Source organism: Alphaproteobacteria bacterium (assembly GCA_030740435.1).
GTDB lineage: Bacteria > Pseudomonadota > Alphaproteobacteria > UBA2966 > UBA2966.
The window spans coordinates 1-57,386 of sequence record JASLXG010000198.1; the positions used below are offsets into that span (position 1 = coordinate 1).

A 57,386-nucleotide genomic window follows, 5' to 3' on the forward strand; every position below is an offset into this window, starting at 1 on the left:
GGCATGACCATAGACACGCCGATGGGCAGCCTGACGGTCGACGCCAAGTCGCATCAGGCCAACACCGGGCAGTTCTGGGGTCCCATGAAGAAGCAGCCGGGCAAGAAGTACCGCATGATGGACCCGGTATCCTTCATTCCGTCGCCCAAATAGGCAGCACCAAATAGGCGGGGATTTTCCCCGCCTAACCTGATACCTACCGCAGTCCCTCCGGTCAGCGCGACCGGGGGGCTGCGGGACTGCCTATCGGGGGCCATTGGGGTTCCCCGTGGGGTCCCCAGTAGGGTCCCCAGTGGGGCCCATCGAGGGTAACTTCATGAGTATGCTTGCCAACCCGACATTCGTTTTCTACCAGTTCATGAATTCCATTTCGCTGGGCATGAACATGTTCATCATCGCTGCCGGGCTGTCGCTGATTCTCGGCGTGCTCAGGGTGATCAACTTCGCCCACGGTGCCTTTTTCATGTTCGGCGCCTACGTCTGCTTGTCGGTCGTCACTTACCTGAACGAGGCGGCCGGCAGCTTTTGGCTCGGCGTGGTGGCGGCCGCCGTGGTGCTGGCCGCCATGGCCCTGGTGGTCGAGCGCGGCTTTCTTCATTACCTTTATGAACGCGAACACCTGACCCAGCTTTTGTTCACTTTTGCCGTGGTGCTGATCATCGGCGACTTGGCCAAGATGATCTGGGGTGTCGACATGTACAACGTGCCCTACCCCTACGGCCTCGATGGCGCCGTGGACTTCGGCTTTGCCCTCTATCCGATCTATCCCCTGGTGCTCTCCGGCATCGGTGTGGCGGTCGCCGTGGGCATGTGGCTGGCGCTTTCCAAGACGCGCTGGGGCCGCATCATCCGGGCCGCGACGCAAGACCGCGAGATGCTGGCGGCGCTGGGCATGAACGTGCCCATGGTCTACACCGGCGTCTTCGTCATCGGCTCGGCCCTGGCCGGTATTGGGGGTGCTTTGGCGGCACCCAGGGTGGCGGTCTCGCCGGGCATGGACGCGACCATCATCATCGAGTGCTTCATCATCGTCATCATCGGCGGCCTGGGCAGCCTGTGGGGCAGCTTCCTGGGCGCCCTGGCGTTTGGTTTCGTGACCATGTTCGGCACCGTCATCTTCCCCGACTGGGAGTTGGTGCTGGCCTACGTGATGATGCTGGGCATTTTGCTGTGGCGGCCCTGGGGGCTGTTTGGACAGCCGGAAGAGGACAGCCACTGATGCAAGCGATACCCAAACGGCTGCTTCTCGGATCGGCGCTGGTGCTGCTGCTGCTGGCCTTGGTGCCGACGCTGGGCTCGAAATACCTGGTCGACCTGAGCACCGAGATCATGATCTATGTGCTTTTTGCTCTCAGCCTCAACGTACTGGTCGGCTATTCGGGCAACATCACTTTTGGCCACGCCGCCTACTTCGCGATCGGCGGCTACACCTGCGCCATCCTGCTCACCACCTACGGCTGGCCGCTGATCATCAGCTTCCCGGCGGCAGTGTTGCTGGCGGGCTGTGCCGCCGCCTTCGTCGGCTACTTCTGCATCAAGCTGACCGATATCTACTTCGCCATGCTGACGCTGGCTTTCGGCATGCTGATCTGGGCCATCGCCTTCAAGTGGCGCCCCGTCACCGGCGGCGATGACGGCTTTGTCGGCGTCGACGTGCCGGCCTTCATCGGCGACCGCTTTTCCTTCTTCTATTTCACGCTGGTGGTGGTGGGGCTGTCGGTGGCGCTGCTATGGCTGATCTGCCATTCGGCCTTCGGCCGCACCTTGGTGGCGGTGCGCGAGAACCGCATGCGGGCCGGCTTCGTTGGCGTCAATACGATGCGTTTGCGCCATGCCGCCTTCATCGTCGCTGGCACCTTCGCCGGCATCGCGGGCGCGCTGTTTGGCATGTACAACCACGGCGTCTACGTCGAATCGGCGTTCTGGACGGAATCCGGCCAGGTCCTGATCATGGCGCTGCTGGGCGGCCTCTATTCCTTCTTCGGGCCGGCGCTGGGGGCGGCCGTGCTCTATACCCTGCAGGTCGGCATCAACCAGTACACCGAATACTGGCCCATCGTGCTGGGCGTGATACTGCTGGCCATCCTGATGTTCCTGCCCGACGGCCTGATCGGCCTGGCCCAGAAGATCCGTACCCAGTTCATCCGCAAGGCCTGAGCCATGGCAGCAGAAATCGTCCTGGAAACCAAAGACGCCTTCAAGTCCTTCGAGGGTTTCGTCGCCATCCGCGACGTCTCGATCGATCTCAAAGAGGGCGAAAAACACGCCATTATCGGCCCCAACGGGGCCGGCAAGACGACGCTTTTCAACCTCATCACCGGCCATCTGAAGATGGACCACGGCTCGGTCCACTTCGGGGGCCACGACATCACCGGCACGGAACCGCACCAGGTCGTCAAGCTGGGCCTGGCGCGCTCGTTCCAGCGCATCAACATCTACCCCCGCATGACGGTCTTCGAGAACGTCCAGGTGGCGCTGATCGCCCGCGACGGCCGCTCGTTCCACATGTTCTCGCTGGGCTACAACCTCAATCGTGATGAAACCGGCGAGCTTTTGCAGCTGGTCGGCCTGCACGATACGGCCGACGAGATTGCCGGCGAACTGGCCTACGGCAAGCAAAAACAGCTCGAGCTGGCCATCTCGCTGGCCAGCCAGCCGCGGGTTTTGCTGCTCGACGAGCCCACCGCCGGCATGTCGCCGGCCGAAACCGTCCAGGCCATGGAGCTGATCAAGCAGATTACCGAGGCGCGCGGCCTGACGCTGCTGTTTACCGAGCACGACATGGGCGTGGTGTTCGGCATCGCCGACCGCATCTCGGTCTTGCATCACGGCGAGCTGATCTTTTCCGGGCCGCCCGACCACGTGCGCGAGGACCCGGAAGTCCGCCGCGTCTATCTGGGCGAAGATTACAAGGCGGAAGATCATGGCGCAGCTTGAAGTCAACGACATCCACACGTCGTACGGTCTCAGCGAGGTGCTGTTCGGCGTCTCGCTGATCGTCGAGCCGGGCGAGGTGGTGGCGCTGGTGGGCCGCAACGGTGTGGGCAAGACCACGACCATCCGCTCCATCGCCGGCCTGACGCCGCCCAAGCAGGGCAGCGTGCGCTGGATGGACCAGGACATCACCGGCCTGCCGAGCCACCGCGTCGCCAAGCTGGGTATCGGCTGGGTGCCCGAGGACCGGCGCATCTTTCCCGAGCTGACGGTCTGGGAGAACCTCGACATCGCCCGCCGGCCACCCCTCGACGGCAACGGCGTGGGCTGGGATGAAGAACAGGTCTTCGAGCTTTTCCCCGACCTCAAGGACATCCTCAGCCGCAAGGGCGGTGTGCTCAGCGGCGGCCAGCAGCAGATGCTGACCATCGCGCGGAGTCTGATGGGCAACCCCAAGCTGTTGCTGCTGGACGAGCCCTCGGAAGGCCTGGCGCCGCTGGTCGTCGAGAACTTGCGCGACAAAGTGCAGATGCTCAAGCAGGGCGGCATGTCGATCATCCTGGCCGAGCAGAACCTGGGCTTCGTGCTGCACCTCAGCGACCGCGTGCACATTCTGGAGAAGGGCGAGATCCACTATTCCGGCACGCCCGGCGAGCTGCGCGCCAATCCCGATATTCAGACCAAATATTTGACGGTTTGAGGGGTGGCGGTGATGAAGGGCGGTGAGCTGATCGCCGAATTCCTCAAGGCCGAGGGATTTCCCTACGTTTTCGGCGTCTGCGGCCACGGCACGGTGGGCCTGCTGGACGCCCTTTACGACGTGAGCGACAGCGTGCCCCTGATCTCGCCGCGCCACGAGCAGGTCGCCGGGCACATGGCCGACGGCTATTTCCGCGTCGCCCACAAGCCGGTGGCGACGCTGACCTCGTGCGGCCCGGGTTCGGCCAACATGGTCATGGCGCTGGCCAACGCGCTGGCCGATTCCTCGGCCTTCCTGGCCATAACCGCCAACGTGCCGACCCAGCAATTCAACCGCGGCCCCTTCCAGGAGATCCACCGCCACAACGCCGCCGATTTCCCGGCCGTGGTGCGCCCCGTGGTCAAGCGCAGCTTCCAGCCCACGCGCGTCGACATGCTGCCGCTGGCGCTGCGCCAATCAGTCGAGACCATGCTCGGCGGCCGTCCCGGACCGGTGCAACTGGATGTGCCCTTCAACGTCTTCCAGGAATCGGACGAGGTCGAGCTGGAGCGCTGCACCACCAATCCGCGCCGTGCTGGTGCGGCGCCCGAGGACATGGTCCGGGCCGTCGACATGCTGCTGGCGGCCGAGCGCCCGGCCGCCTTCATCGGCCACGGCGTTACGCTGGCCGAGGCCGGGCCCGAGCTCACGGCCCTGGCCGAGGCCCTGGAGCTGCCGGTGATCTCCTCGCCCAACGGCATGGGTTGCCTGAGTATGGACCACCGGCTTTCGCTGGGCTTCATCGGCCGCAACGGCGCCTTCCCGGCCAACCAGGTGGGGCGGCACGCCGATCTGGTGCTGGCAATCGGGGCGCGCTTCGACGACCGTTCGGCGTCCTCGTGGCTGCCCGGCTATTCCTGGAATTTTCCCTCGACCAAACTCATCCAGGTCGACGTCGACATCGACGAGATCGGCCGCAACTACAGCGCCGATCTGGGCCTGGTGGCCGACGCCCGGGTTTTCCTGCGGCAAATGCTGGCCGAGCTCGAAGGCCGCGGCGCGGCGCGGCCAGAGCGCCGCCGGTGGCTTGATATGATCGAAGGCTGGCGGGCCGAATGGCAGGCCTTCGTGGGGCCCAATTTCGACATCCATTCCTCGCCCGTGCGCCCCGAGCAGGTGGTCGCCGGCTGCCGCCGGGTGCTGCCCGACGAGGCCATCATCTCGCTCGATTCGGGCGTCCATCACAATTGGTTCATGCAGTTCTGGGAGGCCCGCCAGCCCCAGGCCATGCTCAACGCCTGGGGCTTTTCGGCCATGGGTTTCGGTGTCAGCGGCATCCTCGGCGCCAAGCTGGCCCGGCCCGAGCGGCCTTGTGTCTCGATCTGCGGCGACGGTGGCTTCATGATGACGCCGCACGTTCTGGCCACCGCCGTGGAATACGACATTCCCGCCGTCTGGGTGGTCTGGAACAACTTCGCCTGGGGCGCCATCCGCGACATCCAGTACGGCATGTTCGAAGGCCGCGAGATCGGTACCGGATTCTATGCCGGTGCCAACCGGACGCCTTACAACCCCGACTTCGCGGCCCTGGCCCGGGCCCATGGCGCAGACGGCGTGACGGTCAAGGATTCGCGGGATTTCGAGGGTGCCCTGGAAGCCGCCGTGGCCTCGGGCAAGCCTTGCCTCCTGGATGTCCACGTCGACGCCGAGGTCAGGCCGCCGGCCACCGGAAGCTGGCGCCTGCCGCCCCTGCCGGCCAAGGACCCGGTCTATGGCAAGCCGCTGACGGCCGAGGAGATTTAGCTTATGGCCAGGATACTGGTGACCGGTGCGGCCGGCTTCATCGGCGCCGAAGTGGTGCAGGCGCTGGCCGGCCGCGGCGACGAAGTCACGGCCTTCGATCTGGTGCTGAGCCCCAAGCTCGCGGCCCTGGAAGCGGCGCATTCCGGCGTTTCCGTGGTCCTGGGCGAACTCACCGAATGGCCGGCGCTATGCGACCTGATGCGGCCCCAGGCGCCCGACGGCGTCATCCATTGCGCCGCCGTGGTCGGCGTGCTGGCCTCGGTGCAGGCGCCGGCCAAGACTTTCAAGGTCAATGTCGAGGGCAGCTTGAATCTCTTCGAAGCCATGCGGCTCTATGGCGTCAAGCGCCTGGTGCACATGAGCACCGAGGAGACCTATGGCCATTTCCAGGCGCCCTTGATCGACGAGAACCACCCCCAGAACCCGATCATGGCCTACGGCATCTCGAAGCTGGCGGTGGAGCACCTGGGACGCAGCTACGGCGTGCTTTATGGCTTGGAGGTGATCAACACGCGGGTCTGTTGGGCCTATGGCCCGACGCTGCCCCGAGCCCGCGTGCCCAAGACCATCATCGACGCGGCGCTGGCCGGGCAGCCCTTGCACCTTCCCTGGGGCGGCGACATGGCCGTCGACCACAGCCATATCGACGACGTGGTGGCCGGGATTTTGGCCGCCCTCGACCTTGCCGAGCATCCCTTCGACGCCTACAACATCGCCAGCGGCGAGGCCACCAGCGTGGCCCAGATCGTCGAGATCGTGAAGCAACTGGTGCCCGGCGCCGAGCTCTCGGCGGCGGCCGGCGAATACCAGCACGGTGACACCGGCACCTCGGCCTTTGCCGTCGCCAAGGGAGCGCTGGATATCAGCCGAGCCCGCGAGGTGCTGGGTTATGCGCCCAAATTCGACATCCGGCGCGGCCTCGCGGCCTACGTCGATGCCCTCAAGAACGCCTGAGCCACGAGGTCCATATGTTCGAGCGCAACGGAGCCACGATTCGCAACATCGCCGAGGTGCTGTGGGAGACCCCGCCGGCGCACTACGACGCTCACTCCAAGATGCTGGTAACCCCGGCCAGCCACGCCACCAAGTTCCACGACTTCCGCATCTCGAGCTACCAGCCCAAGGGCTACGTGGCACCCCACACCCACCAGATGCAGGAGCAGATCTACCACTTCCTCGAGGGCGAGGGGCTGATGGAACTCGACGGCGAACGCCGCGTGGTGGGCCGCCACGACACCGTCTTCATCCCGCCCGGCGTCGAGCACGCGGTCTACAACTCGGGGCTCGTCGATCTCGTCTTTTTGGTCATAACCAGCCCACCGAGCGACGACTGATTAGCCGATTTCGCTACTCCAAATCCGCCGTCGTGACCTCGAAGGCGGCGCGCCGCCCGGCGCGGCGGCCCGAGGTGAAGGCCCAGGCCAGGTGGTGGCCGTGGCCCTTGAGCAAAAGCCCGCCCTGGCCCGTGGCACCGGCGGCGAATAAGCCCGGTATGGGCTGGTCGCCCTGGTCCAGCACGCGGTGCTCGCTGTCCACCACCAGGCCGCCCTCGTTGTGCACGAAGACGCTGCGCACCGGACCCAGGGCATAGAACGGAGGATTCTCAAGCTTGGGCCTTTGCTCGCCGAGGGCGGTGTTGTGCTCAGCGATAGCAGCTTCCAGAACGCCTGGCTCGACGTCCAGCTTGGCCGCCAACTGGGCCCAACTGGCCCCCGTGTTGTAGACATCGGGGCGGTTGCGTCGGTAATCGGCCATGTGAGCGTAGGCCACGCTGGGGGCGGTCGAGATGAAGTGGGGCCAGGCCGAGAATTTTTGCGCGATCTGTTCGTCGACGACGATGTAGCCGACCTTGTCGGGCTGGTCGGGAAGCGCCAAGGCCGGGCCGTCGAGCTCGTCGCAAAAGCGCTTGCCCAGCTTGTTGACCAGCACCGCACCCTCGTCGAAGAGCGCCGGCGTCGGTGCCAGGGCGGTGGTCAAGAAGCTCAGCACGAAGGGCCTGAGCAGCCACTGCGGCAGGTTGCCCATGGACCATTCCATCAGCGCCGCCAGCGGCCCCCAGGGTGGCAGGCGGCCGACCAGGCCCTCGCCCTCGGGCGCGATGAAGCGGATCTCCGGCCCCAACGCCTGGTCACCGTTGACGATGCGGCCGCCCAGTTCGATGGCCATGACCTGGCCGTCACCGGTGGCCGTGGGGTTGACGCCCTCGACCTTGGCCGCCTGGGCCGAGATGTATTCGGCCTTGAGCTCGGGGCTGTTGGTGAAGTCGCCGGCCGTCAGCACGATGCCGCCGCGGCCCAGGAAACGCTGGGTGCCGGCCGGCCCTGCGCAAGCCACGCCGATCACCCGGCCGCTTTCGACGATCAGGGTGTTGGCGCGCAAGTTCTTGCGCACATCGACGCCGTGGCGCCGGGCGTAGCGCTCGAGGTGGTAGATGTAGGCCTTGGAATTGGGCAGCACGGTGTGCATGCGCGGCTTGCGGTGCGGCGGCTCGGGCACCGGGCCGTGGAAGCGGATGCCCTTGTCCAAGAGCCACTGGAAGGTGTCCGGCATCTCCTGGCAAAGCAGCCAGCGCAGCTCTTCGTTGTCCAGGTGGGCCACCTCGGGGGCGAACTTGGGCATGTCCTCGAAGTGCTCGAGCGGGCTGTCCTGGATGCCTTCACGGTGCTGGTGGCGGGTGTTACTGGCGGTGATCGAGCCGATCGACCAGGCCGTCGAGCCGCCCAATTCGGGGTTCTTCTCCAGCAGCACCACATCACGTCCCAAGGCCCGCGCCTCGATGGCCGCCGCCAACCCCGTGCCGCCACCGCCGACCACCACCACGTCGACCTCGGCCGGTGCGCCCGCCTGCTCTGCCGCCGCCTTCCCGACCATGGCATCCGCCTTTCTTCAGGGACCGCCAGACTCCCCCCGCGATCCTAACCGAGATCACCCCAAACCCACAAAACCCGCGGTTTCCCGCGGGTTTCGGCCCCAGTCGGCCCGGGTGCGACGTACCTGCCCGAGCCCGGCCGCCGTGACGTTTGCCTCCCTGTTGAACTTGCCAGCCCGAATTCAAGTTCGGGTCATTTTTCGTCTCGAGGCGACCGGCTCATACTCTCTCGTGGGTGATTTCGGACTCTAACCTCATGGCAGCCCGCGTCAACGCATTTTTCGTGCGTTTTCGTCCCGCAACGTGAAACGATATTCGTTATTGCCTGGGAATGAGCCGGCGCACGTCGCCCAGGGTTTCGAGAGCCAAAACGTCGCCATGCACCTGGGCCGCCTGGTCCCGGCTCCAGGCCCGGGCCGTGAGCTCGAAATACTTCTCCTCCAGCTCGTCCGCCGCAAAGGGCAGCTCGGGCTCGCCGCGGGCGTTCTCCACGCTCTCCGTCCGGCGTCCGCCGCCCTGCCAGACCACCGTCACCCGGGCCGTCCGGCGCTCCGGCTCAGCCGCCGTCATAGCCGGGTCTTCGGTGAGTGAGATCCGCGCAGCCAATTCGAGTATCGCCGGGTCCGAGAATTTTTCCGCGGCGAAGGCGGCCGTGCCGCTGGCGCCGCTGACGATGCTGGTGGCCAGGGCGAAGGGGATGGAGAAACGGCTGGCCATGGCGTTCCTGGGCCGGGCCTCGTCCAGCGCCGCGGCCAGGCCATAGGTCTCGACCTCGATGGCGGCGATGGCGGCCGCTTCCAGCGGCTGCTGGCGGCCGATGGCGGCAAGGGCGTCCAGCGCGGCGTGGTTGTAGCGGCAGCAGGCGTGGCGCTTGAAGTAATTGCGCCGGATCTCCCAGCTCCCGCCCAGGCCGGCCGACAATATCTCGGGCCGCCAGCGCTCCGACAGCACCCGGCCGAACACCGCCCCCAGGGCGTCGCTCTCGCCGACGAATCCGGCTTCCACCAATTCCTGAACCTGAAGGCCGGTGCGCCCGGCGAAGCCGGCGAAGCTGTTGCGCACGGTGCCGCCCTCGAGCATGGTGCCGACGCTGGTGCCGAGACAAAGCGGAGCCGCCACCTCGAGGCTGCGGCGAAAGGCGCCGGCATCGGCGCCGGCCAATTTGGCCACGGCCACGGCAGCCCCCAGCGTGCCCCAGGTGCCGTGGGGGTGCATGGCGGGCCTGAGCTCGGCCGCCCGGCCCACCCGCACCGCCACCTCGTAGCCCAGCAGCACGGCCAGCAGAAGCTCGGCCCCGGATTTGCCCTGGCCCTCGGCGTAAGCCAGGGCCGCCGGCAGCACGTGGATGCCGGGATGGCCGCGGCAAAAGCGATGACCCTCGTCGACCTCGAGCACGGTACCGGCGGTGCCGTTGAGGAAGGCGGCGCGCTCGGGCGTGGTGCGGAGGCTGGTGCCCAGGACGCTGGCCGGGCCGGGGGTTGTGGGATGGCTGGCGAGCGCCGTGATCTCCGGCTCCAGCGATCCGGCGACCATGGCCGCGATGCAATCGGCGATGACCAGCCGGCTGTGGTCGAGATCCTCGGCGGCCACCTCGTCGAGCCGTGCCGCGGCAAGGAAGGTGGCCAGCTTGTCGAGGTCTTGGCTCACGCCGGTCGGCGCTCGAACCAGGGCCGGGCGCTCTCGAGTTGCGCCGCCAGGCGGAACAAGAGCGCCTCGTTGCCGTAGGCCGCGACCAGTTGCGAGCCCATGGGCAGGCCCGTCTCGCTCCAGTGCAGCGGCACGGTGCAGGCGGGCTGGCCGCTGACGTTGAAGAGCGAGGTAAAGGGCGAAAAGCCGAACAGCCGCTCGCGGTAGGCGGCCATGTCGTCGGTCTCGGTGGCGAGCTCGCCGATGGCCACCGGCGGCTTGGCCAGGGTCGGCGTGAGCAAGACGTCGTAGCGCTCGAAAAAGGGCGCGATGCGGCGGCCCGCCTTGTGCAGGGCCTGGATGGCGGCGGCATAGTCGGGCCCGCTGGTACGGCGTCCCGCCTCGACCATGGCCAGCGAGACTTTCTCGAGGTCGTTGCCCCCAGCCCGGCGGCCCAACTCGGCCTCGCGGCCGGCCACCAGGTTGGCGACGTTGGCCGAGACGATGGTCATGAAGGCGGTGCCGACGAGTTCGTCCTCGACTTCGGGCTGGTCCTCGACCACCTCGTGGCCAAGTTGGGCTAGCAACTTGGCGCTATCGACGACCGCCGCCCGCACCTCGTCGGCCACCGGCTCGGTATTGGGCCGCGTGGTCAACAGGGCGATCTTCAGTCGGCCTGGGTCGGCGCCCACTTCGTCGAGGAAGGGCCGCGCCTTGGCTGGTGCCACGTAAGGCGCACCGGCATCGGCGCCTTCGGTGGCATCGAGCATGGCGGCGCTGTCGCGCACGCTGCGGCTGATCACGTGTTCATGGGCCAGCCCCGACCAGCCCTCGCCCCGGTCGGGGCCCATGGGATTGCGGGCCCGGGTCGGCTTGAGGCCAAACAGGCCGCAGCACGAGGCCGGGATGCGAATCGAGCCGCCGCCGTCGCTGGCATGGGCCAGCGGCACCATGCCACTGGCCACCGCCGCCGCGGCGCCGCCCGAGGAGCCACCGGCCGTGCGCTCCGGATTCCAGGGATTGCGGGTGGCTCCGAAGAGGGTGGGCTCGGTCGAGACGTTGATGCCGAACTCGGGCGTCGAGGACTTGCCGCAGATCACCAGGCCGGCCCGGCGGTAGCGCGCCACCAGTTCGCTGTCGTGGTCGCTGTGCTGGTCGGCGAAAAAGCGTGAGCCGTTGCTCAGCACGCTGTCCGCGACCGGCGCGTTGAGGTCCTTGATCAATATCGGCACGCCCTTGAAGGGGCCGTCGGGAAGGCCCGCCGCCAGGGCCGCGTCAGCCTGGTCGTCGAGACGCAGGCAGACCGCATTGACGGCCGGGTTGCGCGCCTCGATGCGGCCGCTGGCGGCCTCGTAGACCTCCTCGGCCGTGACTTCGCCGCGGGCCACGAGTTCGGCCAGGCCCAGGCCATCGTAGTCTTGGTATTCGGCGAATGCCGCCATGGGCTCCTCCCTGCCGTCTTCTCCCGGCTCTAATCGGGGCTGTTGATGTTATCCAGCGGATAGATCGGGCGGCGCAGTTTCTCGAAGGGAAAGAGCTCGTAGTCCGAGCTGCAGACGCCGGGGCCGGCCACCAGCACGATGTGGGCGGCGAGCTCGCCAAAGCCCGCCCGGAAATGCTGGCGCGACTTGATGAGCAGGTATTTCTTGGCCCGGGGATCGATGCCGGCGTGGCTGAAGACGCCGGTATCGAAAGGCTCCATGCGCCTTGAACTGACCACGATCTCCATGGTTCCGGCCTCCAGCACGGCCGTGCGCCCCATATCCAGCGTCATGCCGGTCATCATCGGGCCGGTGACGGTGAAGCGACCGTCGGTGATGCGCCGCACCGCGCCTGAAATCGCCAACGGCTCGCCTTTCAGATTCATGGCCGGCACGTCGGTCTTGCCGCCGAGTTCCAGATCGACGGTTTGGCCCACCCCGGCGGCGATCATGCGCTCCACCGAGGGCGGGTCCCAGATGGGACCGACGGCGACGTCAACGAGACCCTGGCGCATGACCTCGGCCAGCACCGCCATGGTGTCCTGGTTGCCCCCGGCACCGGCGTTGTCGCCGTGGTCGACCAGCACGATGGGGCCGCCCTCGAGCTCTCGCGCCCGGGCGATCGATTCCGCCGGCGCTTCGATCTCGAAGACGAAATCGGCCCGGCGTTGCCAGGCCAAATCCATCAGCTCGGCCAGCAGTTCGCCGGCCGCCAGGTCGTCGCCGTCGCCGACCACCAGGCCCGAGAGCCCGACGTGGGGGATGTCGGCATGGGGAAAGCCGCCAAACAGCGAAGCCGCCAGCACCCGGCTGCTGGCCTCGGCCGCCATGGCGGCGTCCATGATGTCCTTCATGGGCTGCTGGGCCGGGGTCTGGCGCAGCATGTGGGTGATCATGGGCAACGAACGCCAGGCCATGCGCGGCCGAACCTCACCCGCCAGGGCGCGCATCAAGAGGCGCCCGGCGCGTTCGCCGGTCTGGTACATGTCGACGTGGGGATAGGTGCAATAGCCGGCGATCACGGTGGCGTTCTCGACCATGCGGGCCGAGAGGTTGGTGTGGAAATCGAGCGAGACGGCGATGGGAAGGTCAGGCGCGATGGCCCGCAGCCGGCTTAGCAACTCGCCCTCGCCGTCGTCATGGCTCTGGGAAACCATGGCGCCATGCAGGTCGAGCAAAAGCGCATCGCAGCCCGCCGCCACGGCCTCGGCGATGGCCGTCGCCACGTATTCGAAGGCGGCGTCGGCCACCGGGCCCGAGGGGTGGGCATTGGCGGCGATGGGGAAGACCAGTTCGGCACCTTGTTCGCGGGCGATGTCGAGGTAGGCGGCGACCGGGTTGTTGGTGCCCGAAAGCGCCGCGACCGCGGCCTCGCCGCCCGCCGGTTCGCCGCCTCCGGAGACGAAGTCGAAAGCTTCGAGAGGTGTTGGCAGCGGCGAGAAGGTGTTGGTCTCGTGGCGGAAGATGGCGGTGACGAAGCGCTTCATCAGCGCACCGGCGAGACCTTGTCGTCGGAGACCTGGTGGCAGGCAACGGAATGTCCGCCCAGGTCCCGCAGCAGTGGCGTCTCTTCGCGGCAGAGCGGCTCGGCGAAGGGGCAGCGAGCGGCGAAGCGGCAGCCCGGCGGCGGATCGATGGGGCTGGGCGGATCGCCCTCCAGCTTGATGCGGTCGCGGGCACCGCGCAGTGCCGGATCGGCCGAGGGCACGGCCGACAGGAGGGCGTGGGTGTAGGGGTGCAGCGGCTCCTTGAACAGCGTCAAGCGATCGGCCTGTTCGACGATCTGGCCCAGGTACATGACGGCGATCTCGTCGCAGACGTACTGCACCACGCCAAGATCGTGCGAGATGAAAAGGTAGGTGAGGCCGAATTCCTTTTGCAGCTTGATCAGCAGGTTGAGGATCTGGGCCTGGATGGCGACGTCGAGCGCCGACACCGGCTCGTCGCAGACGATCAGGTCGGGGTTGGTGGCCAGCGCCCGGGCCACACCGATGCGCTGGCGCTGACCGCCCGAGAACTGGTGCGGAAATAGCGCCTGCTGTTCCGGCCTGAGGCCGACGTTGCGGAAAATCTCGGCCACCCGTTCGTCACGTTCGCCGGGCTCGCCTATGTCCATCAGGTCCAAGGGCTCGCGCACGATGCCGCCGGCCCGGGTGCGCGGGTTGAGGGACGAATAGGGGTCCTGGAAGATGATCTGCATGCGCCGGCGCAACTGCCTGAGCTGGTCGCCCTCGAGCGTCGCCAGGTCGGCCTCGCCTAGCCGCATACTGCCCGAGGTAACCTCGACCAGGCGCAACACGGCCAGTGCCGTGGTGGTCTTGCCCGAGCCCGATTCGCCGACCAGGCCGAAGGTGGTGCCGCGCTTGACTTGGAAGGAAACCCCGTCGACCGCGTGGACCTGCGAGGGCTGGGCCATCATGTGCTTGCGGGGCAGCGGGAAGTGGACCTTGAGGTCGCGCACGTCAAGCAGGTTGTCGTCCGTGCTCATGCCGCCTCCTCGAGCAGCCAACACGCCGCGACGTGGCCCGGGCGCACATCGTGGGGTGGCGGCATGGCCTGGCGGCAGCGCTCCATGGCCTGGGCACAGCGCGGTGCGAAGGGGCAACCCGCCTTGCCCAGCTCGGTCAGCGCCGGCACCACGCCGGGGATCTCCATCAGGGGCTGGCGCTGGGCCGGCGGCTCGGCCAGCAGATGGGGCACGCAGACGATCAGGCCCTGGGTGTAGGGGTGCTTTGGGTTGGCCAGGATCTCGTCCACCGGGCCTTCCTCGACCTTGCGCCCGGCGTACATCACCACCACGCGTTGGGCCATCTCGGCGATCGCTCCCATGTCGTGGGTGATCATGATGATCGAGGTGCCGGTATCGGCCTGGAGTGCGCGCAGGAGATCGAAGATCTGGGCCTGCACGGTGACGTCGAGTGCCGTGGTTGGTTCATCGGCGATCAGCACGCGGGGCCGACAGGTCAGCGCCATGGCGATCATGACACGCTGGCGCATGCCGCCGGAAAGCTGGTGGGGAAACTCGGCGACGCGCTTTTCCGGGGCCGGGATGCCGACCTGATAGAGCATCTCGACGGCCCGGTCGCGGGCCTCGCGGGCCGATAGTCCTTCGTGCAGGCGGGCCGTTTCGGCGATCTGGTTGCCCACCGAATATACCGGGTTGAGCGACGTCATGGGCTCCTGGAAGATCATCGATATCTCGTTGCCGCGGACCTCGCGCATGCGGGGCTCGCTGGCTTCGAGCAGGTTCTCGCCGTCGAGCAAAATGCGGCCGGCGGCGATCTGGCCGGGCGGGATCGGCACCAGGCCCATGACGGCCAGCGCCGTCATGCTCTTGCCGCAGCCCGATTCCCCGACCACGCCCAGGGTCTCGCCCGGGGCCAGGGCGACGCTGAGGTCGTCGATCACCCGGGCCATGCCGTCGCGGGTCTTGAACTCGACCGCAAGGCCCTCGATGGCGAGCAGGGAAGGCTGGGGGGGCTGCTCTGGGCTCATCGCTCCCTCAGCTTGGGATTGAAGGCGTCGTTGAGGCCGTCGCCGATCAGGCTCATGGCCAGCACGGTGAGGAAGATGGCGACGCCGGGAAAGGTCACCATCCAGGGGTAGTCCAACAAAAAGTCGCGATTGTCGCCGATCAGCTTGCCCCAGCTCATGACGTTGGGGTCGGAAAGGCCGAGGAAACTGAGCGCCGCCTCGAAGAGGATGGCGATGCCCACGGTCAGCGCCGCGTTGACGATCAGCGGCGGCAGCGCGTTGGGCAGGATGACGCGCCAGATGATGCGCCGGTCGCGGGCTCCGATCGAGCGCGCCGCCTTGACGAATTCGAGTTCGCGAATGCGCATGAACTCGGCCCGGGCCAGGCGGGCGACGCCGGTCCAGCTGACCACGCCGATGGCGATGGCCACGGCCTCCAGGGTCGGTGAAAACAGCGACACCAGCACCATGGCCAGCAGCAAGGGCGGCAGCACCTGGAAGAACTCGGTCACCCGCATCAGGATCTCATCGACCCAGCCGCGGTAGTAGCCGGCCAGGGCGCCGATGGTCAGGCCGATGAAAATGGTCAGACCGGCGGCGGCGCCGCCAACCGCCAGGGTGGCGCGGCTGCCGTAAACGATGGAGACGAAGAGGTCGCGTCCCAGAGCGTCGGTACCGAGGATGAAGCCATCAGCGCCCGGTGGCGAGAACGGCGTCCAAACGATGTCGAAGGGATCGCCGCTGATCAGTACCGGCGCCAGCAGAGCCGATGCCACAATCAGCAGGAAAACCAAAAAGCCGGCGATGGCAGCATAATTGCGCGAATAGGCCTTGAGGAATTCGACGAAGGGATGCTCGATGCGAATGGGCTCGACATCTAGGTACTGGGGGGCGGGGGTTTGCTCGAGCTCTGCCATGGTCGCTCGTCCCTAGGCCGTTCTCGACATGCGGATGCGCGGGTCGATGATGCGGTAGGCCAGGTCGGTCAGCAGGTTGAAGACGATCACCACCATGGCCGAAAAGAACAGAATTCCCATGATCGTCGGCGTATCGCCGCGCAGGATCGATTCGAAAGCCAGCGTACCCAGTCCCGGCCAGGTGAAGACCGTCTCGATCACCACGGCACCGGAAAAGAGGTGCGAGAACTGCAGCCCGGCGATGGTCACCACCGGGATCACGGCGTTGCGCAGCGCGTGTTTGTAGACCACTTTGCGCCGGCCCAGCCCTTTGGCCCGGGCCGTGCGGATGAAGTCGGAACCCAGAATGTCCATCATGCTGGCCCGCGCCAGGCGGCTGTATTGCGCCAGGTAAATGGTCGAAAGCGATAAGACCGGCAGGAACAGGTGATGGGCCACGTCGAGGTACCAAAGCCAGGTGCCTTTCTCCGTCAGGGGATCGACCAGCCCGGAAAGCGGCATAATCTCCAGCATCGCCACGAAGAGTACGATGAGCAGAAAGGCGGTCCAGAATACCGGCGCCGAGAATCCCACCAGCGCCAGGATGGTGATGAAATGGCTAAACATACCGTTTGGCTTCTGCGCCGCGATGACGCCGAATAGTGTGCCGACGAGGATGGCCAGCACCAGCGCCGTCACGACCAGCAGCAGCGTCGGCCCGACGCGCTCCAGAATGAGGTCGGCGACCGGCAGGTTGAAATAGAAGGACTGGCCCAGATCGCCCTGCATGACCTTGCCGACATAGGTCAGGAGCTGGACGTAGAAAGGCTGGTTGAGGCCGTAGCTGCGCCGGATTTCGGCCATCACCTCGGCGCTGGCGCCGCCGCTTTCGCCGGCGATGGTCTCGGCAATATCGCCGGGTACCAGCGAGAGCAGGACAAAACTGAAAACGACCACCGCCAACAAAAGAGCGCAGGCATAAAAGAGGCGCTGCAGGATGATGGTGAAAAGGCGCATGTGGATCCCGGTCTCTGGATTACGACAGTGCAGTGGAGGGGAATTCTTTCACGAATTCCCCTCCACCGGTACCGCCGCTACTGCTTGATGTAGGTCTCGTCCCAGGGCGCCGAGGTTCCCCAGATCGAATTGATCGGCGGATTGCCGACCCGCTCGTTGTTGTAGACCGTGTGGTAGGGCGAGGCGTTGATGTAGGCGATGGGCGCCTCGTCGACGATCATTTTCTGCATTTCGGCGTACAGCGCCTTGCGCTTCCCGAGGTCCAGCTCCTTGCCCGCCTTTTCCATGATGGCGTCGATGGCGTCGTTCCTGAACTGCTGGGTGTTGTGCCAGGGCACGCCCTTGCGGATGTTCGACGACTGGTAGGTACGGTGCACGCCGATCACCGGGTCGCCCCAGTTAAAGACCGAATCCAGGGTCATGTCGAAGTTGTGGCTGGTTACGGTCTTGAGCCAGGCCCGGAAATCGGACGAGGCCTTGATGGTGACGGCGATGCCGGCCTTCTTGAGCTGCGCCTTGGTCAGCTCCGCCCAGCGCTTCCACAGCGCACCGCCGGGGATGAAATCGAGCGTGGTCTTGATGCGCACGCCGTAGGCATCCGGCTTGTAGCCGGCGGCATCCAACAGCGCCTTGGCCTTGTCGAGATCGTAGTTGTAGTGATTGACGTCGGCCGAATAAAAGACGCTGCCGGGATGGATGGGGCCGGTGGCGCGCTGGGCGAAGCCCTGATAGAGCACCTTGAGCAGGAACTTCTTGTCGAGCGCATAAGCAAAGGCCTGGCGCACGCGCTTGTCGTCGAAGGGCTTCCTGGCGGTATTGAAAGCCAGCCAGTTGAGCGGGCCGATGGCCGAATAGCCGTTCGGCGTTAGCGAGAGGTGCTTGCTTTTCTTATACCGCGTCAGTTCCTGGGCATCGGCAGCGAAAGCCGTGAAGTCGGCCTTGCCCTTTTCCAGGGCGATGATGCGGCTCGTCGATTCCGCCATCTTCTTGTAAACGATGCGGTCGACATAGGGCCTGCCCTTGAGGAAATATTTGTCGAAACGCTCCAGGATGATGTGCTCGCCGGGCTTGAATTCCTTCAGCTTGAAGGCGCCCGAACCGACGATGTTCTGGCTGTTCTGCGGATGCTTGCGGATGTTATCCGTCTTGCCGTAGACGTGCTTGGGAATGACCACGCCAAGCTGCGACGACATGGCCAGCAGGATCGCCGGATGGGGCTTGGAAAGCCGCAGGATGGCGGTGTGGGGGTCGGGGGTATCGACCTTGGTCACCGGTGCATACATGGGCTTGAAGGGGTGGTTCTTCTGGTAGGTGGCGATCGAGAAGGCGACGTCCTCCGAGGTGATGGGGTGGCCATCGTGGAAGACCGCGTTCTTGCGCAGATTGACGCGCACCGAAAGGCCGTCGTCGGCGATCTTCCAGCTTTCCGCAAGGTAAGGCTGCGGGTTCCATTGGGCGTCAAAGCGCAGCAGTGCCGCGAACAACTGGGTGCCGGGGATGCCGGTCGGCGTGCCCGAGGCGATGGCCGGATTGAAGTGGCCGCCGATGATGCGGTAGATGAAGGTCAGCGTGCCGCCTTGTTTGGGCTCGGCCGCGCTGGCCGGGCCGGCCAACACCAGAGCCATGGCCGCGCCGGCGATGGCGGCGGTCAGGATTCTTTTGGTTTTCATCTCGTTTCTCCCTGTGATTGCAAAAATTTCATAACTCATCCAAACCGCACCAATCGGCCACGAATAGCGCGATGGTCTCGGTGATGCGGCGTACGCTGTCAAGTTCGACGCACTCGTTGAAGCCGTGCACGTCGCGGGCAAGCGGCCCGTAGACCAGGCCGGGAATGTCGGCATAGAGGCCGAAAAAGCGGGCATCCGTGGTGCCGGTACCGGCTCGGCCCTCGAGTTCCTGGCCGTGCACCCGCTTGTGGCAGGCTTCCAGCAGCGCCACCGGTTCCTCGGCGTTCTCCAGGATATAGCCCTCGGCCAGGAACCCGTGATAGGCGATCTGGGGCGGGTTGTTGCCCATGAAGGGATCGCCGGCCGCGGCTTGGCGGATGCAATCCTCGAGCTCGCGGCTGCGCGCCTTGATGTCGTTGTCGGCGAAGATGGCGGCGCGCAGGTCGAAGACGCACTGGGCCGGTACCGAGGCCGGCCACTCGCCGCCCGTGATATTGCCGATATTGAAATTGATGGGGTGCGCGAGATGGGCGTGGTGGGGGTGGCGGTCTTTCTCGGCGTTCCACTTTTCCTCCAGCACCTCCAGCGCCGCGATCAGGCGAAACGCCGCCTTGATGGCGTTGTTGCCCTTTTCGGCGTAAGCCGCGTGGGCCGGCAGGCCGCGCACCGTGATCTGCATCCAGATGGTGCCGGTTTGGGCCTCGCCCAGGGTGCCGCCCGAGGGCTCGGGGATGATGGCGGCATCGGCCCGGTAGCCGCGTTGCAGACATGCCAGCGCGCCGTTGCCGGTGCATTCCTCCTCGATCACGGACTGGATGAAAAGATCGCTGGCCGGCTGGTATCCGACACTTTTCAGGGCCTTTAGGGCGTAAAGGCAGCAGACCAGCCCGGCCTTCATGTCGCCGGCGCCGCGGCCATAGAGCCAGCCCTCCTTCTCGCGGGCCTCGAAGGGCGGCGAATTCCACATGTCGTGCGGGCCCTCTGGTACCACGTCGATGTGGCCGTTGAGGATCAGGCTTTTGCCCCGGGGCGAGGCCGCCCGGTGGCTGCCGACGACGTTGAAGGCGTTGTCGTAGGAAATAGACACCGGTGAGAAGCCGGGCAGATGCTCCAGGTCCTCGATGCGCACCTGCCAGCGGTCGACGTCGAGGCCCTCATCGCGGAATGCCCGGGCCATGAAGTCCTGGGCCGTGTGTTCCTGGCCCCTGAGCGAGGGATAGCCCACCAGCTCGGCGGTAAAGCGCACCTGGTCGGCGAAATTGGCTTCTACGGCCTCGCCGATGCGTGCAGCGTTGTCAGCCACCGCGCCCTTCATGGACCGGGCCCCCCTTCCGGTGCGGGTTTCGCTACCAGTGCGAGTCTAGGGTAATTCATGCCCGATTCACAGACATAGCGGGATCTCTGCCCTCAGGGTGGCCACCATTTCGTCGAGATCGTCTTCAGCGGCGATCAGGGCCGGTGCCAGGATCGCCGTGTCGCCCGTCATGCGCAGCACCAGGCCGGCTTCCCAGCAGCGCTTGAGCAGCCTATGGCCGCGCTGGCCGGGCACTTGGCCGGGCGCCATCTCGACGGCTGCCAGCAGGCCATAGCCGCGGATGTCGCTGACCGCGTCCAGGTCCTGCAAGGCAAAGACGCGTTCGAGGAAACCGGCCGACAAGGCCTGGCCGCGGGCAAACAGGTCCTCGTCGCGGTAGAGATCGAGCGTCGCCAGCCCGGCCGCCGTGGCCGCCGGGTGGCCGGAATAGGTGTAGCCGTGGAAGAACTCCACGCTGCCCTCGGCGCCGGCCCCGATGATGGTTTCGTAGATCTCGTCCGCCAGCGCCACCGCTCCCATGGGTATGGTGCCGTTGGTCAGCGCCTTGGCCATGGTCATGAGGTCGGGGGTAACGCCGAAGGACTGGGCCCCGAAGGCCTCGCCGGTGCGCCCGAAGCCACAGATCACTTCGTCGAAAATGAGCAAGATGCCGTGGGCGTCGCAGATGGCGCGCAGCCGCTCGAGATAGCCCTCGGGCGGCACCAGCACACCGGTCGAACCGGCGATGGGCTCGACGATGCAGGCGGCGATGGTGTCGCCGCCGTGGGTCGCCACCAAGCGTTCCAGGTCGTCGGCCAGGTCGCCGCCAAGCCGGGGCCGGCCGACCGAGAAGCGCTGTTCCGGGAGCCAGGTGTGGCGCATGTGGTGGACGCCGGCAAGGCCGGCCCCGAAGCTCTCGCGGTTCTTGACCATGCCGCCCACCGAAAGGCCGCCGAAGTTGACGCCGTGGTAGGCGCGCTCGCGGCCCACCAGGCGGAAGCGCTGGCCCTGGCCGCGGGCGCGCTGGTAGGCCAGTGCCAACTTGAGCGCCGTGTCGACGGATTCGGAGCCTGAGTTGGTGAAGAAGACGTGGTTCAAGGGATCAGGCGTGAGATCGGCGAGGCGCCTCGCCAGTTCGAACGAACCGGGGTGGCCGAACTGGAAGTGCGGCGTGTAGTCGAGCTCGGCAAGCTGGGCCGTCACGGCCTCGATGATGGGCCGGCGGCAGTGCCCGGCGGCATGGGTAAAGAGGCCGGAGCAGCCGTCCAGCAGCTTGTCGCCCCGAGGGTTCCAGTAATGCATGCCCTCGGCCCGCACCAACAGGCGGGGATCGGCCTTGAAGTCGCGGTTGGCCGTGAACGGCATGAAGAGGTGTTCGAGGCTGGCGTTGGTGGCCCCGCTGTTCTCGCCCGCAGATACCGCTGTCAGCTCGTTCATGACGATGCCCCGCCCTTGTTGCCTCGGCCGACAAACGCTAGCCTCGCAGGCTGGAGCACCGATAGCGCCAGATAGGGGATTCCGACGGGGCCAGCATGCGCCATTCGCTTTTCCACATCCGGCTGGTGCCGGGAAAAAGCATCCAGGCGCAGATCCGCGAGCGCCTGGTGGCCGACATTGTCGACGGCCGCTTGGTCGCCGGTACGGCGATGCCCTCTTCACGCCGCCTGGCCGAAGCCCTTGGGGTGTCGCGCAACACCGTGGTGCTGGTCTATGAACACCTGGTCGACGACGGTTTCCTCACTTCGCGCCAGCGCTCTGGCTACTTCGTGGCCGAAGGCATCCAGGATGACCGTGCCCCCGGCACCAGCCATGGCCCCAGCCAAGCCCCCAGCCAAGCCCCCAGCCAACCCCACGACGGCCCCGACTGGGAACGGCGCTTTCGGGTCCGCCCGACGCGCCAGTCAAACGTCGAAAAGCCTTCGGCTTGGCAGGACTACGAGTTTCCTTTCGTCTACGGCCAGGTCGACCTCGATCTCTTTCCCATCGGTGCCTGGCGCGAGTGCACCCGCCAGGCGCTGGGGCGCAAGGAGATGGCCTGGTGGATGTCGGACAATTTCGCCGAGGACGACGAAGCGCTGGTCGAGCAGATCCGCGAGCGCTTGTTGCCGCGCCGCGGCATCTTCGTCAAATCGGATGAGATCCTGGTCACCCTGGGGGCCCAGAACGCGCTTTACCTAATCGCCAGCCTGCTGGTCACGCCGGATGCCACGGTCGGCTTCGAGGAGCCGGGCTATGCCGATGCGCGCAATATTTTCGGCCTCTGCACCCAGCATGTGGTGCCGCTGGCGGTCGATGCCGGCGGCCTGCCGGTGGATGAACGCCTGTCCGCCTGCCAATACCTCTACACCACGCCGAGCCACCAGTTGCCCACCGCCGTGACGCTGCCCATGGCGCGGCGCGAGGCGCTGCTGCAAGCCGCCGGCCGGCACCGTTTTCTGATTATCGAGGACGATTACGAGAGCGAGACCAATTTCGCCGAACGCCCCATGCCGGCACTCAAGTCGCTGGACGAGGCTGACCGCGTGCTTTACGTGGGCAGCTTGTCCAAGGTGCTGTTCCCCGGCCTCAGGCTGGGATTCCTGGTGGGCCCGCCCGAGTTCATCGCCGAGGCCCGGTCGCTCAGGCGCCTGATGCTGCGCCACCCGCCGACCCACATGCAGCGCACGGCGGCGCTCTTTATAGCACTAGGGCATTACGATTCGCTGATCCGGCGCCTGCACAAGAACTATCGCCAGCGCTGGCAGGTCATGCACCAGGCGCTCGAGCGCCACCTGCCGGAGACTTTGATCCCGGCCACCTTCGGGGGCTCGTGCTTCTGGCTCACCGGCCCGGCGCGGCTGGATGCCGACGAGTTGGCTGGCCGGGCACTGGCGCAGGGCATCATCATCGAGCCCGGCCGCGTCTTCTTCGCCGCTCCCGAACCACCTGCCAACCATTTTCGCCTGGGTTTCTCGTCCATCCCCGAAGATCGCATCGAGCCCGGCATCGTCGGCCTGGCCGAACTCATGCGCGACCAGCTCCGCTCCGCCGCCTGAGAAATGCGGGTCAAAGGCTGAAATAGCGGGCCTGCGGATGGTGCACGACGAAGGCGGACGTGGACTGCTCCGGGTGCATCTGGCCTTCCTCGCCGATGACTATTCCCAGCCGCTCGCCACCTAGCAAGTCGAGAAGCCGGCGCTGATCGGCAAGGTCGGGGCAGGCGGGAAAGCCGAACGAGTAGCGCGCGCCCCGATAGCCCTGGCGGAGAAGTTCCTCCGTCTCCGCGGCGTCCGCATCGGCGATACCGAGCTCTGTTCGGATAAGTTGGTGCACGTACTCGGCCAGGGCCTCCGTCATCTCGGCGGCGAGGCCGTTGAGATATAGATAATTCTGATAGCGGTCGGCTTCGAACCATTGCTGCATCACCTGGCCCACCCGTTGGCCCATGGTCACCGCCTGAAGCGCGATGATGTCCCTCTGCCCGCTGTCGGCGGTGCGGAAGAAGTCGCTGATGCAAAGACCGTCCGCCCGTGCCTGCCTGGGGAAAGCGAAGCGCGTGGCCTCGGTTTCTGCGTCTTCCCCGAACAGCACCAGGTCATCGCCTTCGGCGGCGCAGCGCCAGAACCCATAGGCGGCCTTGGGCTGCAAAATGGCCTCATGCTCGCAGGTCTTGAGCAGATGCTGCAGGATCGGCCGGGCTTCCTTGAAAGCCCACTCCCGCCACTGCTCGGCCGAACGGTCGCTTGATTTGAAGCCCCAATGGAAGCGAAACAGCACCGCTTCGTCGAGCAACGGCACCAGGGTCCGCGGCGCTATCTCCTCGATCACACGGCTGCCCAGAAAGGGCGGCTCGGGCACCTTCACCTGGGCCTGCAATTCGGCCCGGCGCAGGCGGATTTCCTCGAGGTCCACGGGCCGCGCCTGCTTCGCCGGCGCCGGCCGGGACGGCCTCTCGGGCTGTGCCTCGCGGACCTCCGTCAGGTGATCATCGAATTCATCCTCGACCACCATGTCCATGAAGCGCAGGCCGTCGAATACGTCGCGGGCGTAGACCACGCGCCGGCACTCGTAGGCCTCGGCGCAGTCCTCGTCGACAAACCGCCGGTTCAACGCCGCCCCGCCGACCAGCACCGGCAGATCCATGGCCTGGCGGGTCATTTCCTTGAGATTCTCCCGCATCACCAGCGCCGAAGCGAGCAGCAACCCCGACATGCCGATGGCGTCGGCACCATGTTCGTCGGCGGCTTGGATGATGGCATCGATGGTTTGCTTGGAGCCCAGGTTGACGACCCGGTAGCCGTTGTTGCTGAGCAGGACATCGACCAGGTTCTTGCCGATATCGTGGACGTCGCCCTTTACCGTGGCCAGCACGATGCATCCCTTGCCGACATTGCTGGCCCTGTCCATGAAGGGTTCGAGACAGTTCACGGCGGCTTTCATGGTTTCCGCCGACTGCAATACGTAGGGCAGCGGCAACTTGCCTTCGCCGTAGAGGTTGCCGACCGACTTCATGCCGTCGAGCAGGACATTGTTGATGATGTCGAGCGGCGTCCGGTCCTCCAAGGCCTCGGCGAGATCGTCGTCGAGGCCCGGGCGGTCGCCCTCGATGATGCGTCGTTTCAGCCTTTCCGCCACCTCGGCAGGAGGCTCGGCGCTGTCGCCGCCGCCCACCGCGCGCCCGGCAAAGCGGGCGGCGAACGCGGCCACATCCGGGGCGGCGGCGAATATGAGCTCGCGGGCCGCCCGCGCGTCGTCCGCCTCCAGTTGCAACACGGGCAGGGTGCCTGCGCTGTCGACGATGGCCGCGCTCAGGCCGCGTTCCGCCGCCTCGTGCAAAAACACCGATTCCAGCACCTGCCGGGCCGCCGCTTCGAGGCCGGCCGAGACGGCGCCGATTTCCAGCACCACCTGGCAGTCGGGCAACTCGCCGCGAATGGCCGCCACCGCCGCCAGGGTCTCGGGGCAATCGCCATCGCCCACGGGCGCGGCCACCGGGTCGATGAGAAGATCGGCCGCCGCCAGGCCGTGAACGCCGCAGGCCAGGTCATGGAGCTCCCGGGCCAGGCCGAGCCTGTCCCCGGCGCTCGGCGCCGGGCCCTGTTGGTCGCTGGTGCGGGCGATGACGGCACTACCGAAGCGGCGGGCGAGCCGCAGGCGCTCGGCGGCCGTTTCCTGGCCCCCGGCGAGATCGATGGCCTTGATCACCGCCTTGCCGCCATAGAGTTTGAGGGCCGTTTCCAGGACCTCGGCATCCTCGGAAGCGACGACCAGCGGCGCCGCCACCGCCGTCCGCAGGTGGTCCACCAGGGCTGCCATGGCGCCGGCCTCGTCGGCGCCGGCGAAAGCGGTGCCGACCTCCAGGGCCTGGCTGCCGGCGCGCTCCTGGCGCCGCGCCAGGGCGACGCAGGAGTCCCAGTCGGCGGCCTCCTGGGAGGCGCGAAAAGCTTCCGAACGGGCGGCGTTGCACTGTCCGCCGATGGCCAGGACGCCGTCATCGCGCCCCAGCGGCAGCCGCGAATAGAGCGAGGCCAGGGCGGCCACGGGATAGATCCGGCGGCGCACGGCGGCCGGCCGATGGCTGCCACGGGGTGCGCGCCGGCGCAGCATGGCGTCCAGCGCCGCCAGGTGGCCGTCGCCGGTGCCGCAGCAGCCGCCGACGAAGGTGACCCCGTCGCGTTCGATGAAGCGCTCCATCCAGGTCGCCAGCTCCGCCGCTTCCAGCGGATAATGGGTGCGGCCCTCGACCAGTTGGGGCAAGCCGGCGTTGGGCTGGACGCCGATCAGTCCGGGCCAGTTTTGCCCCAGCCATTCGACGTGCGGCGCCATCTCCTGGGGCCCGGTGGCGCAATTGAGACCCATCATCGGCACGTCGAGGGCCGCCGCCGTCGTGGCCATGGCGGCGATGTCGCTACCCACCAGCATGGTTCCATTGGTCTCGACGGTGACCTGCAGCAGGATGGGGAGATCCTTGCCGGCCTCCGCCAGCGCCCGCTTGGCGCCGTTGACGGCGGCCTTGACCTGCAGGGGGTCCTGGCAGGTGATGATCAGGATGGCGTCGACGCCGCTGGCCATGTGGCCGGCGCACTGCAGGACGTAACCCTGCTCCATGGTGTCGTAGTCGATATGTCCCAGGCTGGGCAGTTTGCTGCCCGGACCGATATCGCCGAGCACGAAACGCGCCCGCCCGTCACCACGGAAGGCCTCGACCGCCTCGCGGGCCAGCTCGCCGGCCTCCTTGTTGAGGGAAAAGGTCTCCTCGGCCAAGCCGAACTCGCCCAGCGTCACCGGATTGGCGCCGAAGGTGTTGGTCTGGATCATGTCGGAACCGGCTTCCAGGAAGCCCATGTGGATGCCGCGGATGACGTCGGGGCGGTAGCGGGTGAGGATGTCGGTGCAGTTCTCAAAGCCCCCGAAATCCTTTTCCGCATCCAGATTGAGCGGCATGACGCTGGTCCCCATGCCGCCGTCACAGAGCAGAACCCTGTCCGCCAGGATATCGAGCAGATGCGGCATGGGCTGACCTCGCTTTTCACGGGGAAACGCCGGCCAACATACGCCGGGCCGCGGCAATTGAGGAACCGCAAAAGAAACTGATAGGTTCGTGCATCGCTTAGGGAAGGGGAAGGACCATGACGGACGCTGCCAGCCAGGGACCACTAAGCGGCCGTCGGGTTGTGGAACTGGGATCGACCGTGGCGGCGCCCTTTTGTGGGCGCCTGCTGGCCGATTTCGGAGCCGAGGTCATCAAGGTGGAACCCATCGACGGTGATCCGCTGCGCTCCATGGGCCGGCAACACCAGGGAAAATCCCTCTACGCCGCCAACATCTTTCGCAACAAGCGGCTGATATCGGTGGATCTGAGAACCCCTGACGGTCAGGAGATCGTGCGCAAATTGGCCGCCGCCTGCGACATCCTGATCGAGAATTTCCGCCCCGGCAGGCTGGAGGAGTGGGGCCTGGGCTATGACGAGCTCTCCGCCCTCAACCCCGGTATCATAATGGTCCGCATCTCGGGCTACGGCCAGACCGGTCCGTATCGTACGCGCCTGGGCTACGGCGTCACCGCCGAGGCGGTCAGCGGTCTCAGGGAAATCACCGGCGATCCGGACCGGCCGCCGCCGCGCATCGCGATTTCCCTGACCGACGACATCACCGGGCTTTACGGCGCGCTGGGTGCCATGATGGCGCTTTTGCATCGCCAGCAGACGGGCCAGGGACAGGTCATCGACGCGGCGCTTTACGAAGGCGCCTTCAGTTTCATGGAGCCCCACATCCCGGCTTATTCAATGCTGGGTGAGGTGGCGAAAAGGGCCGGCTCGGCGCTACCGAACCATTCGCCCAACAACCTCTACCCGACGTCGGCCGGCGGCTATATCCATATTGCCGCCGCCAATCAGGGGACTTTCCGGCGCCTGGCCAAGCTCATGGGATCCCCGGCCCTGGTCGAGGACCCGCGCTTCGCCACCGGCATCGAGCGCGGGCGCAACGCTGACGAGTTGGATGCCATCGTCGCCGCCTGGACGGCTGACAAGGATCTCATGGAGTTGGAGAAGCAACTGGTCGAGGCCGAAATCCCGGCCGCCCGCATCTACTCCGTTGCGGACATCTTCGAGGACCCCCATTTCCGCGCCCGCGACATGCTGCTCGAGATGCCGGACGCGGATTTCGGCCAGGTGACGCTGCCCGGCATCGTTCCCAAGCTCTCGCAAACACCGGGAGGGGTGCGCTGGACGGGACGGCGGATCGGCGAGGACACGCGTGCCGTGCTGGCTGAGATTGCCGGAATGTCGCAAGACGAGATCTCAAGCCTGGAAACGGCGGGGGTTATTTTCTGCGGCTAGCGGGAATCGAGCCACGTCGTGTGGATGCGGCTGGCGAGGAAGTCGGGGTGCTCCAGGATCCAGCGGTGGAAGGGGATGGTGGTGTGGACGCCGTCGACGCCGAAACCGGCCAGGGCGGTCGCCGCCCGGGCCACGGCGTCATCGCGGTCGTGGCCGTGGACGACGAGCTTGCCGAGCAGGGAATCGTAATAGGGTGGGATCGAATAGCCCTCGAAGACATGGGAATCGAGGCGAACGCCTGAGCCGGCCGGTGGCCGCCAGCGCTCCAAACGGCCCAACGAGGGCATGAAACCGTTGGCTGGATCCTCGGCGTTGAGGCGGAATTCGATGGCGTGCCCGGCGATTTTCGGCCGGTCCTGGGCGAACGAGAGCGCCTCGCCGCCGGCGACCCGCAATTGTTCGGCCACCAAATCGAGGCCGGTTACCATCTCGGTGACCGGATGTTCCACCTGAATGCGGGTGTTCATTTCGATGAAGAAAAATTCCCGGCTGTCTGTGTCGTAGATGAACTCGACGGTACCGGCGCCGACATAGCCGATCTCCCGGGTCAGCGCCTCGGCGGCCTCGCACATGCTGGTTCGGATGGCCTCGTCGAGCACCGGCGAGGGGGCCTCCTCGAGCAGTTTCTGATGGCGGCGCTGTAGGCTGCAGTCGCGCTCCCAGAGATGCCGGGCGTTGCCCTGGGAATCGCCGAAGACCTGGACCTCGATATGGCGGACGGTGGGAAAGTAACGTTCGAGATAGATGCCACCGTCGCCAAAGGCAGACGCCGCCTCGCCGCTGGCTTGCGCGAACAAGGCCTCGAAGGGGTCGCTTTCGCCGACGATCCGCATACCCCGCCCGCCGCCGCCCGAGCGCGCCTTTAAAAGCAAGGGGAAACCGATATCCGCCGCCGCCTTGGCCGCCTCGCGGCCGTCGCTGAAGGCCTCGCCTGAGCCGGGAGGCACCTTCAATCCGTAGCGCTCCGCCGTTTGGCGCGCCGCCACCTTGTCGCCCATCAGGGCGATGGTATCGGCCGAGGGACCGATGAAGGTCAGACCTGCATCGGCGCAGCGGCTGGCGAACTCGGCATTCTCGGCCAGGAAGCCGTAGCCCGGATGCAGGCCGTCGCAGTCGCGAGAGCGGGCCACGTGCAATAGCGCAGCGCTGTTGAGATAACTCTCCGAGCTCGGTGGCGGGCCGATGCAAACGGCGCTGTCGGCCGCCCAGACATGCGCCGAGCCTGCATCCGCCGTTGAATGCACCGCCACCGTCTCGATATTGGCCTGGCGGCAGGCGCGCACGATGCGCAGCGCGATCTCGCCCCGGTTGGCCACCAGGATCCGTTGCAGTCCTGGCTTTTTGCGCCCTGCCGCCACCTAGGTTCAGAGCTCCGGGCAACAGAGCGGCGCGCAGTCGGCAGCACGTTGCAGCGGCGCCCCGGTGCGGGCCTGCAGGGCCCCGAGATCCATGCCGTCGAGCATCTCGCGCACCACCAGCCCGTCGTCGCCCACATCGATTAGCGCCAGATCGGTGAAGATGCGCTTGACCACGCCCGGCCCGGTCAGCGGCAAGGTGCATTGGTCGAGGATGCGGGGCTGTCCGTCGGGGTCACTGTGCGACATCAGCACCCAGATGTTGCGCGCCCCGGCGGTCAGGTCCATGGCGCCGCCCACGCCCGGCGGCTGGCTGTTGTCTTCGAGGCTCCAATTGGCGATATCGCCATGCCGCGATACCTGGTAGGCGCCCAGCAGCCCGTAGTCCAGATGGCCGCCGCGGATCATGTCGAAGGCCTCGGCCTGGTTGAAGATGGCGGCCCCGGCAAGCAGGGTGACCGGTTGCTTGCCGGCATTTATGAGGTCCCAGTCCTCCTCCCCCTCGGGCGGTCGCGGCCCCATGCCCAGGAGGCCGTTTTCGGTGTGGTAGAGCACTTCTTTGTCGGCCGGCATGTGGTTGGCTACCAAGGTCGGCAGGCCGATTCCCAGGTTGACGTAGCTGCCGTCCGGAATCTCCCGGGCCGCCCGCCAGGCGATCTGATCGCGGCTCAGGGGCTGGCTTCGGAGCCCACTCATCGGCGCTCTCCCGTAGGCACCACGCGGTCGACGTAGATGCCTGGTGTCACCACCTGTTGGGGTTCGATCTCCCCCAACTCGACGATCTCGCGAACCTCGGCGATGCAGAGGTCGCCGGCCGCCGCCATCATGGGATTGAAATTCCGCGCCGTGTGACGATAGGTGAGATTTCCCCAGCGGTCTGCGCGGTCGGCCCGGATCAGGGACACGTCGGCCCGCAGGCCATATTCGAGGACGCACTCGACGCCGTCGAAGGTGCGAATCTCCTTGCCTTCCGCGAGCCGCGTGCCGATGCCGGTGGGCGTGTAGAAGGCGGCGATGCCGGCACCGCCGGCCCGGATGCGCTCAGACAGCGTGCCCTGGGGGACCAGCTCGAGCTCGATCTTTCCCTGGCGGTAGAGATCGGCGAAGACCACCGATCCCGCCGTCCGCGGAAAGGTGCAGATGACGCGGCGCACCCGCCCCTTGGCCATCAGGGCGGCCAGGTCCTGCTCGCCGCTGCCGGCGTTGTTGGCGATGACGGTGAGGCCGCTGGCCCCCTGTTCGACCAGGGCGTCGACCAGGTTGACCGGATTGCCGGCGGTGCCGAAGCCGCCGATCATTACGCTTGCGCCATCGCCGATGTCGGCAACGGATTCGGCAATGGATGCCATCCTCTTGTCGATCATGGGCCCGGCCTATCCCGGCGCTATTTCCACAGCTCGATCTTCAGCGCGCCCTTTTCGATGGAGACGTGGGGCAGCGTGGAGGTCGAGGCGATTTCGCGGATCAATTGGAGATCCGGCGATTCGCCAGGGGCGTGGTCAGGACCTTCCGCCGCCGCCGCAACGATCTCGTCGACCAGGTTGTCCGGGAAGGCCTGGCGCAACAACAGCTCGTCCTCGCCGGCGGCGGGGTAGCGCCGGCGCAGCCCTGGCAGTGTGGCCTCGGGCTCTCCACCATAGGGCAGGATGGTCTTGGCGCCGTTTTCCATGATGCGGTCCAGCACCTCGGGCGCCACCGGTGCCAGCAGCTTGCCGTAATGCCCCAGCGCATATTTCTTGACCTCGTCGGGAATTCGTTTGTAGCGCTCCCCCTCGATGACGTTGAGGGCGGCCTGGACGCCGATGAACTGGGAGAACGGCGTGACCTGGATGGGCCAGCCCAGTTCCTCGCGCACCCGGGTGCTTTCGCTCAGCACCTCGTCGACCTTGTCTCCCAGCCCGGCCGCCTCGAGCTGGGCCACCAGGTTGCTCAGCACCCCACCCGGCACCTGATGGCCGAAGTTGGAGGCGTCGAAATCCTGGGGCCGGCCCAGCGGCTTGTCCTCGGCCAGGGCGATGGCCTCGAAATGCCGGCTGACCTCGTCGATCAGGCCGTCGTCCAGGTCAACATCGTAACCGAGATAACGCAGGTTGCGCGCCGTGGTCTGGACCGACGGTGGGGCGTTGCCGTCGGCGATGGGCGAGATGCAGGTGTAGAGGTGGTCGACGCCCTGCTTCACGGCCTCGATCTGGGTGCGCTGGGCCAGGCCCACCAGGTTGTGCACGTGAAGGCCCAGCGAGACCTCGCCGATTTCCCGCTTCAGCGCCGGCACTAGGGTGGCGGCGCGCTCGGAGGTCAAAATTCCGCTGGTGTCCTCGATCATCAGCGCATCCACCTGGCAACGATCGAGGAACTCGCGGGCCTTCTCGACGTAAAGCTCGTCGGTGTGGATGGGGCTATCGCTGAAGATCAGCCAGCCCGTGGTGTGGGCGCCCAGCTTCTTGGCGTGCAACAGGCTGTCGACCAGGTTGTCGAGATCGTGCAAGCCGTCGAAGGCGATGAAGCGGTCGATGCCGTTGGCCATCAAGCGCTCGACCCAGAGGCAGGCGATGTCGGTGGGTTGCAGCTCGAACGAGAGCGCGCATTTGCTGCGGATCAGGGCCTGCAAGGGGGTTTTGGTCATGCGTTGCTTGAGCGCACGCAGGCGGGCCCAGGGGTCTTCGGCGAGGAATCGCACGCAGGTATCGAACTGCACCGCGCCCATGACCTCGATCACATCGAAGCCGGAGCGGTCCATCTTTTCCGCCACCGGCAACATCATGGGCGTCGACATGCGGGTCGCCCACAGGCACTGATGGCCGTCGCGCAAGGTGGTGTCGACGATCTTCACTGCCGGCATCAGTCGGGCTCGATCAGGATCAGCGGCTGGTCGTAGGCCACCAGGGCGCCGTTCTCGACCAGGATTTCCTTGACCGTCCCCGAGACCCCGGCGGCGATCGAATTGAAGAGCTTCATGATCTCGATCAGGCAGACGGTGTCATCGGCCGCCACCCTGTCGCCGACCTCGCAGAACGGCGGCTCCTGGGGCGCGGGCGCGCGGAAGACGGTCCCCACCATGGGCGCGGAAACCACGAATAGGCCCTCGGGAACCGCCACGGGCGGTACTTCGACCTGAGCCGCCGGGCTCGCCGGGCTCGCCGGGCTCGCCGGGTTCGCCGGGGGGGCGCCGGCCAGCGGTGCCAGGGGGCGGTTTTTGCTGGCCCTGATGCGCAGGTCATCGAACTGGATATCGACTTCTTCGTAGGCCGATTCCTCGACGATCTCGAGGATGCGTTTGATGTCGCTGATGGTTGTCGGCATGTCAGGGCGGCCCCGGTGGGTACTAGTCACCGCGAGTGTACATGGTTTTGTTCGGCATCTACTTTTCGAGTTTCATGTCCGAATCGGTCAAGAGGAATTCCTGGGCCATAATCAGTTCCATCAGGTGTTCAGCCAGCTCGATCTGCGCCGATTTCGCGCCCGCGCCCTGGGCCGCTGAAAATTGCCCTTGCCACCAACCGAAGAGGCTGGCGAGCATGGCCTGGTCGAGAACCGGAACCGCCAGCGCCACGCTGTTGCACAAGTCGCCATTGCCGCCGAGCAGGGCGGAATCCATGTCGAACATCTCGGCCGTGAGGGAGAGCGACGGCCGTTCGGGCGAGGACCGCGTGCCGCGGCTGATCACCGTGCCCTGGGCCTTGTTGAGCAGCACCCTGCTGCCGGCCCGGATGGTGCCGAAAAGCGCCACCGACCCGGAAGCGGGGAGAGGGGAATCGTAAACGTACATTCTGGCGAATTGAAGCTGCCCTATGGTGAATTCGGATCGGTAGGTGTCTCCTTCCACGGACAGGCATTCCACCTCGATTTTCTTCCCCTCGATCAATTCGAGCAGCAAGTCGGAACCGCTGAATGTCGATTCCGGGTCCTTGCTTTCCTGGTCGGCGAAGACCAGCGTATCGACCAGGCCCAGGCGTTCGTTGGGGGCCGGGCCGGGAAAGCCCTGGATGCCGTTGAGCCAGATCTTTTCCGCCCGCGTGAACACCCCCCGTTCCGCCACCGGCACCACCAGCATGGCCGACGAGCCGGAGATCGGCGCCTGGTAGGCAATGGTGACGACGTCGACGTCTTGGGATGTGTTCCGGCCCAGCTCCGCCGCCGTCACCACCTTGGCCTGGCCGGCCTCGATGCGGGCGTTGATCAGGGCGATGTCCTTGCCGCCGGCCGGCATCAGTTTTCCCCTGAATCCCAGTCGGGGGTGATGGCCTCCGAGATGTGCACCACGCGTTGGCCGAGTCCAAAGCGTTCGATGTTGTCGATAAGCTGGATCAGGCATCCCGGGCAGCCGGTGACGACGACATGGGCCTCGCTGCGGGCGATGGACTGGACTTTGGTCGCGGCGATCTGCCGTGAAAGCTCTTGGTGCTCCAGGCTGAAGGCGCCGGCGAAACCGCAACAGCCGTTGTCGTCCGATTCAATGAATTGTTCGCCGAAGACGTGGCGCAGGATTTGTCGCGGCTGATGGCGCACGTCCTGGTGAAAGGCCAAATGGCAGGGTTCGTGGTAGGTCACCCGGGTGCCCTCGGGCAGCGCCGAACGGAAGGGCAGGGGTTTGAATTCGGCCAGCTCCAACAACAGTTCCGAAATGTCGCGCACGGCGCCGCCGAAGGCTTCGAAGCGCTCGCGCTCGGCGTCGCTGTGCGCCAGGTTGCCGGCCCAGCCTTCCTTGAGGGTGGAGCCACAGGTGGCGCATCCGGTGACCACCAGGTCGGCCTCGAGAGCGGCGAAAACGTCGAGGTTATGAAGCGCCATGCGGCGCGCTGTTTCCAGGTCGCCGGCGGCCAGCAGGGGAATGCCGCAGCAGCTCTGATCCTGGGCATAGACGACCTCGACACCCAGGTGGTTGAGTGCGCCGATCAAGGCCTTGCCCACTTCCGGGAAGCTGAACTCGGTGGCGCAGCCGGGGAAGAAAGCGACGCGAAGGTGGCGATCCTCGCTGCCCTTCGCGGGCGCATGGATGTCGCCGATCTGCTCGCCCAGGAACTTGCCGGCGATAGCGGGGAAGTGCCGCCCGCCCAGGCCCGGGAAGAACCAGGGCAGATGGCGGATCTTGCCGGCGGCCTCCGACGGCAGGTGATGGATCTTGCCGTCCGCTTCGCGGCTCGTCGGCAGCATCCATTGCCAGCGCGCCGCCGTCCGCAGCGCCTTGGCCAGGCTTTCCTTGTCCTTCATCAGCCTGCGGAAAAGGGTTCTTTTGACCATGGGCAGCCCGTTCTGGCGCACCAACTCGGCCCGCGCCGCCATGGTCACGACGTCGGTGCGGATGCCGTGCGGGCAAACCGTGGTGCAGCGCCGGCAGAGCAGGCATTTGCTGAAACGATCCCGAACTCCCGCGATCAGTTCGTTGTGGTCGTCAAGCACCTCCTTGAGCAGATGGTTGCGCCCTCGCGATACGTAGTTCTCATCGGGCTCCCTGGCGTAAACCGGGCAGGCCTGGAGGCACAGGCCGCAGGCCACGCACTTCTCCGCCTCGTCGCGAATGCGTTCTATTTGGGCCAGGCTAGGCATCGCTCTCAGAGGTTCCAGTGTTTCATTTCCAGGGAAGAATCGTTGAGCAGGAAAGCGCCTTCATCCATCAGCTCCTTGAGGTACTCGGTGAGGATCTGGGCGCGCCGGCGGTTGGACTGGCGGAACAGCACCGGAATCCGGCGCCCGAAGGCCGGGATGTCGCCGATGCTTCCCTGGGGCACCTGCCCCTTGCCGGTAAACGCCCCGCCCAGGCAGTTGGCCGTACAGGCACCGCAGGCGACGCACAGGCTCTGGTCGATTTCCTTCTGGCGCCACGAGATCGCTCCCATGGGGCAGTAATATTCGGCCGGGCACTGGAAGGCGCAATGGATGCAGCGCTCGGCCAGGAACTCGACCTCCAGGGGGGCGCCTTGCCAGAGATCGGCGTAGGTGGCGTTGACCAGCGGGATGCGATCGCCGATGTCGGCGATCTTGAGGGCGATGTTCTCGTCCAGGCACCACGACAGGTCGGCGATGACCTCGGCATCGGTGATGGGAAAGGGCACGGCGATGCCGTTGGTCACCTCGACCCCGAAGCTGGTCTTGAAACCGCCCATGAACTCCGGATCCATGCCGAACATGTCGGCCGCCAGCGAGATCGCCCGCATTCCCGGAGTGCTGCGCGTGCCATAGCCGATCAGGGTTCCCGGCACCTTGTTGACGAGGATTTTCATGCCCGCCTTGAGGACCTTGGCACGGCGGTCGTTTTCCAGGGGATTGAGCTCGCCGCTGCCGCTCGCCGTCATGCCCTTGAGCCGCGGCATCGGCCGGCAGGCGAATATCGACTTCGGATTTTGGCGATACGAGGGATGGTCGTTGACGTTGGCGAAGGCCGTGTAGTTCTGGTAGTCGTTACGGAAATTGTAGAGGCGGGCGAAATCGAGATCCTCGATGGTGAACGATGTCAGGATCGTCCGGTCGTCCGTGGTCAGGCATTCGACCTCGATTTCCCGGCCCTCGACGATGTCGCGCAAAAGGTGGCCGCCGCCGTAGCGGCCCGGATAGTCGACGCTCTCCTCGGTGCCGAAAATCACCGTATCGACTTTGCCCGTGCCTTCGGCGGGGTGGGAGCCGGGAAAACAGGGGACGCCGTTCAGCCACATCCGCTGGGCTCGGGCGAACGCGCCCGCGGCGGCCACCGGGATGACCAGCATGGCCGAGGTTCCCGACATGATGGCGCGGGTGGCGGTGGTCACCACGTCGACGTCCGAGACCTTGAACTTGTAGCCGTTCCTGACCTCCTTCTTGAATTCGCTGGCCGTCATGACGACGGCATCGCCGCGCCTCAGCTTGGCGTTGATCTCGGCGATGGTCTTGGTTTGGGAAGACATCAGTGCGCTCGCTCAACCGGCCAGCTCGATTTGGCCCCAGGCCGCCAGCTTTCCGCCGGCCACGATGACGACGCCGTCAACGCCGATCTGCCGAGCCCGGGCGACGCCGACGGCAAGATCGGCCGGCCCTTGGACGACGTTGGCGACGGCGGTGGCGGCGGCATCGGCCAGCGCCGCCGAGGGCGCCACCGCCATCACCGCGTCGGCCCGGCCAAAACTCAGCGAGGGGCCCGTGGTTCCCGACGAGGTGCCTATGCCAAGGGCCTCGGGTGATGGCGGCAGGGCGATGCGCATGCCCTCGAATTCCGAGTCCTCGGCCAGCAGCAGCATCTGCCTCGGGGCCAGGGAGCGGACGAAGATATCCCCACCGTTCTCGACGATGACGTCACGGCTCCGAGGCCCGAGCTCGCGGCCGACGAATTCGGCGATGGCCCCGGCCACGGCCGCCATCGGTCCGACGCCGGCCTGGGCACCGGCGGCGATCATGGCGCCGACGATGTCAGGCGCCGCCGCATCGCGCTCCAGGGGAACCAGGGCCCTGGCGAAATTCGGATGGCCGGCGATGTATTGCTCGATTCGCGCCCGGTAGCGCCGCACCAGGGTGTCGGCGCGCTGGTCCAGATCGACCATCGCCGAGACCAGGATATCCGTCTCCTTGACCCGCACCCGGGCCGCCACCAGATCGCCCGAGGCCACGGCCTGGCGATAGGCCGCGGCGCCCAGGGAGGTGGGCGGGAAGCGCCCATCAGCGCTCGAAGGGCTTGATCTCGACATCTCCCATCTCGCGCAGGCGTTTCTCGTTGAGGGCGAAGGCGATGTCGGACGGGCGCCCGAAGAAGATCGTCTTCATGGTGCAACGGGTGGCGCAGGCCGGCCACAGTCCCTGTTCCAGGCGGCCGGCACAGCTGTCGCACCAGGCCTTGCCAGTCCAGCGCTGGCGGCTGGAAGGACAGGTGATCCAGAAATTGTAGTCGTCTTGGTACTGGCACGGGGTTTCGCAGTGCCGGCAGGCCAGCGGCAGCACGAAGGTCGGACCGCCGTCGTCCCCGGCCACCAGGATGGGCCGGAAGGCGCCGTGTTCCAACTGGCAGGCCAATTGGCAGGCGCCGCAGGCGATGCAGCGGTCCAGGTCGACCATCATGACTAGCTCGTCAGGATCGCAAAGTCCCGGGTCGAAGGTCTCCTGCCCCATTTGCTGGCCGACGAATACGAGCTTCATGGGCGCATTCCTCCGGCCTCGAGGAATTCGATCAGCCGGTGGCGCGCCTCTTCCCCGTCCTGCTCCGGCCGGCGCACCAGCACCCGGGCAAAGGGATCGGCGGCCCTGGCGAACAGGGACCGCGGATGGAAGGCGTCGAGACCGTGCGGGCACCAGACCACCCGGGGATCGAGGCGGCTGTCGGGGCACGAGGTGCCGCTGATGCGACCTCTTTCGTTCTCGACAACCACCGGCTCGCCGCTGCCGATGCCCAGCAGCTTGGCGATTCGCGGATGCAGCCGCACCGGCGGCGGCGCCGTGGCGCGGTCCACGTCGGAGACGAAAAACCCGAAGTCCCGGATGGCATCGACCAGCACCCCGGTGGTCAGCATCAAGGGCATGTGGTCGTCTTCGTCGTCGGCGTCGCGGCCGGCTATGGCCGGATAGCCCACCTTGCCCGTGGGCGTCGGGAAGCGCCGGTCGCTTAGCGGGTAGGCCCGGCGGCGGCGGAACAGGATGTTTCGGCCGCGCACGTCGCCGCGGCCGAAGCGGTCCTCCTCGAAGTCGAGGTCGCCCTCGTCGACGGAGGGCCACAAGAGGCCGCCCGGCGGGTTCTTTTCGGGATCGAGAGCCGCCACCGAGGCGGCCCGGGTCAAGGGGTTTCGCTTGAGGAAGAAGTCGGCGGCGGCCCGGGCATCGACGCCGCCGTCGTCGCCCAGCCAGGGGAGGGCAGCCGCCAGCCCGCAGGCGCCGGCCAGATCGGTCCAGAATTCGAGCCCCGAGCGGCATTGCTCCGGCGCTTGTGCCACGGCGTTGCACCATTGCAGGGCGCGGCCGTTTCCCGTGGCCACCAGGGCGGAATGCTCGAACCAGGAACTCATCGGCAACGACACCTGGGCGCGCTTGCGGGTGTCGTCGGCATAGGACGAGAGATGCACGACGAAGGGAATCTTCTCGAAGGCCTGCCGCGTTTGCCGCCCGCCGGCCAGGTCGGCGTAGGGGTTGCCGTGGCAGATGGCGGCGCCGACGGCCGTTGCCGGGTCGAGAAGAATCTCTTCCAGGCTACGCCCCGGGGCGGTGTTTTGCGGCGCCGAAAACGGCGAGGCGCTCAGCAGGTTCAAGCCGCCGCCGGGAATTCCCAGTGACCCCCGCAGGCAGACCAGCGCCCCGGCCAGGCACAGTTCCTCGTCCGAGAGGAATTGCCGCGTGCCCCAGTCGGCGGCCAGAACCTGCAACGGTTTGCTGCGCCCGATCAGCCCGGCCGCCTCGAGCAATTGCTGCGCCTCGAGCCAGCAGTCGGCGGCCACGCGGTCCGGCGGGAACAAGGCTACCTCCCTTTCGAGACGGCCGAAGTCCATGTCGTCGAGAGAGTTCCGGTCGATCCCGTCCTGGCCATAGAGCAGGTGAATCAAACCCTTGAGCGCCGTGGCGTGACTGCCCGGTTTGACCTGCAGGAACAAGTCAGCCTTGGAAGCCGTCATGGTTTCCCGGGAATCGATGACGATCAGGGCGGCGCCACGGTCGCGGGCGTCGATCACGGGTCCGAAGGTGATGGGGTCGGAGGCGGCCGGGTCGGAGCCAAGAACCACGATGCAGCGGCTGTTGCACCAGTCCCGTGGCGAATTCGTCAGCAACTGCGACGCGGCAACGCCGAACATCTCGCTGATCTTTCCGCTAGCGCCGAAAGGGCTGGGAAAAGATGTATAGGGATTGTTGGGAATGGCCAAATTCTCACAGAACCAGGCGCCCGCCAGCAGGTGATCCGTGGGCGCCGTTTCCGATCCGAAGACGAAAATCGATTCCTTGCCGTGCTTCCCGGCAAGCCGCAGAAGGGCTTGAGCGGTGAACTCGATTGCCTCCGGCCATGCCACAGTCTTGAACGGCGCGTCCGGGCTTTCCCTGATGCCGAGTTCGGTCAGCCTGTGCGGGTTCTTCAGGTGATAGAGGCCGAGCAGGCCCTTGGGGCAGAAAGACCCCTTGTTGGCGGGGTGGTCCTCGTCGCCGAAAACATCGACGATCTCGTCGCCCTTCAGGAAAACCTTGATTCCACATCCCGCCGGACAGCCGCAGCAGGTCGTCCTGCGCAGCGTGTCGTAGGGCCGAACAGATTCCTGCTTTTTGCCGAGGGTCGTCCGGGTTTGCTTTGCCACAGCGCTCATTTCACAAGTCTTGTGGTCTTTCACTTAAGCTCGATCCTGCCGCTTCGCCGGATACTTGGCAAGCCAGCAGGGGCGCCGTCCCCGCAACAATCGGGGCCTTCGAGGAAGACCACAATATCTCTAGGGCAAATTCCGTTGGACGTTCGGCAAGGCAACACCTAATCTGATGGGTATCGCTGACGTCATTTTACTTGCGGTTGAGATTGGTTTTTCTCACACGGTAGCGTCGGCGTTCGTTGGCGAGGGGAGCGCGCAACGAAGACAACACCAACAAACAAGGGGCCGATGCCATGAAAAAGATACCGGAGTTCGTCAGCACCAAGGAATCCGCGGCCAAGGTAAGTCGCCTTTCGGAAGAGGTTCTCGACACCACAGAAGATCTTGAGGTCAAGCTGTCGGGGGTATCTCGGCGCGATTTCATGCGCATCAGTTCGCAATACGGCATGACGGCGACCTATGCCGCCGCCGCGGCCATGGGTGGGATGTTCTCGGCCGAAGCCCTGGCCCAGACCGCCAACACGAAGTACCAGAAGAAATTCGCCACCAAGGCCAAGCATGTCCTGAAACAGGGCTCCGTGTTCCGCTGGGAGCATACCAAAGTGCAGCGCGCCGGAATCTGGGAATTCTGCCAGGATCTCGAGGAACGGACCGACGGTGAGATCCGGGTCGAGATTCTGCCCGGAAATTCGGTCTGCGCCGAGCCGGTCTGCATTCAGAAAACCATGCAGGGCGTGCTCGACATCGGCACCTCCTCGACGCAGAACGCCTCGGGCATCGTGCCCTGGCTGAACGCCTTGGATTTTCCCTACATGTTCCAGTCGGCGGGTCAGATCTATCACTTCCTCTTCAACCCGAAATCGGAGCAACTGTTCCGCAAGGTCTATCGCGAGAAATACAAACTCGAAACGCTGTGGTCGCTCTGTGAAATGCGTCAGCTTTTTATGGGCATGAAGTGGAAGGACAAGCCGCCGATCACCAACATCGGCATGCTGGCCGGCACCAAGAACCGGGTGACCAATACCCAATTGGGCCGCATCGCCATGCAGCTGATGAAGCTGAACCCGGTGCCGGTGGCCTGGGTCGAGACCCTGGACGCCATGAAGTCGGGCCTGATCGACGGCATGGAGACCTGGACCTCGGCCTGCACCGCCTTCAACATGGCACCGGTGGTGTCGCAGTACGTGGGTCTGAAGTTCATTCCCGGCACCGAGCATTCGGCGATCCGGGTGCAGACCCTGGACAAGCTCGGCAGCCGCCTCGCGGAAGAGGTCATGGAAGCCGGCTACCAGGCCCAGGCGAGGGTCATGTACAATAACGAAGCCGGTCTCGTGACGATCTCCGGCGAAACCCCGCATCCCTCGCCGGACAGCATTTTCGGCAAGGCCGGCACGGTGATGAACTTCTTCTCGGACGCCGCCCTCAAGGAAGCCGAGGAGATCGCCAGTCCGACCCGGCCCGAATACAACAAATGGCACGAGAAGCTCAACAAATTGGGCGGCTACGATGTCTACAAGGAGATGTTGCCGGTGGTCCGCGAATATCCCAAGGACAAGCGGGCCATCGATGTCGAGCCCCGTCGTTGGTGGAAATCAGCCTAGGCACTATGGCGGAAAGGGAGGGCGCCCCAGGGCGCCCTCCCGAGTCGTTTTGAAGATGGCGGCGGGCTGATTTGACGCCTTGAGCCGGTGCCGGACGCGGCGGCCGTTAGGCTCGTTGTGGAAATCGATCAACCGCCTACGAAGGGAACGGGATCATGCCGACAAGCGTCAGGAATGCCTTGCGCTGGCTGGACCAGAATCTCGAGAAAACGATCCTGGTCAGCGCCTTCGCTGTCTGTGCCGGAATCGTCGCCGTCGAAGTGTTTCGGCGCTACGTCTTCAAGCTGCAGGCGCCCTGGAGCACGACCATTCCGTCCTACCTGTTTCTCTGGCTGACCTGGATCGGCGCCGCCTATTGCGTGCGCATTCGCACGCATCTCTGTTTCGGCGAAATTCGTGACCGTTTGGCGCCGTTTTGGCAGTTCGTCCTGATCCAGAGCGATTACGCGCTTTATCTGGTTTTCGGCCTGGTGGTGATCTACTGGTCCTACGACCTTGCCGCGCTGCACTACAACATCGAATCCATTGTCCCGGGCACCGACGACCTGCCGAGCTGGATTTTCTACAGCGCCACGCCCCTGGGCTGGGGGCTGCTGCTGTTTCGCGTTGCCCAGAACGTCATCGACGACGTGCGCGATTTCCGCGCCGGCAAACCGCCCCAGGTGCGCGGCACCCTGGCGATCAGCGATTGAGGGGGCGGATCATGCTGACATTATTGATCAGTTTTCTGGCCATGGTGTTCTTCGCCCTGGGCACGCCGATCCTGCTGGTCATTGGCCTGTGGGTCGTGGGCATGCATTTGGTCTTCGAATTTTCCTTGGCCAACCTGGGCGGCACCATGTTCGAAAGCCTCAACAGCTACGCCCTGTTGGCGGCGCCGCTGTTTATCCTGACCGGAGATCTCATCAGTGCCGGCGGCATCGCCAGGCGCATGTCGGATTTCGCCATCGCCCTGCTCGGCTGGTTGCGCGGCGGGCTGGGCATGGCCTCGATCGGCGCGGCCGGCATGTTCGCCGCCATCAGCGGCTCGAACTCGGCGACCACGGCCACCATCGGCTCGATCACCTATCCCGCCATGGTCGAGAACAACTACGAAAAACACTTCTCGGCCGCCACCGCCGCGGCCGGCGGCACCGTCGGCATCATCATCCCGCCCAGCATCCTGTTTATCGTCTACGGCTATTTGATCAGCCTGCCGATATCCGAATTGTTCCTGGCCGGCATCATCCCGGGGATCATGATGGTGGTCGCCATGATGTTGGCCTGCCACCTGGTCAGCCGCAAGCACGGCTATGGCCACATTGCCCGCTTTCGCTGGACGCTGCTTTTCAAAACCTTTCCCGGGGCCGCCATCGGCGGCATGGCCATTGTCGTTGTGCTCTATGGCATCTACAGCGGCATCTGCTCGCCGACCGAGGCCTCGGCGGTGACGGCTGTCTACTGTCTTCTTGCCGGCCTCTTCCTGACCCGCGAGACCAAGTGGCGCAACCTGCACAAGATCTTTTTCCGCTCCGCCATCATCGTCGGCATCCTGATGCCGCTGGTCGCAGTTTCCATCGTCATGCAGGAGATTCTCTCGGTCATGGGCGCCAAGGCCTTCCTCGAGGGCGCGCTGCAACAATTGGGCGGCTACTACCCCATCCTGTTCGCCATGATGGGCATGATCCTGCTGGCCGGGACGCTGCTGGAATCGGTGCCCAATACCATCATCCTGGCGCCTATCTTGGCGCCCATCGCCGCCACCATCGGGGTCGACCCCTTCCATTTCGCGGTGATTTTCCTGATCGGCGACGCCATCGGCTTCATCACGCCGCCCTATGGCTTGAACCTATACGTGGCCTCGGGGATTACCGGCCTGCCCTATTTCAGGATCGTCCGCCGAGTCATACCCTATCTGTTGTCGCTGCTGGCAGTTTGGGTGATCGTGGCCCTGATTCCCATACTGTCCACCTTCATGGTTCAGTTCGCCGGCCTGGCCGGAGCCGGCTTGACGGAATAAGGAACGCGGGCTAGCCCGTCTTGGACCGGCCAATTGGGGCCAACTGGTTCTAACGGCCGGGCTCTCCCGGGGCCACCGTTGGGCTACACTCGTTGCCCCCACCCCAGGAGAAATCCCATGACCCGGATGACGACCGAGGAAGCCTTCGTGAAAGTCTTGCAGATGCATGGCATCGAGCATGCGTTCGGCATCATCGGCTCGGCCTTCATGCCGATTTCCGATCTCTTCCCCAAGGCCGGCATCAAATTCTGGGACGTGGCGCACGAGACCAACGGCGGCATGATCTGTGACGGCTACACCCGTGCCAGCGGCAAGATCGCCATGGCCATCGCCCAGAACGGGCCCGGCATCACCAACTTCGTGACGCCCATCAAGACCGCCTACTGGAACCACACGCCGATGCTGCTGGTGACGCCCCAGGCCGCCAACAAGACCATCGGCCAGGGCGGCTTTCAGGAAGTCGAGCAGATGGCCGTCTTCAAGGACATGGTCTGCTACCAGGAAGAGGTGCGCGATGCCTCGCGCATGGCGGAGGTTCTCAACCGGGTGATCGAGAAGGCATTGCGGGGCTCGGCCCCGGCCCAGATCAACGTGCCGCGTGATCTCTGGACCCAGGAGATCGACATCGAGCTGCCCCAGATCGTGCGCATCGAACGCCCGGCCGGCGGGGCCGCGGCTCTGGCCCAGGCGGCACAGCTGTTGTCGGACGCCAAGTTCCCGGTGATTCTGTCAGGTGCCGGCGTGGTTCTCGGCGATGCTATCCCGGCCTGCCAGGCTTTGGCCGAGAGGCTGGATGCACCGGTGGCCAGCGGCTACCAGCATAACGACAGCTTCCCCGGCAGCCACCCCCTGGCGGTCGGCCCGCTGGGCTACAACGGCTCCCGCGCGGCCATGGAACTGATCGCCAAGGCCGACGTGGTCCTGGCCCTGGGCACCAGGCTCAATCCCTTCTCGACGCTGCCCTGCTATGGCCTGGACTACTGGCCCACCGAGGCCAGCATCATCCAGGTCGACATCAATTCCGACCGCATCGGCCTGACCAAGAAAGTAAGCGTAGGCATTTGCGGCGACGCCAAACTGGTGGCCGAGCAGTTGTTGGCGGGCCTCGCACCGAGCGCCGGCGACAAGGGGCGCGAGGAACGCCAGGCGCTCATCCATCAGAGCAAATCGGCCTGGCTGCAGACACTGAGCTCCATGGACCACGAGGACGACGATCCCGGCACCACCTGGAACGCCGATGCCCGCGAGCGCGATGCCGACCTGATGTCGTCCCGCCAGGCCTGGCGTGCCATCCAGGCCGGCCTTCCCGAAAACGCCATCATCTCCAGCGACATCGGCAACAACTGCGCCATCGGCAATGCATATCCCACGTTCGAGGAAGGGCGGAAATACCTTCCGCCCGGCCTCTTCGGGCCCTGTGGCTATGGTTTCCCGGCCATCCTGGGGGCCAAGATCGGCTGCCCCGAGGTGCCCGTGGTGGGCTTCGCCGGCGACGGCGCCTTCGGAATCTCGATGAACGAAATGACCTCGTGCGGGCGCGACGATTGGCCGGCCGTCACCATGGTGGTGTTCCGCAACTACCAATGGGGGGCCGAGAAGCGCAACTCGATCCTCTGGTACGACAACAATTTCGTCGGCACCGAGCTCAATCTCGACGTGAGCTACGCCAAGATCGCCGAGGCCTGTGGCCTGAAAGGGGTGCAGGTGACGACGTCAGGCGATCTCACGGCGGCGCTGCAAGAGGCCTGCATGGCGCAACAGGGCGGCACGACGACCTTTATCGAGGTCCTGCTCAACCAGGAACTCGGCGAGCCCTTCCGCCGCGACGCCATGAAGGCGCCGGTGGTGGTGGCCGGCATCGATGCGGGCGACATGCGGCCGCAATGAGCGAAACCATCCTGCTCGACCTGGCCGGCCTGCCCTCGGGGTTCAAAGACATCGAGCACCTGGAAGAGGTCATGACCCGGCCGTCCGCGGCCCTGGTCGACGACTTGGGGGCGCTGGATGGCGATATTTTGATTCTGGGCGTCGGCGGCAAGATGGGGCCGACGCTGGCCCGCCTGGCCAGGCGCGCGGCGCCCGATAAGCGCGTCGTCGGCGTCGCCCGCTTTAGCGAGCCCGGGCTGCGCGAGCGCCTGGAAAGCCAGGGCATCGAGACCGTCGCCTGCGATCTGCTCGACCGCCAGGCCGTGGCCGCCTTGCCCAAGCTCGAAAACGTCATCTTCATGGCCGGGCGCAAGTTCGGCACCTCGGGCGCCGAGGAGATGACCTGGGCCATGAACGTGCTGGTGCCGGGAATCGTCGCCGAGGTTTTCGCCGGATCGCGCATCGTCGCCTTCTCCACCGGCTGCGTTTATCCCTACACGGACGTGCTGCACCAGGGCTCGCGCGAAGACGACGGGCCCATGGCGCCGGCCGGCGAATACGCCAACTCCTGCGTCGGCCGCGAGCGCACGTTCGAGTATTTCTCCCGGATCCACGGCACGCCGGGCCGCATCATCCGCCTCAACTACGCCATCGACATGCGCTATGGCGTGCTCCACGACGTGGCGCTGAAGGTCCGTGGCGGCATCCCCATCGACGTGGGCATGGGGCATGTCAACGTGATCTGGCAGGGCGATGCCAACAGCCAGGTGCTGCGGGTCTTGCGCCACTGCACGAGCCCGCCCCAGCCCCTCAACGTCTCGGGCCCCGAGACCATCAGCATCCGGGCGCTGGCGCGGCGTTTCGCGGATCTCCTGCAAAAACCCGCCGACATCGTCGGCCACGAGGCGCCCAGCGCCTGGCTGGTCAACACTGGCAAAGCCAGTGGCCTATTCGGCTATCCCGCGATTTCGCTCGAGCGCATGACCTCCTGGGTTGCCGACTGGCTGGGCCGCGAGTTGCCGACGCTCGACAAACCAACCCACTTCGAGGCCCGTGACGGAACGTACTAAGTTATCCGAGGTGCGGCTGACAACCGCCGACGCCGCCGAGGCGGTGGCGCTGTCGGCCGAGGCCGGCTGGAACCAGACGGTCGACGACTGGGCCCTGATGCTGGATTTCGGCCACGGCTTCGGCCGCCGCCGGCACGGCCGCCGGCGCGGCCGGCTTTTAGCTTCGGCTGTCGTGCTGCCCTATCCGCCGTTCGCCTGGATCGCCATGGTGCTGGTAACCAAGGACTGGCAGCGCCGCGGTATCGCCACCGAACTCTTGCGCACCTGCATCATCGATGCCCAATCCCACGGCCTGGTACCCGGCCTCGACGCCACGCCGGCCGGCAGTCTGGTCTACCGGCCGCTGGGATTCGCAGACGTCTACAGCCTGACCCGCATGCGGGCCGAGGCGGTGGCCGGGGTGGTGGCAGCGGCAGGCTCCCAAGGCCCGATCCGCGCCATGACAGTGGCCGATCTCGACGCGGTGGCGGCCTTCGACCGCAAGCTCTTCGGCGCCGACCGGGGCCAGGTGCTCAGGCACCTCTTCGCCCGCCAGCCCGGCCGCGCCTTCCTGGCCGAGGCGCACGGTGGGGTCAGCGACCCTGTCACTAGTGACCCTGTCACTGGCTACGTGCTGGCCCGCGAGGGCCGCGAGGCGACCCAGATCGGGCCGCTGGCGGCCCCTGATCGGACCATCGCCTGCGCCCTGGCCGCCGCCGCCCTCGAGGGCCTCGAGGGCCCCGTCTACCTCGATGTGGGCGACCGCCACGCCGGCTTCAGCGCTTGGCTCGGCGCGGCGGGCTTCGCCCCCCAGCGCCCCTACACCCGCATGATCATGGGCCGCGCCGAGCCCTACGACGACGCCCACCGCCAATATGCCATCGCCGGCCCGGAGCTGGGCTAGCTAGGTCTCCGTTTTTCGGGACTCAGTTTCGTCCAGAAACCCACTCCGACCCCAGTTTCTAGAAACCCACTCCGACCCCAGTTTCTAGTTTCTGATCGCTGGCCCGGAGCTGGTTGAGCTAAACGAATCGGCACCCGTGGGCCGCCCAAAAAAAACCGGCCACCCGGAGGCGGCCGGCCGGTCAGCCCGGGGGGGGAGGGCCAACCTAGAACAACGTTGGCGCCCTACTTGGGCAGCTTGACGCTCTTGTCGATGAATTCGTTCGAGTAGTGCTGGGTCACGTCGAAGGGCTTGGCCAGGTAGGACTTGAAGATCTCGTAGGACTTGGCCATACGGCCGGGGTCCATGTAGCCGAGCCCCACGCCGGTCGAGATTTCGTCGGTCATGAGCTCCTTGACCAGACCCCAGTTGGCGGTCTCGTTGGCGGCTTTCAGGCCCTTGTTGGCCTTCACCAGGGCCTGGATGCAGGGCGCCGCGTTGGTGGCGCAGGCGTGGAAGGCCTTCTGCGTCACCTTGACGAAGGCGGCCACGGCGGCCCGGTTGCCGGCCAGGAATTTGCCGTTGGCGATGATCGAGTTGCCGTAGGGGTTGACGCCGTGGGCCTTGCCCGAGACGTAACCCATGTCGGCGCCCAGCTTGGCCTGGAAGATGTGGTGGATGTTGTAAAAGGACGTGGTGACGTCGATCGAGCCCGAAAGCAGCGCCGCCAGCTTGGCGTTGGGCTTGATGTTGACCCAGGTTACCGATTTCACGCCGATGCCGACGTTGGTGGCGAAGGCCGGCCACATCTGGCGGGCCGCGTCCCAGGGCGGGTTGCCGATCTTGCGCCCGGCGAAATCCTTGGGCCCCGAGATGCCCTTCGATTTGAGCCAATAAAAGCCGTAGGGCGAGTTGGCGTAGACGTTGTAGACGGCCACCATCTTGCCGCCCTTGGCGATGGCGGCGAAGACCGGCGGCATGTCGGCGAGACCGATCTGGGATTTGCCGATGCCGGTGCGCTGGGCCGAGAAGCCCGAGCCCTTGCCCTGCTCGATGTTGAGATCGATGCCGGCCTTGGCGTACCAGCCCTGGCTCTGGGCATAGTAGTAGGGCGCGTGGTCGCCACCGGCGATCCAGTTGAGAATGAAGTTGACCTCGGTGGCCGCGCCGGCGCTGCCGGCCGAGCCGGCCGCAAACGCAAAAACGACCGCAGCCGCCGCTGCGCTCCTCAGCAGATAAGCCATGTTCCCCCTCCCAAGATGTTTCCGGATCCGTTTGCTCAGCTTACCCGTTGACGCCGCCCGGTACATCTTCTATTTGGAGTAACCATTCGGTTACATAACAACGTATAGGCCGCCGCATGCAGGCTGTCAACAAGATACCGGGGCGACGCGGCGGCGGCAGGGCCGGCTCACGGCGCCAGCCCGAAAAAACCCGCCAGCAGATCCTCAAGGCGGCCCTGGTGGAGTTCTCGCAAAAGGGCCTGGGCGGTGCCCGCGTCGATGCCATCGCCAACCGCGCCGACGTCAACAAGCGCATGATCTATCACTACTTCGGCAACAAGGACGAGCTCTTCAGCGCCGTCCTGATTCACGTCTACGAGGCCTTCCGGCAATATGACGCGAGCCTCACGGTGGCCGATTTGGATCCCGTCGAGGCCATGCGCAAGCTGGTCGACTACACTTTTACCTACGTGCTGGAGAATCGCCATTTGGTGGCGCTGCTCAACAGCGCCAACCTGCACGGCGGGCGGCACTTGCAGAATTCGACCCGCATCCGTGAGCTCTATTCGCCGCTGATCGACATGATCGCGGCGCTGCTGCTGCGCGGCGAGCGTAGCGGCATCTTCCGCACCGGCATCGACCCGGTGAACCTATACATCTCAATCGCCAGTCTGGCGTATTTCTATTTCTCCAACATCCACACCCTCTCGGCCGTTTTCGGCCGCGACCTGGAGGATCCGGCGATGATCGAAAGCCAGCGCCACCACGTCGTTGAACTGGTGCTCGTTTCGCTGCGCTCGGGCGATAGTAACTAAGCAGTTACTTCCCCATTGACTCCTGTCCGCTTTTGGCGATTATCGGCATCGCTGCGAAAAAAAGCTTTGCCTTTCAGCAGGAGGACATCGTCATGGGCCAGCACAAATCGGATATTCCCGCCGAGGTCATGGAGGTGTTGTGGCAAGGCTGCGTCATTCCGGCCCATCCCCTGGCGCTCGACGCCGAACGCCAGGTCGACTTCCGCCGCCAGAGAGCGCTCAGCCGCTACTACCTCGATGCCGGCGTCGGCGGCCTGGCCGTCGGCGTCCACACCACCCAGTTCGCCATCCGCGACCACCGGCTCTATGAGCCCGTGCTGGGCTGCGCCGCCGAGACCGTGGCGGACTGGGCCCAGCGGCCGGTGCTGATGGTCGCCGGCCTCACCGGCCGCAGCGAACAGGCGGTGGGCGAGGCCCGCTCGGCGGTGCGGCTGGGCTACCACGCCGGGCTGCTCAGCCTGGCCGCCTGGAAGGACGTGCCGGAGCCCGAGATCATCGAGCACTGCAAGAGGGTGGCCGAGGAAATCCCGCTGTTTGGCTTCTACCTGCTGACCGAATGCGGCGGTATTCCCTTGTCGGCCGATTTCTGGCGCCGTTTCGCCGAAATCGACAACGTCATCGCCATCAAGATCGCGCCCTTCGACCGCTACGGCACGCTCGACGTGGTGCGCGGCGTGGTCGAGGCGGGTGCCGAAGATCGCATCGCGCTCTATACCGGCAACGACGACCACATCGTCGCCGATTTGCTCACGCCCTTCACGCTGAAGCGGGGCAACGAATCCGTCACCGTGCGCATCCGCGGCGGTCTGCTGGGCCACTGGGCCTTCTGGACCAAAAGCGCCGTCGAGATGCTGGCCCGCATCCACACCGCGGTCGATAGCGGCGCCATCGATCCCGAGGTTCTGGCCCTGGACGCCATGGTCACCGAGGCCAACGGCGGCATCTACGACGCGCCCCACGAGTTCGCCTCCTGCGTCCCCGGCGTGGCCGAGGTGCTGCGCCGCCAGGGCCTGCTGGAGACCACGCTTTGCCTTAACCCGGACGAGGTGCTGGCGCCCGGCCAGCTCGCGGAAATCGACCGCGTGCTGGCCAGCTACCCTGAGTTGGGCGACGACGCCTTCGTGGCCGCCAACCTGGAACGCTGGCTGGGCGAAGGCGATGAGGTCTTGCGGGCCACCGGCACCGGGGACTGAAGATGGCAGCCAGCGAGGCCGTTCTGCATCCTGCCATGTTCCCCGAGAGCTTTGCCGACGAGGACCATCTCGAAGATTTCATGTCGACGCCCTCGCAGGCCCTGATCGACGACCTGGCGGAACTGGACGGCGACATCGCCGTGCTGGGCTGCGGCGGCAAGATGGGGGTGACGCTGGCCCGCATGGTCAAGCGCGCGGCGCCCGACAAAAGGGTTCTTGGCGTCTCGCGCTTCAGCGAGCCGGGCCTGGAGCAGAAGATGGCGTCCTGGGGTGTCGAGACGCAGGCCTGCGATCTTTTGCAGCGCGATGAAGTGGCGGCCATCCCCAAACTGCCCAACATCATCTACATGGCGGGCAAGAAGTTCGGCACCGAAGGCGCCGAATCCTTCACCTGGGCCATGAACACCTTCGTGCCGGGGCTGGTCGGCGAGGCTTTTCCCGAGAGCCGCATCGTCGCCTTCTCGACCATCCTGGTCTACCCCTACTCCAACGTCCACCACCAGGGCTCGGTCGAGGGCGACCCGCCCTATGCCACATCGGGCGAATACGCCAACTCCTGCGTCGGCCGCGAACGCACCTTCGAATACTATTCCCGCACCAACGGCAACCCAGTGCGCAACATCCGCCTGGCCTACTCCATCGACATGCGCTACGGCGTGCTGCACGAGGTCGCCGGCCAGGTCTTCCGTGGCGAGGCCATCGACATCACCACCGGCAGCGTCAACGTGATCTGGCAGGGCGATGCCAATTCGCAGATCGTGCGCACGCTGCGCCACTGCACCAGCCCGGCCACGCCGCTGATCGTCTCGGGCCCCGAGACCATCAGCATCCGGGCCCTGGCCCATTCCTTCGGTCGCCGCCTGGGCAAGGAGCCCAAGTTCACGGGAGCCGAGGCCGAGACCTGCTGCCTGGTCAACGCCGGCCACTCCGCCGACCTCTTCGGCTATCCCATGGTGCCGCTGGAACGCATGGTGACCTGGATCGCCGACTGGGTGTCGGGCGACAAGCCGAGCTGGAACAAGCCCTGCCACTACGAGGTGCGCGACGGGGTTTTTTGAGGCCAAGGAGTTTCATGCGTCACTCCCTCCTAAATGACGCAGCCCCGCCACCATGCCTCGCCATGGTGGCGGGGTTTTTTTGCCGCTCGGCGGCTATTTAGTATATTCGCCACGCCATGCCGCTCCATCGCACCGACCTTGATCCCGAGAGCCTGGCCCTGTTGCGCCGGGGCGCCGTGATTCCGGCCCATCCCCTGGCGCTCGATGCCGGCCGCGACCTCGATACCCGGCGCCAGCGGGCGCTCAGCCGCTATTATCTCGATGCCGGGGCCGGCGGCCTGGCGGTGGGCGTTCATACCACGCAGTTCGAGATCCGTGAGCGCGGGCTTTATGAACCGGTGCTGGAGTTGGCGGCCGAAACGGCGGCGGATTGGTGCCGCCGGCCGCTGTTTCTGGTGGCCGGCCTGGTTGGGCTTACCGACCAGGCGGTAGATGAGGCTCGGACGGCCGTGGCGCTGGGCTACCAGGCCGGCCTCTTGAGCCTGGCGGCCTGGCGGGGCGCCGGCGAGGACGAGATCGTGGCCCATTGCGCCCGCGTCGCCGAGGAGATCCCGCTGGTCGGGTTCTATCTCCAGCCGGCGGTGGGGGGCGTGCTGTTGGCGCCCTCGTTCTGGCGCCGCTTCGCCGCCATCGACAACGTCGTGGCCATCAAGATCGCGCCCTTCAACCGCTACCGCACGCTGGACGTGGTGCGCGGGGTGATCGAGGCCGAGGCGCAGGATCGCATTACGCTGTACACCGGCAACGACGACCGCATCGTGCTCGACCTGTTGGCGCCTTTCCGCCTCAGGCACCAGGGCCGCGAGGTCGAGGTGCGCATCCGGGGCGGTCTGCTGGGCCATTGGAGCGTCTGGGTACAAAACGCCGTGCGTTTGCTCGAACGCGCCCAGGCCGCCGTTGCCGCCGGGCCGCTGGATCCCGAACTCCTGGCGCTGGACAGCCAGGTCACCGACTGCAACGCCGCCTTTTTCGACGTGGCCAACGATTTCCGCGGCTGCATCGCCGGCTGCCACGAGGTGCTCAGGCGCCAGGGCTTGCTGGCCGGCACCTGGTGCCTCGATGCGGACGAGGGCCTGAGCCCTGGCCAGGCGGCCGAGATCGACCGCGTGCTGGCGGCCTATCCGCACCTCAATGACGACGACTTCGTGGCCGCCAACCTGGAACGCTGGCTGGCCTCGCCTGGCCAAACCCTCTAAAGTCGCCGGCCGCATGGAAAAGCTCTCCGAAAACCTCCGGCGCTACGTCCTGATCGTCGCCATCCATCTCGGGGTGGTGCTGGTCTGGTACCTCTTCGTGGTGATCTGGGAGGTGCCGGAGTTCGTCATGCCGACGCCGGCCGACACTTTGATGTCGCTGGGCGAAGACTACAACTGGCTGCACAACACCATGATCACCGCCGGCGAGGTCTTCGGCGGCTATCTGCTGGCGGTGGCGGTGGGGGTGGGGCTGGCGCTCTTGTTTTCATGGTCGCCCAAAGTGGACCGGCTGTTCATGCCCTTGATCGTCAGCCTCAACATGATCCCCAAGGTGGCGCTGGGGCCGCTTTTCATCGTCTGGTTCTCCTATGGTCTCGGCCCCAACATCATCATCACCTTTTCCATCTGCTTCCTGCCGGTGCTGATCACCACGGCCCGGGGGCTGAGGGAGGTCGAGCCCGACCTCATCGACCTGGTGCGCTCGCTCAGGGGCTCGCGCTGGCAGATCTTCACCAAGATCCAACTGCCGGGCTCGCTGCCCTATGTCTTCTCGGGCATGAAGGTGGCGGTGGTGCTGGCCGTGGCCGGGGCCATCGTCGGCGAATTCATCGCCTCGGAGGAGGGGCTGGGCTACCTCATGATGCAGGTCCAGGTGACGCTGGATACCGCCGCCATGTTCATGGCGGTGCTGATGATCACCCTGGTGGGCGTCGTGCTCTACGGTCTGGTGCTGCTGCTGGAGCGCCTGTTCGTGGTGCAGGACGCGCGGGTCGAGTAGGCCGTGCAGAGCACCTCCCGCCAGCCCTTCATCCAGCTCTCCGGGGTGCGCAAGGTATTTCCCACCCGGGGCCAGGAGTTCGTCGCCGTCTCGGACGCCACCTTCGACGTTTTCGAGGGCGAGCTGGTGTCGCTGGTCGGGCCCTCGGGCTGTGGCAAGACGACGCTGTTGAAGATCCTGGCCGGGCTTTACCAGCCCGACGGCGGCAGCGTGCGCATCGGCGGCAACGGCGGCGACTTCGATCCGGCCCGCGATATCGGCATGGTCTTCCAACAAGCGCTGTTGCTGAAATGGCGCAGCATTGTCGACAACGTGCTGTTGCCGGCCGAGATCCTCGGCCTCTCCATGCGCGAAAGCCGCGAGCGAGCCCTTGATCTCCTGGACATGGTGGGGCTGGCGGAGTTCGCCCAAAGCTATCCCCACGAGCTTTCCGGCGGCATGCAGCAGCGCGCCGCCATTGCCCGATCGCTGGTCCACGATCCCAAATTGATCCTCATGGACGAGCCCTTCGGGGCGCTCGACGCCATGACGCGCGAGCGCATGAACCTAGAGTTGCTGCGCATCTGGCAGCGCGCCGGCAAGACCATCGTCTTCGTCACCCACGGCATCCCCGAGGCCGTCTTTCTGGGCACGCGCGTAGTGGTGCTGACGGCCGGTCCGGCGCGCATGGCCGACCTCATCGAGATCGAATTGCCGCACCCGCGGACGCTCGATCTCAGGACCCACGAAGCCTTTGGGGACTACACCCGCCGGGTCTATCGCCTCTTCGGCATGGAGTGAGCTATGAGCGAACACCGCCTGGGTATCATCATGAACGGCGTCACCGGGCGCATGGGCAGCAACCAGCACCTGGTGCGCTCGATCCTGGCGATGCGCGAGGCGGGCGGCGTGACGCTCGACGACGGCCGGCGCATCATGCCCGACCCCATACTGGTGGGCCGCGACCTCGACAAGCTCGAGGCCCTGGCCGTTGCACACGGCATCGAGCGCTGCACCAGCAACCTCGAGATCGCCCTGGCCAACCCCCAGGATACGCTTTATTTCGACGCCGTGACGACGCCCCGGCGGGCCGACAACCTGCGCGCCGCCATCCTCGCCGGCAAGGACGTCTACTGCGAAAAACCCAGCGCCGCGACGCTCGAGGAAGCCCTCGACGTTTACCGCCTGGCCGAGGACGCCGGCATCCGCCACGGCGTCGTCCAGGACAAGCTCTGGCTGCCCGGGATGCTCAAGCTCAAGGGCCTGATCGACGAGGGCTTCTTCGGACGCATTCTCTCGGTGCGCGGCGAGTTCGGCTATTGGGTCTTCGAAGGCGACGACCAGGCCGCCCAGCGGCCCTCGTGGAACTATCGCAAGGACCAGGGCGGCGGCATCATCCATGACATGCTGTGCCACTGGCGCTATCTGCTGGATGGCCTCTTTGGTGGGGTCAGGCGGGTGAGCTGCCTGGGCGCCACCCACGTGCCCAGGCGCTGGGACGAACAGGGCGAGGCTTACGACGTCGATACCGATGACGCGGCCTACGCCACCTTCGAGCTCGAGGGTGGTGCCATCGCCCACTTCAACAGCTCCTGGTGCGTGCGCGTGCGCCGCGACGATCTGCTGACGCTGCAGGTCGACGGCACCGAGGGCTCGGCCGTGGCCGGGCTCAGGCACTGCCGCATGCAGTCGCGCGCCGCCACGCCCAAACCGGTGTGGAACCCCGACATCGACCAGCCGATAGATTTTTTCGCCGGCTGGCCCGAGGTGCCGGAGCCGGAGAGCTACGAGAACGCCTTCAAGGCCGAATGGGAGCTTTTTATCCGCCACCTCTACGGCGACCAGCGCTTCCCCTGGGACCTCCATGAGGGCGCCAAGGGCGTGCAGTTGGCCGAGCTCGCCCTGCAGAGCTGGGAGGAACGCCGCTGGCTCGAGGTGCCCGAGCTGGAGACGTAGGAGACGCAGGCTTGCCGACGATAGATCTGCCGCTGGCCGATGGTGGCATCGAGAGTTACCTCACCGGGACGCCTGGTGACTTTCCCCGGCCTGACGCCCCTTTCAACCGCGTCGCCTACGCCGCCGTGCACGTCGTCGCCGATCCCCTGGCGGAGGTCGACCCCTGGCTCGGGGCGGCGCTCGACTGGGAGGCCACGCTGGCCTATCGCCGTTACCTTTGGGACCTCGGCTTGGGCGTGGCCGAGGCCATGGACACGGCCCAGCGCGGCATGGGGCTCGATTGGCCGAGCGCGCTCGAGCTGATCAAGCGAAGCGTGGCGCAAGCGCCGCCGGGGGCGCTGCTGGCCTCGGGCGCCGGTACCGACCACCTCGCGCCAGCGCCCGGCGTCACCCTCGACGACGTAATCGCGGCTTACGAACAACAGTGCGCCGCCGTCGAGGCGGCCGGCGGGCGGATCATTCTCATGGCCAGCCGGGCCCTGGCCGCCGCAGCCCGCGGCCCCGACGACTATGCCAAGGTCCTGGGCCGCATCCTGGGCCAGGTTCGCGAGCCCGTGCTGATCCACTGGCTGGGCGAGATGTTCGATTCCGCCCTGGCCGGCTATTGGGGGCACGACGATATCGATCGGGCCATGGCTGTCTGCCTCGAGGTGATGGCCGAGCACGCCACCAAGATCGACGGCATCAAGGTCTCGCTGCTCGACGACGTTAAGGAAATCGCCATGCGCCGGCGCCTGCCCGAGGGCGTGCGCATGTACACCGGCGATGATTTCAATTTTGCCGCCCTCATCGCCGGCGACGACCAGGGCTCGAGCGATGCCCTCCTTGGCATTTTCGACGCCATCGCCCCGGCCGCCTCGGCCGCGCTGGCGGCGCTGGCGGCCGGCGACCGGGGGCGTTACGACGAGATCCTGGCGCCTACCGTGCCGCTGTCGCGCCACATCTTCCAGGCGCCCACGCGTTTTTACAAAACCGGCGTCGTCTTCATGGCCTACCTCAACGGCCACCAGGACCATTTCGCCATGCTTGGCGGCCAGCAATCGGCGCGATCGTTGCTGCATCTGGCCGAGCTTTTTCGTCTTGCCGACCGGGCCGGGCTGCTGGCCGATCCCGACCTGGCATGCGTTCGCATGAAGCGCTATTTTGTGCTGCACGGTTTCGGCGAATGATTGCATCTCGGGTAGGGCGCGATGGACATGGAATGGCTGCTCCTGATCGTCTTGCTTGGTAGCGACGATGGCGCGCGCTACGAGCCCAGACCTTATGCCTGCGAAAAGCAATGCATCGCGGCGGCCCAGGAATTCGTCAGGCAATACCCGGCCTTCGAGTGGCGCGACCACCGCCCATCGGGTGATCTGCTGGCGCTGGTGATGCGCCCCTACGTGAAATGCCAGCCGAACAGGATGCCGGACGATTCGGCGGAAGGCGAGGCCGTCGGCAAGTCGACGGCAAGCCGGGCGCCGTGCCCGGTCCCGGCGATGGATTTCCCGGCACACGACAGGGTCGAAGAGGGGCCATGAAATGGCTGCTGCCGGTCGCAGCGCTTGGTGTCGACGGTGATACGCCTTACGATCCCATACCCTTTTGCTTCGGAAAACGAGCACATCGCGGCGGCCGAGGAGTTCATCAGGCAGTACAGGGCATTCGAGTGGCGCAAACACCGGGAAAAGCCAATCGCGACGTTGCCGGTGGTGCGCTCCTTCGTGAAATATGAACCGGAGGTCGGAAAATCATAGGTCCGAACCGCCAGCGCCTGAGCATCAACCAAGCCACGACCATGCCCTGGTCGCTGGCCCAGGCCATCGAGGGCTATGCCCGAGGGGGCGTGCCGGCGATTTCGGTTTGGCGCGACAAGCTGGCGGAAATGGGGCTGGGGAACGCGGCCCGGCGGCTATCCGAATCAGGCTTGACCGTCACCGGGCTCTGCCGCGGCGGCATGTTCCCGGCCACCGACGCAGCCGGCCGGCAGGCGGCGCTCGAGGACAACCGGCGCGCCGTCGACGAGGCCGCGGCCATCGGCGCGCGTTGCCTGATTCTGGTGGTGGGCGGCCTGGCGCCGGGCTCGAAGGACCTGGCCGGCGCCCGGGCCGAGGTCGACGACGGCCTGGCCGAGCTTTTGCCCTATGCCCGCCAGGCCGGCGTGCCGCTGGCCATCGAGCCCCTGCACCCCATGTACGCCGCCGACCGGGCCTGCGTGAACACGCTGGGCCAGGCCAATGACCTTTGCGACCAACTCGGCCCCGGTGTCGGCGTCGCCGTCGATGTCTACCATCTTTGGTGGGACCCGGATCTGGAGCGCCAGATCGCCCGGGCAGGGGCCGGGGAACGTATTTTGGCCTTCCACGTCTGCGACTGGTTGGTGCCGACGCGCGATCTTTTGCTCGACCGCGGCATGATGGGCGACGGCGTCATCGACATCCCCAAGATCCGCGCCTGGGTCGAAGCGGCGGGTTACGAGGATTTCTGCGAGGTCGAGATCTTCTCGCAGCACGATTGGTGGCAACGCGATCCCGACGAGGTCGTGGCCACCTGCATCGAGCGCCTGGCCACGGCGGTGTGAAGCCCGCGCGCCCGCGGCGCCCCGCGCCCGGGGGGGCGGGGGGGGGGGGCGGCGAGGGGCCGGGGGGGGGGGGGGGCGGGCCC

The 57,386-nt window shown here is 66.0% G+C and carries 50 protein-coding genes; 26 read left to right on the forward strand and 24 right to left on the reverse strand.

What is annotated here, in order from left to right; all coding sequences use genetic code 11:
* Positions 1-316: 316 nt before the first annotated feature.
* The 7 genes from QGG75_18800 to QGG75_18830 are packed head-to-tail and all read left to right on the forward strand — an operon-like array spanning position 317 to position 6,750.
* Positions 317-1,219: a branched-chain amino acid ABC transporter permease gene (locus tag QGG75_18800; protein ID MDP6069277.1), complete on the forward strand. Its 903-nt coding sequence runs from the start codon at positions 317-319 to the stop codon at positions 1,217-1,219.
* Positions 1,219-2,157, forward strand: coding sequence for a branched-chain amino acid ABC transporter permease (locus tag QGG75_18805; protein MDP6069278.1), 939 nt, complete (start codon positions 1,219-1,221; stop codon positions 2,155-2,157). Before QGG75_18800 ends, QGG75_18805 begins: the two co-directional genes overlap by 1 nt.
* A 3-nt stretch (positions 2,158-2,160) precedes the next feature.
* Positions 2,161-2,937, forward strand: coding sequence for an ABC transporter ATP-binding protein (locus QGG75_18810; GenBank protein MDP6069279.1), 777 nt, complete (start codon positions 2,161-2,163; stop codon positions 2,935-2,937).
* Entirely contained in the window at positions 2,924-3,634 is a 711-nt protein-coding gene (locus QGG75_18815; protein MDP6069280.1) for an ABC transporter ATP-binding protein, read from the forward strand. The genes QGG75_18810 and QGG75_18815 overlap by 14 nt, the downstream gene beginning before the upstream one ends.
* Positions 3,635-3,637: 3 nt before the next feature.
* On the forward strand, positions 3,638-5,416 hold the full coding sequence (locus QGG75_18820; protein ID MDP6069281.1) for a thiamine pyrophosphate-binding protein: 1,779 nt from the start codon (positions 3,638-3,640) through the stop codon (positions 5,414-5,416).
* Between the two features lie 3 nt (positions 5,417-5,419).
* Positions 5,420-6,370 carry an NAD(P)-dependent oxidoreductase gene (locus QGG75_18825; protein ID MDP6069282.1) on the forward strand — a complete coding sequence of 317 codons (951 nt, stop codon included), beginning with the start codon at positions 5,420-5,422 and terminating at the stop codon, positions 6,368-6,370.
* Between the two features lie 14 nt (positions 6,371-6,384).
* Entirely contained in the window at positions 6,385-6,750 is a 366-nt protein-coding gene (locus QGG75_18830) for a cupin domain-containing protein (GenBank protein ID MDP6069283.1), read from the forward strand.
* Between the two features lie 13 nt (positions 6,751-6,763).
* Here the strand turns inward: QGG75_18830 and QGG75_18835 are convergent, their stop codons facing one another.
* The 11 genes from QGG75_18835 to QGG75_18885 all read right to left on the reverse strand — a co-directional run bounded on the left by QGG75_18835 (position 6,764) and on the right by QGG75_18885 (position 21,180).
* Positions 6,764-8,287: an FAD-dependent oxidoreductase gene (locus QGG75_18835; protein ID MDP6069284.1), complete on the reverse strand. Its 1,524-nt coding sequence runs from the start codon at positions 8,285-8,287 to the stop codon at positions 6,764-6,766.
* A 316-nt stretch (positions 8,288-8,603) separates the two neighbouring features.
* On the reverse strand, positions 8,604-9,932 hold the full coding sequence (locus QGG75_18840; protein MDP6069285.1) for an MmgE/PrpD family protein: 1,329 nt from the start codon (positions 9,930-9,932) through the stop codon (positions 8,604-8,606).
* Complete coding sequence (locus QGG75_18845; protein ID MDP6069286.1) at positions 9,929-11,353, reverse strand: amidase; 1,425 nt, start codon at positions 11,351-11,353, stop codon at positions 9,929-9,931. Before QGG75_18845 ends, QGG75_18840 begins: the two co-directional genes overlap by 4 nt.
* Before the next feature lie 29 nt (positions 11,354-11,382).
* Complete coding sequence (locus QGG75_18850; protein ID MDP6069287.1) at positions 11,383-12,879, reverse strand: M81 family metallopeptidase; 1,497 nt, start codon at positions 12,877-12,879, stop codon at positions 11,383-11,385.
* Positions 12,879-13,880, reverse strand: a complete 1,002-nt coding sequence (locus QGG75_18855; GenBank protein ID MDP6069288.1) for an ATP-binding cassette domain-containing protein — start codon at positions 13,878-13,880, stop codon at positions 12,879-12,881. Before QGG75_18855 ends, QGG75_18850 begins: the two co-directional genes overlap by 1 nt.
* Positions 13,877-14,887: an ABC transporter ATP-binding protein gene (locus QGG75_18860; protein MDP6069289.1), complete on the reverse strand. Its 1,011-nt coding sequence runs from the start codon at positions 14,885-14,887 to the stop codon at positions 13,877-13,879. Before QGG75_18860 ends, QGG75_18855 begins: the two co-directional genes overlap by 4 nt.
* The gene (locus QGG75_18865) at positions 14,884-15,783 is read right to left on the reverse strand and encodes an ABC transporter permease (protein ID MDP6069290.1); all 900 of its coding nucleotides are present in this window, start codon (positions 15,781-15,783) and stop codon (positions 14,884-14,886) included. The genes QGG75_18860 and QGG75_18865 overlap by 4 nt, the downstream gene beginning before the upstream one ends.
* A gap of 12 nt (positions 15,784-15,795) precedes the next feature.
* Positions 15,796-16,779 (reverse strand): ABC transporter permease, encoded by a 984-nt coding sequence (locus QGG75_18870; GenBank protein MDP6069291.1) that lies wholly within the window; start codon positions 16,777-16,779, stop codon positions 15,796-15,798.
* A 77-nt stretch (positions 16,780-16,856) separates the two neighbouring features.
* The gene (locus tag QGG75_18875; GenBank protein ID MDP6069292.1) at positions 16,857-18,449 is read right to left on the reverse strand and encodes an ABC transporter substrate-binding protein; all 1,593 of its coding nucleotides are present in this window, start codon (positions 18,447-18,449) and stop codon (positions 16,857-16,859) included.
* A gap of 28 nt (positions 18,450-18,477) precedes the next feature.
* Positions 18,478-19,764 carry an ArgE/DapE family deacylase gene (locus QGG75_18880; GenBank protein MDP6069293.1) on the reverse strand — a complete coding sequence of 429 codons (1,287 nt, stop codon included), beginning with the start codon at positions 19,762-19,764 and terminating at the stop codon, positions 18,478-18,480.
* A 66-nt stretch (positions 19,765-19,830) separates the two neighbouring features.
* On the reverse strand, positions 19,831-21,180 hold the full coding sequence (locus QGG75_18885; protein MDP6069294.1) for an aminotransferase class III-fold pyridoxal phosphate-dependent enzyme: 1,350 nt from the start codon (positions 21,178-21,180) through the stop codon (positions 19,831-19,833).
* A 95-nt stretch (positions 21,181-21,275) separates the two neighbouring features.
* Here QGG75_18885 and QGG75_18890 point away from each other — a divergent pair, with 95 nt between their 5' ends.
* Positions 21,276-22,778: a PLP-dependent aminotransferase family protein gene (locus QGG75_18890; protein MDP6069295.1), complete on the forward strand. Its 1,503-nt coding sequence runs from the start codon at positions 21,276-21,278 to the stop codon at positions 22,776-22,778.
* Between the two features lie 10 nt (positions 22,779-22,788).
* On the opposite strand, the gene QGG75_18895 is transcribed toward QGG75_18890, so the two are convergent.
* Positions 22,789-26,235, reverse strand: a complete 3,447-nt coding sequence (locus QGG75_18895) for a homocysteine S-methyltransferase family protein (protein ID MDP6069296.1) — start codon at positions 26,233-26,235, stop codon at positions 22,789-22,791.
* A gap of 116 nt (positions 26,236-26,351) precedes the next feature.
* Here QGG75_18895 and QGG75_18900 point away from each other — a divergent pair, with 116 nt between their 5' ends.
* Complete coding sequence (locus tag QGG75_18900) at positions 26,352-27,563, forward strand: CoA transferase (GenBank protein ID MDP6069297.1); 1,212 nt, start codon at positions 26,352-26,354, stop codon at positions 27,561-27,563.
* Here the strand turns inward: QGG75_18900 and QGG75_18905 are convergent.
* The 11 genes from QGG75_18905 to QGG75_18955 are packed head-to-tail and all read right to left on the reverse strand — an operon-like array spanning position 27,560 to position 39,150.
* Entirely contained in the window at positions 27,560-28,921 is a 1,362-nt protein-coding gene (locus QGG75_18905; protein MDP6069298.1) for an acetyl-CoA carboxylase biotin carboxylase subunit, read from the reverse strand. The two genes, QGG75_18900 and QGG75_18905, sit on opposite strands and share 4 nt — an antisense overlap.
* 6 nt (positions 28,922-28,927) lie before the next feature.
* Positions 28,928-29,614: a 3-oxoacid CoA-transferase subunit B gene (locus QGG75_18910; protein MDP6069299.1), complete on the reverse strand. Its 687-nt coding sequence runs from the start codon at positions 29,612-29,614 to the stop codon at positions 28,928-28,930.
* The gene (locus tag QGG75_18915) at positions 29,611-30,282 is read right to left on the reverse strand and encodes a 3-oxoacid CoA-transferase subunit A (GenBank protein MDP6069300.1); all 672 of its coding nucleotides are present in this window, start codon (positions 30,280-30,282) and stop codon (positions 29,611-29,613) included. Before QGG75_18915 ends, QGG75_18910 begins: the two co-directional genes overlap by 4 nt.
* 20 nt (positions 30,283-30,302) lie before the next feature.
* Positions 30,303-31,757 (reverse strand): pyruvate carboxylase subunit B, encoded by a 1,455-nt coding sequence (locus QGG75_18920; GenBank protein ID MDP6069301.1) that lies wholly within the window; start codon positions 31,755-31,757, stop codon positions 30,303-30,305.
* The gene (gene accB / locus QGG75_18925) at positions 31,757-32,218 is read right to left on the reverse strand and encodes an acetyl-CoA carboxylase biotin carboxyl carrier protein (protein MDP6069302.1); all 462 of its coding nucleotides are present in this window, start codon (positions 32,216-32,218) and stop codon (positions 31,757-31,759) included. The genes QGG75_18920 and accB overlap by 1 nt, the downstream gene beginning before the upstream one ends.
* Positions 32,219-32,276: 58 nt before the next feature.
* Positions 32,277-33,125 (reverse strand): homocysteine biosynthesis protein, encoded by an 849-nt coding sequence (locus tag QGG75_18930; GenBank protein MDP6069303.1) that lies wholly within the window; start codon positions 33,123-33,125, stop codon positions 32,277-32,279.
* Positions 33,125-34,462: a (Fe-S)-binding protein gene (locus tag QGG75_18935; protein MDP6069304.1), complete on the reverse strand. Its 1,338-nt coding sequence runs from the start codon at positions 34,460-34,462 to the stop codon at positions 33,125-33,127. Before QGG75_18935 ends, QGG75_18930 begins: the two co-directional genes overlap by 1 nt.
* Before the next feature lie 5 nt (positions 34,463-34,467).
* Positions 34,468-35,793 carry a methanogenesis marker 16 metalloprotein gene (locus tag QGG75_18940; protein ID MDP6069305.1) on the reverse strand — a complete coding sequence of 442 codons (1,326 nt, stop codon included), beginning with the start codon at positions 35,791-35,793 and terminating at the stop codon, positions 34,468-34,470.
* A gap of 12 nt (positions 35,794-35,805) precedes the next feature.
* Positions 35,806-36,567 (reverse strand): UPF0280 family protein, encoded by a 762-nt coding sequence (locus tag QGG75_18945; protein ID MDP6069306.1) that lies wholly within the window; start codon positions 36,565-36,567, stop codon positions 35,806-35,808.
* Positions 36,539-37,012, reverse strand: a complete 474-nt coding sequence (locus QGG75_18950) for a 4Fe-4S binding protein (GenBank protein ID MDP6069307.1) — start codon at positions 37,010-37,012, stop codon at positions 36,539-36,541. The genes QGG75_18945 and QGG75_18950 overlap by 29 nt, the downstream gene beginning before the upstream one ends.
* Positions 37,009-39,150 carry a molybdopterin-dependent oxidoreductase gene (locus QGG75_18955; GenBank protein ID MDP6069308.1) on the reverse strand — a complete coding sequence of 714 codons (2,142 nt, stop codon included), beginning with the start codon at positions 39,148-39,150 and terminating at the stop codon, positions 37,009-37,011. Before QGG75_18955 ends, QGG75_18950 begins: the two co-directional genes overlap by 4 nt.
* 290 nt (positions 39,151-39,440) lie before the next feature.
* Between QGG75_18955 and dctP the strand changes: the two genes are divergently transcribed.
* The 6 genes from dctP to QGG75_18985 all read left to right on the forward strand — a co-directional run bounded on the left by dctP (position 39,441) and on the right by QGG75_18985 (position 46,566).
* Positions 39,441-40,748, forward strand: a complete 1,308-nt coding sequence (gene dctP / locus QGG75_18960; protein ID MDP6069309.1) for a TRAP transporter substrate-binding protein DctP — start codon at positions 39,441-39,443, stop codon at positions 40,746-40,748.
* A 155-nt stretch (positions 40,749-40,903) separates the two neighbouring features.
* Positions 40,904-41,440 carry a TRAP transporter small permease gene (locus tag QGG75_18965; protein ID MDP6069310.1) on the forward strand — a complete coding sequence of 179 codons (537 nt, stop codon included), beginning with the start codon at positions 40,904-40,906 and terminating at the stop codon, positions 41,438-41,440.
* Between the two features lie 11 nt (positions 41,441-41,451).
* Complete coding sequence (locus QGG75_18970) at positions 41,452-42,747, forward strand: TRAP transporter large permease (protein ID MDP6069311.1); 1,296 nt, start codon at positions 41,452-41,454, stop codon at positions 42,745-42,747.
* A 117-nt stretch (positions 42,748-42,864) separates the two neighbouring features.
* Positions 42,865-44,634, forward strand: a complete 1,770-nt coding sequence (xsc, locus tag QGG75_18975) for a sulfoacetaldehyde acetyltransferase (protein MDP6069312.1) — start codon at positions 42,865-42,867, stop codon at positions 44,632-44,634.
* On the forward strand, positions 44,631-45,683 hold the full coding sequence (locus QGG75_18980) for an NAD(P)-dependent oxidoreductase (protein MDP6069313.1): 1,053 nt from the start codon (positions 44,631-44,633) through the stop codon (positions 45,681-45,683). Before xsc ends, QGG75_18980 begins: the two co-directional genes overlap by 4 nt.
* On the forward strand, positions 45,667-46,566 hold the full coding sequence (locus QGG75_18985) for a GNAT family N-acetyltransferase (GenBank protein MDP6069314.1): 900 nt from the start codon (positions 45,667-45,669) through the stop codon (positions 46,564-46,566). The genes QGG75_18980 and QGG75_18985 overlap by 17 nt, the downstream gene beginning before the upstream one ends.
* A 224-nt stretch (positions 46,567-46,790) precedes the next feature.
* Here the strand turns inward: QGG75_18985 and QGG75_18990 are convergent, their stop codons facing one another.
* On the reverse strand, positions 46,791-47,789 hold the full coding sequence (locus QGG75_18990; GenBank protein MDP6069315.1) for an ABC transporter substrate-binding protein: 999 nt from the start codon (positions 47,787-47,789) through the stop codon (positions 46,791-46,793).
* A gap of 116 nt (positions 47,790-47,905) precedes the next feature.
* On the opposite strand from QGG75_18990, the gene QGG75_18995 reads away from it, so the two are divergent.
* The 11 genes from QGG75_18995 (at position 47,906) to QGG75_19045 (ending at position 57,303) form a co-directional block, all read left to right on the forward strand.
* Complete coding sequence (locus QGG75_18995; GenBank protein ID MDP6069316.1) at positions 47,906-48,583, forward strand: TetR/AcrR family transcriptional regulator; 678 nt, start codon at positions 47,906-47,908, stop codon at positions 48,581-48,583.
* A gap of 92 nt (positions 48,584-48,675) precedes the next feature.
* Positions 48,676-49,776 carry a dihydrodipicolinate synthase family protein gene (locus QGG75_19000; GenBank protein ID MDP6069317.1) on the forward strand — a complete coding sequence of 367 codons (1,101 nt, stop codon included), beginning with the start codon at positions 48,676-48,678 and terminating at the stop codon, positions 49,774-49,776.
* A 35-nt stretch (positions 49,777-49,811) separates the two neighbouring features.
* Positions 49,812-50,834 carry an epimerase gene (locus tag QGG75_19005; GenBank protein ID MDP6069318.1) on the forward strand — a complete coding sequence of 341 codons (1,023 nt, stop codon included), beginning with the start codon at positions 49,812-49,814 and terminating at the stop codon, positions 50,832-50,834.
* A 116-nt stretch (positions 50,835-50,950) separates the two neighbouring features.
* Entirely contained in the window at positions 50,951-52,030 is a 1,080-nt protein-coding gene (locus tag QGG75_19010) for a dihydrodipicolinate synthase family protein (GenBank protein MDP6069319.1), read from the forward strand.
* 13 nt (positions 52,031-52,043) lie between these two features.
* Positions 52,044-52,808: an ABC transporter permease gene (locus QGG75_19015; GenBank protein MDP6069320.1), complete on the forward strand. Its 765-nt coding sequence runs from the start codon at positions 52,044-52,046 to the stop codon at positions 52,806-52,808.
* 3 nt (positions 52,809-52,811) lie between these two features.
* On the forward strand, positions 52,812-53,588 hold the full coding sequence (locus tag QGG75_19020) for an ABC transporter ATP-binding protein (GenBank protein MDP6069321.1): 777 nt from the start codon (positions 52,812-52,814) through the stop codon (positions 53,586-53,588).
* A 3-nt stretch (positions 53,589-53,591) separates the two neighbouring features.
* The gene (locus QGG75_19025; protein ID MDP6069322.1) at positions 53,592-54,743 is read left to right on the forward strand and encodes a Gfo/Idh/MocA family oxidoreductase; all 1,152 of its coding nucleotides are present in this window, start codon (positions 53,592-53,594) and stop codon (positions 54,741-54,743) included.
* Positions 54,744-54,754: 11 nt separating this feature from the next.
* Entirely contained in the window at positions 54,755-55,912 is a 1,158-nt protein-coding gene (locus tag QGG75_19030) for a dihydrodipicolinate synthase family protein (protein ID MDP6069323.1), read from the forward strand.
* A 27-nt stretch (positions 55,913-55,939) separates the two neighbouring features.
* Complete coding sequence (locus tag QGG75_19035; GenBank protein MDP6069324.1) at positions 55,940-56,263, forward strand: hypothetical protein; 324 nt, start codon at positions 55,940-55,942, stop codon at positions 56,261-56,263.
* Complete coding sequence (locus QGG75_19040; GenBank protein MDP6069325.1) at positions 56,260-56,457, forward strand: hypothetical protein; 198 nt, start codon at positions 56,260-56,262, stop codon at positions 56,455-56,457. The genes QGG75_19035 and QGG75_19040 overlap by 4 nt, the downstream gene beginning before the upstream one ends.
* A gap of 63 nt (positions 56,458-56,520) precedes the next feature.
* Positions 56,521-57,303 (forward strand): sugar phosphate isomerase/epimerase family protein, encoded by a 783-nt coding sequence (locus tag QGG75_19045; GenBank protein MDP6069326.1) that lies wholly within the window; start codon positions 56,521-56,523, stop codon positions 57,301-57,303.
* The last annotated feature ends 83 nt before the right edge of the window (positions 57,304-57,386 follow it).

Coding starts and splice junctions, on each gene's coding strand:
- QGG75_18800 (MDP6069277.1), top strand. CDS start 317: ATGAGTATGCTTGCCAACCCGACATTCGTTTTCTACCAGTTCATGAAT.
- QGG75_18805 (MDP6069278.1), top strand. CDS start 1,219: ATGCAAGCGATACCCAAACGGCTGCTTCTCGGATCGGCGCTGGTGCTG.
- QGG75_18810 (MDP6069279.1), top strand. CDS start 2,161: ATGGCAGCAGAAATCGTCCTGGAAACCAAAGACGCCTTCAAGTCCTTC.
- QGG75_18815 (MDP6069280.1), top strand. CDS start 2,924: ATGGCGCAGCTTGAAGTCAACGACATCCACACGTCGTACGGTCTCAGC.
- QGG75_18825 (MDP6069282.1), top strand. CDS start 5,420: ATGGCCAGGATACTGGTGACCGGTGCGGCCGGCTTCATCGGCGCCGAA.
- QGG75_18830 (MDP6069283.1), top strand. CDS start 6,385: ATGTTCGAGCGCAACGGAGCCACGATTCGCAACATCGCCGAGGTGCTG.
- QGG75_18835 (MDP6069284.1), bottom strand. CDS start 8,287: ATGGTCGGGAAGGCGGCGGCAGAGCAGGCGGGCGCACCGGCCGAGGTC.
- QGG75_18845 (MDP6069286.1), bottom strand. CDS start 11,353: ATGGCGGCATTCGCCGAATACCAAGACTACGATGGCCTGGGCCTGGCC.
- QGG75_18850 (MDP6069287.1), bottom strand. CDS start 12,879: ATGAAGCGCTTCGTCACCGCCATCTTCCGCCACGAGACCAACACCTTC.
- QGG75_18855 (MDP6069288.1), bottom strand. CDS start 13,880: ATGAGCACGGACGACAACCTGCTTGACGTGCGCGACCTCAAGGTCCAC.
- QGG75_18860 (MDP6069289.1), bottom strand. CDS start 14,887: ATGAGCCCAGAGCAGCCCCCCCAGCCTTCCCTGCTCGCCATCGAGGGC.
- QGG75_18865 (MDP6069290.1), bottom strand. CDS start 15,783: ATGGCAGAGCTCGAGCAAACCCCCGCCCCCCAGTACCTAGATGTCGAG.
- QGG75_18870 (MDP6069291.1), bottom strand. CDS start 16,779: ATGCGCCTTTTCACCATCATCCTGCAGCGCCTCTTTTATGCCTGCGCT.
- QGG75_18875 (MDP6069292.1), bottom strand. CDS start 18,449: ATGAAAACCAAAAGAATCCTGACCGCCGCCATCGCCGGCGCGGCCATG.
- QGG75_18880 (MDP6069293.1), bottom strand. CDS start 19,764: ATGAAGGGCGCGGTGGCTGACAACGCTGCACGCATCGGCGAGGCCGTA.
- QGG75_18885 (MDP6069294.1), bottom strand. CDS start 21,180: ATGAACGAGCTGACAGCGGTATCTGCGGGCGAGAACAGCGGGGCCACC.
- QGG75_18890 (MDP6069295.1), top strand. CDS start 21,276: ATGCGCCATTCGCTTTTCCACATCCGGCTGGTGCCGGGAAAAAGCATC.
- QGG75_18895 (MDP6069296.1), bottom strand. CDS start 26,235: ATGCCGCATCTGCTCGATATCCTGGCGGACAGGGTTCTGCTCTGTGAC.
- QGG75_18900 (MDP6069297.1), top strand. CDS start 26,352: ATGACGGACGCTGCCAGCCAGGGACCACTAAGCGGCCGTCGGGTTGTG.
- QGG75_18910 (MDP6069299.1), bottom strand. CDS start 29,614: ATGAGTGGGCTCCGAAGCCAGCCCCTGAGCCGCGATCAGATCGCCTGG.
- QGG75_18915 (MDP6069300.1), bottom strand. CDS start 30,282: ATGATCGACAAGAGGATGGCATCCATTGCCGAATCCGTTGCCGACATC.
- QGG75_18920 (MDP6069301.1), bottom strand. CDS start 31,757: ATGCCGGCAGTGAAGATCGTCGACACCACCTTGCGCGACGGCCATCAG.
- accB (MDP6069302.1), bottom strand. CDS start 32,218: ATGCCGACAACCATCAGCGACATCAAACGCATCCTCGAGATCGTCGAG.
- QGG75_18930 (MDP6069303.1), bottom strand. CDS start 33,125: ATGCCGGCCGGCGGCAAGGACATCGCCCTGATCAACGCCCGCATCGAG.
- QGG75_18935 (MDP6069304.1), bottom strand. CDS start 34,462: ATGCCTAGCCTGGCCCAAATAGAACGCATTCGCGACGAGGCGGAGAAG.
- QGG75_18940 (MDP6069305.1), bottom strand. CDS start 35,793: ATGTCTTCCCAAACCAAGACCATCGCCGAGATCAACGCCAAGCTGAGG.
- QGG75_18945 (MDP6069306.1), bottom strand. CDS start 36,567: ATGTCGAGATCAAGCCCTTCGAGCGCTGATGGGCGCTTCCCGCCCACC.
- QGG75_18950 (MDP6069307.1), bottom strand. CDS start 37,012: ATGAAGCTCGTATTCGTCGGCCAGCAAATGGGGCAGGAGACCTTCGAC.
- QGG75_18955 (MDP6069308.1), bottom strand. CDS start 39,150: ATGAGCGCTGTGGCAAAGCAAACCCGGACGACCCTCGGCAAAAAGCAG.
- dctP (MDP6069309.1), top strand. CDS start 39,441: ATGAAAAAGATACCGGAGTTCGTCAGCACCAAGGAATCCGCGGCCAAG.
- QGG75_18965 (MDP6069310.1), top strand. CDS start 40,904: ATGCCGACAAGCGTCAGGAATGCCTTGCGCTGGCTGGACCAGAATCTC.
- QGG75_18970 (MDP6069311.1), top strand. CDS start 41,452: ATGCTGACATTATTGATCAGTTTTCTGGCCATGGTGTTCTTCGCCCTG.
- xsc (MDP6069312.1), top strand. CDS start 42,865: ATGACCCGGATGACGACCGAGGAAGCCTTCGTGAAAGTCTTGCAGATG.
- QGG75_18980 (MDP6069313.1), top strand. CDS start 44,631: ATGAGCGAAACCATCCTGCTCGACCTGGCCGGCCTGCCCTCGGGGTTC.
- QGG75_18990 (MDP6069315.1), bottom strand. CDS start 47,789: ATGGCTTATCTGCTGAGGAGCGCAGCGGCGGCTGCGGTCGTTTTTGCG.
- QGG75_18995 (MDP6069316.1), top strand. CDS start 47,906: ATGCAGGCTGTCAACAAGATACCGGGGCGACGCGGCGGCGGCAGGGCC.
- QGG75_19000 (MDP6069317.1), top strand. CDS start 48,676: ATGGGCCAGCACAAATCGGATATTCCCGCCGAGGTCATGGAGGTGTTG.
- QGG75_19005 (MDP6069318.1), top strand. CDS start 49,812: ATGTTCCCCGAGAGCTTTGCCGACGAGGACCATCTCGAAGATTTCATG.
- QGG75_19010 (MDP6069319.1), top strand. CDS start 50,951: ATGCCGCTCCATCGCACCGACCTTGATCCCGAGAGCCTGGCCCTGTTG.
- QGG75_19015 (MDP6069320.1), top strand. CDS start 52,044: ATGGAAAAGCTCTCCGAAAACCTCCGGCGCTACGTCCTGATCGTCGCC.
- QGG75_19025 (MDP6069322.1), top strand. CDS start 53,592: ATGAGCGAACACCGCCTGGGTATCATCATGAACGGCGTCACCGGGCGC.
- QGG75_19035 (MDP6069324.1), top strand. CDS start 55,940: ATGGAATGGCTGCTCCTGATCGTCTTGCTTGGTAGCGACGATGGCGCG.
- QGG75_19040 (MDP6069325.1), top strand. CDS start 56,260: ATGAAATGGCTGCTGCCGGTCGCAGCGCTTGGTGTCGACGGTGATACG.
- QGG75_19045 (MDP6069326.1), top strand. CDS start 56,521: ATGCCCTGGTCGCTGGCCCAGGCCATCGAGGGCTATGCCCGAGGGGGC.